The organism is Nocardia sp. NPDC087230 (genome assembly GCF_044744725.1).
Lineage (GTDB): Bacteria > Actinomycetota > Actinomycetes > Mycobacteriales > Mycobacteriaceae > Nocardia > Nocardia canadensis.
Genome location: NZ_JBIUYV010000009.1, coordinates 115,108 through 172,778, shown reverse-complemented (window position 1 = coordinate 172,778; position 57,671 = coordinate 115,108). Strand labels below are relative to the sequence as shown.

General features: G+C 71.3%; 51 protein-coding genes and 1 riboswitch (2 of these 52 only partly in view). Of the genes, 28 read left to right on the top strand and 23 right to left on the bottom strand.

All coding sequences use genetic code 11. The features are described 5' to 3' along the window. The 10 genes from murD to ACIO52_RS26315 form a co-directional block, all read right to left on the bottom strand. Positions 1-571, bottom strand: the 5' end (the start) of a protein-coding gene (murD, locus tag ACIO52_RS26360; protein ID WP_218716008.1) for a UDP-N-acetylmuramoyl-L-alanine--D-glutamate ligase. Its footprint begins 866 nt before the window's first position; the window shows 571 of its 1,437 coding nt (coding positions 1-571); it begins with the start codon at positions 569-571; its stop codon lies off the left edge, out of view. A 50-nt stretch (positions 572-621) separates the two neighbouring features. Further along, entirely contained in the window at positions 622-1,698 is a 1,077-nt protein-coding gene (mraY, locus tag ACIO52_RS26355; protein ID WP_218716002.1) for a phospho-N-acetylmuramoyl-pentapeptide-transferase, read from the bottom strand. Then, the gene (gene murF / locus ACIO52_RS26350) at positions 1,695-3,194 is read right to left on the bottom strand and encodes a UDP-N-acetylmuramoyl-tripeptide--D-alanyl-D-alanine ligase (RefSeq protein WP_402647601.1); all 1,500 of its coding nucleotides are present in this window, start codon (positions 3,192-3,194) and stop codon (positions 1,695-1,697) included. Before murF ends, mraY begins: the two co-directional genes overlap by 4 nt. Further along, positions 3,191-4,795 carry a UDP-N-acetylmuramoyl-L-alanyl-D-glutamate--2,6-diaminopimelate ligase gene (locus ACIO52_RS26345; RefSeq protein WP_402647598.1) on the bottom strand — a complete coding sequence of 535 codons (1,605 nt, stop codon included), beginning with the start codon at positions 4,793-4,795 and terminating at the stop codon, positions 3,191-3,193. Before ACIO52_RS26345 ends, murF begins: the two co-directional genes overlap by 4 nt. 104 nt (positions 4,796-4,899) lie before the next feature. Beyond that, positions 4,900-6,783 (bottom strand): peptidoglycan D,D-transpeptidase FtsI family protein, encoded by a 1,884-nt coding sequence (locus tag ACIO52_RS26340; RefSeq protein ID WP_402647595.1) that lies wholly within the window; start codon positions 6,781-6,783, stop codon positions 4,900-4,902. Then, complete coding sequence (locus tag ACIO52_RS26335) at positions 6,780-7,850, bottom strand: hypothetical protein (RefSeq protein WP_316573325.1); 1,071 nt, start codon at positions 7,848-7,850, stop codon at positions 6,780-6,782. The genes ACIO52_RS26340 and ACIO52_RS26335 overlap by 4 nt, the downstream gene beginning before the upstream one ends. Further along, complete coding sequence (gene rsmH / locus ACIO52_RS26330; RefSeq protein WP_218715912.1) at positions 7,847-8,845, bottom strand: 16S rRNA (cytosine(1402)-N(4))-methyltransferase RsmH; 999 nt, start codon at positions 8,843-8,845, stop codon at positions 7,847-7,849. Before rsmH ends, ACIO52_RS26335 begins: the two co-directional genes overlap by 4 nt. Before the next feature lie 219 nt (positions 8,846-9,064). After that, positions 9,065-9,496, bottom strand: a complete 432-nt coding sequence (gene mraZ, locus ACIO52_RS26325; RefSeq protein WP_402647708.1) for a division/cell wall cluster transcriptional repressor MraZ — start codon at positions 9,494-9,496, stop codon at positions 9,065-9,067. Between the two features lie 409 nt (positions 9,497-9,905). Continuing rightward, positions 9,906-10,334, bottom strand: a complete 429-nt coding sequence (locus ACIO52_RS26320) for a DUF3040 domain-containing protein (protein WP_218715913.1) — start codon at positions 10,332-10,334, stop codon at positions 9,906-9,908. A gap of 125 nt (positions 10,335-10,459) precedes the next feature. Then, entirely contained in the window at positions 10,460-10,909 is a 450-nt protein-coding gene (locus ACIO52_RS26315) for an SAV_6107 family HEPN domain-containing protein (protein ID WP_316573324.1), read from the bottom strand. Between the two features lie 116 nt (positions 10,910-11,025). Between ACIO52_RS26315 and ACIO52_RS26310 the strand changes: the two genes are divergently transcribed. From ACIO52_RS26310 to ACIO52_RS26290, 5 genes are all read left to right on the top strand, one after another. Further along, positions 11,026-11,652, top strand: coding sequence for an N-acetyltransferase (locus ACIO52_RS26310; protein WP_218715915.1), 627 nt, complete (start codon positions 11,026-11,028; stop codon positions 11,650-11,652). After that, the gene (locus ACIO52_RS26305; RefSeq protein ID WP_316573323.1) at positions 11,649-13,226 is read left to right on the top strand and encodes an NAD(P)/FAD-dependent oxidoreductase; all 1,578 of its coding nucleotides are present in this window, start codon (positions 11,649-11,651) and stop codon (positions 13,224-13,226) included. The genes ACIO52_RS26310 and ACIO52_RS26305 overlap by 4 nt, the downstream gene beginning before the upstream one ends. Before the next feature lie 265 nt (positions 13,227-13,491). After that, a complete protein-coding gene (locus tag ACIO52_RS26300) occupies positions 13,492-14,250 on the top strand; it encodes a carotenoid biosynthesis protein (protein ID WP_255586532.1) in 759 nt (252 codons plus the stop codon). Between the two features lie 158 nt (positions 14,251-14,408). Further along, the gene (locus ACIO52_RS26295) at positions 14,409-15,155 is read left to right on the top strand and encodes an LppM family (lipo)protein (protein WP_218715920.1); all 747 of its coding nucleotides are present in this window, start codon (positions 14,409-14,411) and stop codon (positions 15,153-15,155) included. Between the two features lies 1 nt (position 15,156). Then, positions 15,157-16,329, top strand: coding sequence for a glycosyltransferase family 2 protein (locus ACIO52_RS26290; RefSeq protein ID WP_402647589.1), 1,173 nt, complete (start codon positions 15,157-15,159; stop codon positions 16,327-16,329). A 374-nt stretch (positions 16,330-16,703) separates the two neighbouring features. Here ACIO52_RS26290 and ACIO52_RS26285 read toward each other — a convergent pair whose 3' ends face one another. Further along, entirely contained in the window at positions 16,704-17,408 is a 705-nt protein-coding gene (locus tag ACIO52_RS26285) for a hypothetical protein (RefSeq protein ID WP_218717238.1), read from the bottom strand. A 213-nt stretch (positions 17,409-17,621) separates the two neighbouring features. Beyond that, positions 17,622-17,715: riboswitch (SAM riboswitch) on the top strand. Positions 17,716-17,742: 27 nt separating this feature from the next. Here ACIO52_RS26285 and ACIO52_RS26280 point away from each other — a divergent pair. The 9 genes from ACIO52_RS26280 to ACIO52_RS26240 are packed head-to-tail and all read left to right on the top strand — an operon-like array spanning position 17,743 to position 28,150. Further along, positions 17,743-18,450: an LLM class flavin-dependent oxidoreductase gene (locus ACIO52_RS26280; RefSeq protein WP_402647585.1), complete on the top strand. Its 708-nt coding sequence runs from the start codon at positions 17,743-17,745 to the stop codon at positions 18,448-18,450. Beyond that, the gene (locus tag ACIO52_RS26275) at positions 18,447-20,066 is read left to right on the top strand and encodes an ABC transporter substrate-binding protein (RefSeq protein ID WP_402647582.1); all 1,620 of its coding nucleotides are present in this window, start codon (positions 18,447-18,449) and stop codon (positions 20,064-20,066) included. The genes ACIO52_RS26280 and ACIO52_RS26275 overlap by 4 nt, the downstream gene beginning before the upstream one ends. A 2-nt stretch (positions 20,067-20,068) precedes the next feature. Beyond that, entirely contained in the window at positions 20,069-21,082 is a 1,014-nt protein-coding gene (locus ACIO52_RS26270; protein WP_402647580.1) for an ABC transporter permease, read from the top strand. Positions 21,083-21,117: 35 nt separating this feature from the next. Beyond that, complete coding sequence (locus tag ACIO52_RS26265) at positions 21,118-22,017, top strand: ABC transporter permease (protein ID WP_402647577.1); 900 nt, start codon at positions 21,118-21,120, stop codon at positions 22,015-22,017. Further along, the gene (locus ACIO52_RS26260) at positions 22,014-23,711 is read left to right on the top strand and encodes a dipeptide ABC transporter ATP-binding protein (RefSeq protein WP_402647574.1); all 1,698 of its coding nucleotides are present in this window, start codon (positions 22,014-22,016) and stop codon (positions 23,709-23,711) included. The genes ACIO52_RS26265 and ACIO52_RS26260 overlap by 4 nt, the downstream gene beginning before the upstream one ends. Continuing rightward, entirely contained in the window at positions 23,708-24,832 is a 1,125-nt protein-coding gene (locus ACIO52_RS26255) for an LLM class flavin-dependent oxidoreductase (RefSeq protein WP_402647571.1), read from the top strand. Before ACIO52_RS26260 ends, ACIO52_RS26255 begins: the two co-directional genes overlap by 4 nt. Next, positions 24,829-26,196: an NtaA/DmoA family FMN-dependent monooxygenase gene (locus ACIO52_RS26250; RefSeq protein WP_402647568.1), complete on the top strand. Its 1,368-nt coding sequence runs from the start codon at positions 24,829-24,831 to the stop codon at positions 26,194-26,196. Before ACIO52_RS26255 ends, ACIO52_RS26250 begins: the two co-directional genes overlap by 4 nt. Next, positions 26,193-27,002 carry a DUF1684 domain-containing protein gene (locus tag ACIO52_RS26245; protein WP_402647565.1) on the top strand — a complete coding sequence of 270 codons (810 nt, stop codon included), beginning with the start codon at positions 26,193-26,195 and terminating at the stop codon, positions 27,000-27,002. Before ACIO52_RS26250 ends, ACIO52_RS26245 begins: the two co-directional genes overlap by 4 nt. After that, on the top strand, positions 26,999-28,150 hold the full coding sequence (locus ACIO52_RS26240) for an LLM class flavin-dependent oxidoreductase (RefSeq protein ID WP_402647561.1): 1,152 nt from the start codon (positions 26,999-27,001) through the stop codon (positions 28,148-28,150). Before ACIO52_RS26245 ends, ACIO52_RS26240 begins: the two co-directional genes overlap by 4 nt. 139 nt (positions 28,151-28,289) lie before the next feature. Here the strand turns inward: ACIO52_RS26240 and ACIO52_RS26235 are convergent, their stop codons facing one another. Then, on the bottom strand, positions 28,290-29,129 hold the full coding sequence (locus ACIO52_RS26235) for a hypothetical protein (protein ID WP_402647558.1): 840 nt from the start codon (positions 29,127-29,129) through the stop codon (positions 28,290-28,292). A gap of 294 nt (positions 29,130-29,423) precedes the next feature. Here ACIO52_RS26235 and ACIO52_RS26230 point away from each other — a divergent pair, with 294 nt between their 5' ends. Beyond that, positions 29,424-30,011 (top strand): DUF2867 domain-containing protein, encoded by a 588-nt coding sequence (locus ACIO52_RS26230; protein ID WP_218717249.1) that lies wholly within the window; start codon positions 29,424-29,426, stop codon positions 30,009-30,011. Here ACIO52_RS26230 and ACIO52_RS26225 read toward each other — a convergent pair. Next, positions 30,001-31,002, bottom strand: a complete 1,002-nt coding sequence (locus ACIO52_RS26225) for a methylenetetrahydrofolate reductase (protein WP_374104835.1) — start codon at positions 31,000-31,002, stop codon at positions 30,001-30,003. The two genes, ACIO52_RS26230 and ACIO52_RS26225, sit on opposite strands and share 11 nt — an antisense overlap. A gap of 278 nt (positions 31,003-31,280) precedes the next feature. Here ACIO52_RS26225 and ACIO52_RS26220 point away from each other — a divergent pair, with 278 nt between their 5' ends. The 4 genes from ACIO52_RS26220 to ACIO52_RS26205 all read left to right on the top strand — a co-directional run bounded on the left by ACIO52_RS26220 (position 31,281) and on the right by ACIO52_RS26205 (position 36,787). After that, positions 31,281-32,435 (top strand): polyprenyl synthetase family protein, encoded by a 1,155-nt coding sequence (locus tag ACIO52_RS26220; protein WP_402647703.1) that lies wholly within the window; start codon positions 31,281-31,283, stop codon positions 32,433-32,435. A gap of 19 nt (positions 32,436-32,454) precedes the next feature. Then, positions 32,455-34,017: a phytoene desaturase family protein gene (gene crtI / locus ACIO52_RS26215; protein WP_402647554.1), complete on the top strand. Its 1,563-nt coding sequence runs from the start codon at positions 32,455-32,457 to the stop codon at positions 34,015-34,017. 101 nt (positions 34,018-34,118) lie between these two features. Continuing rightward, positions 34,119-35,771: an alpha-(1->6)-mannopyranosyltransferase A gene (locus ACIO52_RS26210; RefSeq protein WP_402647551.1), complete on the top strand. Its 1,653-nt coding sequence runs from the start codon at positions 34,119-34,121 to the stop codon at positions 35,769-35,771. A gap of 62 nt (positions 35,772-35,833) precedes the next feature. Beyond that, positions 35,834-36,787 carry a phytoene/squalene synthase family protein gene (locus ACIO52_RS26205; RefSeq protein WP_402647700.1) on the top strand — a complete coding sequence of 318 codons (954 nt, stop codon included), beginning with the start codon at positions 35,834-35,836 and terminating at the stop codon, positions 36,785-36,787. 97 nt (positions 36,788-36,884) lie between these two features. Here ACIO52_RS26205 and ACIO52_RS26200 read toward each other — a convergent pair whose 3' ends face one another. Further along, on the bottom strand, positions 36,885-37,244 hold the full coding sequence (locus ACIO52_RS26200; protein ID WP_402647548.1) for an ArsR/SmtB family transcription factor: 360 nt from the start codon (positions 37,242-37,244) through the stop codon (positions 36,885-36,887). A 90-nt stretch (positions 37,245-37,334) separates the two neighbouring features. Between ACIO52_RS26200 and ACIO52_RS26195 the strand changes: the two genes are divergently transcribed. Continuing rightward, positions 37,335-39,368 (top strand): heavy metal translocating P-type ATPase, encoded by a 2,034-nt coding sequence (locus ACIO52_RS26195; protein ID WP_402647545.1) that lies wholly within the window; start codon positions 37,335-37,337, stop codon positions 39,366-39,368. 196 nt (positions 39,369-39,564) lie between these two features. Here the strand turns inward: ACIO52_RS26195 and ACIO52_RS26190 are convergent, their stop codons facing one another. Next, positions 39,565-39,933: an Rv2175c family DNA-binding protein gene (locus ACIO52_RS26190; RefSeq protein ID WP_218717256.1), complete on the bottom strand. Its 369-nt coding sequence runs from the start codon at positions 39,931-39,933 to the stop codon at positions 39,565-39,567. A gap of 128 nt (positions 39,934-40,061) precedes the next feature. Here ACIO52_RS26190 and pknB point away from each other — a divergent pair, with 128 nt between their 5' ends. Continuing rightward, on the top strand, positions 40,062-42,026 hold the full coding sequence (gene pknB, locus ACIO52_RS26185; RefSeq protein ID WP_218717257.1) for a Stk1 family PASTA domain-containing Ser/Thr kinase: 1,965 nt from the start codon (positions 40,062-40,064) through the stop codon (positions 42,024-42,026). 166 nt (positions 42,027-42,192) lie between these two features. Here the strand turns inward: pknB and ACIO52_RS26180 are convergent, their stop codons facing one another. Further along, positions 42,193-43,578, bottom strand: a complete 1,386-nt coding sequence (locus tag ACIO52_RS26180) for a class II 3-deoxy-7-phosphoheptulonate synthase (RefSeq protein ID WP_218717258.1) — start codon at positions 43,576-43,578, stop codon at positions 42,193-42,195. A 171-nt stretch (positions 43,579-43,749) separates the two neighbouring features. Between ACIO52_RS26180 and ACIO52_RS26175 the strand changes: the two genes are divergently transcribed. Further along, on the top strand, positions 43,750-44,247 hold the full coding sequence (locus tag ACIO52_RS26175) for a polyadenylate-specific 3'-exoribonuclease AS (protein ID WP_402647697.1): 498 nt from the start codon (positions 43,750-43,752) through the stop codon (positions 44,245-44,247). 70 nt (positions 44,248-44,317) lie between these two features. On the opposite strand, the gene ACIO52_RS26170 is transcribed toward ACIO52_RS26175, so the two are convergent. Genes ACIO52_RS26170 through ACIO52_RS26155 form a run of 4 tightly spaced genes read right to left on the bottom strand, consistent with a single transcriptional unit; the run spans position 44,318 to position 48,607 of the window. Beyond that, positions 44,318-45,943: a cytochrome bc complex cytochrome b subunit gene (locus ACIO52_RS26170; RefSeq protein ID WP_218717259.1), complete on the bottom strand. Its 1,626-nt coding sequence runs from the start codon at positions 45,941-45,943 to the stop codon at positions 44,318-44,320. After that, positions 45,940-47,079, bottom strand: coding sequence for a ubiquinol-cytochrome c reductase iron-sulfur subunit (locus ACIO52_RS26165; RefSeq protein ID WP_255587357.1), 1,140 nt, complete (start codon positions 47,077-47,079; stop codon positions 45,940-45,942). The genes ACIO52_RS26170 and ACIO52_RS26165 overlap by 4 nt, the downstream gene beginning before the upstream one ends. Continuing rightward, positions 47,076-47,939 carry a c-type cytochrome gene (locus ACIO52_RS26160; RefSeq protein WP_218717260.1) on the bottom strand — a complete coding sequence of 288 codons (864 nt, stop codon included), beginning with the start codon at positions 47,937-47,939 and terminating at the stop codon, positions 47,076-47,078. The genes ACIO52_RS26165 and ACIO52_RS26160 overlap by 4 nt, the downstream gene beginning before the upstream one ends. Before the next feature lie 56 nt (positions 47,940-47,995). Then, on the bottom strand, positions 47,996-48,607 hold the full coding sequence (locus tag ACIO52_RS26155) for a heme-copper oxidase subunit III (RefSeq protein ID WP_218717261.1): 612 nt from the start codon (positions 48,605-48,607) through the stop codon (positions 47,996-47,998). Between the two features lie 179 nt (positions 48,608-48,786). Here ACIO52_RS26155 and ACIO52_RS26150 point away from each other — a divergent pair, with 179 nt between their 5' ends. After that, positions 48,787-49,206, top strand: a complete 420-nt coding sequence (locus ACIO52_RS26150) for a hypothetical protein (protein WP_402647538.1) — start codon at positions 48,787-48,789, stop codon at positions 49,204-49,206. An 89-nt stretch (positions 49,207-49,295) separates the two neighbouring features. Next, positions 49,296-50,357 (top strand): anthranilate phosphoribosyltransferase, encoded by a 1,062-nt coding sequence (trpD, locus tag ACIO52_RS26145; protein ID WP_218717276.1) that lies wholly within the window; start codon positions 49,296-49,298, stop codon positions 50,355-50,357. A 13-nt stretch (positions 50,358-50,370) separates the two neighbouring features. On the opposite strand, the gene ACIO52_RS26140 is transcribed toward trpD, so the two are convergent. The 3 genes from ACIO52_RS26140 to ACIO52_RS26130 form a co-directional block, all read right to left on the bottom strand. After that, positions 50,371-50,646 carry an Lrp/AsnC family transcriptional regulator gene (locus ACIO52_RS26140; RefSeq protein WP_218717263.1) on the bottom strand — a complete coding sequence of 92 codons (276 nt, stop codon included), beginning with the start codon at positions 50,644-50,646 and terminating at the stop codon, positions 50,371-50,373. A 4-nt stretch (positions 50,647-50,650) separates the two neighbouring features. Beyond that, positions 50,651-51,202 (bottom strand): hypothetical protein, encoded by a 552-nt coding sequence (locus ACIO52_RS26135; protein ID WP_218717264.1) that lies wholly within the window; start codon positions 51,200-51,202, stop codon positions 50,651-50,653. Between the two features lie 71 nt (positions 51,203-51,273). Then, on the bottom strand, positions 51,274-53,130 hold the full coding sequence (locus ACIO52_RS26130) for a DEDD exonuclease domain-containing protein (protein WP_402647534.1): 1,857 nt from the start codon (positions 53,128-53,130) through the stop codon (positions 51,274-51,276). A 654-nt stretch (positions 53,131-53,784) separates the two neighbouring features. Between ACIO52_RS26130 and ACIO52_RS26125 the strand changes: the two genes are divergently transcribed. The 4 genes from ACIO52_RS26125 to ACIO52_RS26110 all read left to right on the top strand — a co-directional run. Further along, on the top strand, positions 53,785-54,354 hold the full coding sequence (locus tag ACIO52_RS26125; RefSeq protein ID WP_218717266.1) for a C40 family peptidase: 570 nt from the start codon (positions 53,785-53,787) through the stop codon (positions 54,352-54,354). Positions 54,355-54,582: 228 nt separating this feature from the next. After that, positions 54,583-55,596, top strand: a complete 1,014-nt coding sequence (locus tag ACIO52_RS26120) for an NlpC/P60 family protein (RefSeq protein WP_218717267.1) — start codon at positions 54,583-54,585, stop codon at positions 55,594-55,596. Positions 55,597-55,603: 7 nt separating this feature from the next. Then, positions 55,604-56,617 carry a hypothetical protein gene (locus ACIO52_RS26115; protein WP_402647530.1) on the top strand — a complete coding sequence of 338 codons (1,014 nt, stop codon included), beginning with the start codon at positions 55,604-55,606 and terminating at the stop codon, positions 56,615-56,617. Positions 56,618-56,770: 153 nt separating this feature from the next. After that, positions 56,771-57,671, top strand: partial view of a glycosyltransferase family 4 protein gene (locus ACIO52_RS26110; protein WP_316573305.1) — the 5' portion only. The gene runs 227 nt beyond the window's last position; 901 of the gene's 1,128 nt are visible here — the first part of the coding sequence; it begins with the start codon at positions 56,771-56,773; the stop codon falls past the right edge of the window.

Here is a 57,671-nt window from a genome sequence, read left to right as displayed (position 1 = left end):
CGACATTGAGCACGACACCGGCCTCCGGGCGCACCGACGGCGCCCAGTGCAGCTGGAACGAGGACAGCTCGACCGCGAGGACCTGCGGGCCGGGATTGCGGCGCAGCGCGTCCAGGATCGGCAGACCGATGTTGCCGCAGGCCACGCTGGAGATGCCGGCGGCACGCAGGATCGAGTGCGTCATATTGGTGGTGGTGGTCTTGCCGTTGGTGCCGGTGATGACCAGCCACTTGCGGACCGGGCCGTAGATCCGGGCCTGGTCGACCCACCAGGCGAACTCGACGTCACCCCAGACCGGGATGCCCTCGGTGACGGCGGAGACCAGCACCGGTGAATCCGGTCGCCAGCCCGGACTGGTGATGACCAGCGCGAACCTGCTCAGATCGGCGGTCTCCAGCTCGACGCTGGTGGCGACCTCGAGACCCAGCTCGGCGGCCTCGGCCAGCGCCTTGGCGCCGCTGTCGGTGACCACCGGATGCGCGCCGATATCGCGCAGCGGTTCGATCAGTGAGCGCCCGGAAACGCCCCAGCCCGCGACGAGCACGTCACGGCCACGCAGGAATTCGAGCATGGGGCCCGGGGAGCGGAGGGCACGGGGAGAGTGTTCGACCATGTTCGTCCTCACCCGACCTGCGAGAGATATTCGCTGTAGAACAGTCCGAGACCCACGGCGGCGGCGATGCCGGCCAGGATCCAGAACCTGATGATCACCGTGGTTTCGGCCCACTTGCTCAATTCGAAGTGGTGATGGAACGGCGCCATCTTGAACAACCGGTTGCGGGTGGTGCGGTAGACCGCCACCTGCAGCACCACCGACGCCGCCTCGGCGACGAACAGCGCGCCGATGACGACCATCAGCAGCTCGGTGCGGGTGGTGACCGACAACCCGGCCAGCATGCCGCCCAGCGCCAGCGAGCCGGTGTCGCCCATGAAGATCTTGGCGGGCGCGGCGTTCCACCACAGGAAGCCGATGCACGCGGCGGCCGCGGCGGCACACACCAGCGCCAGGTCCAGCGGGTCGCGCACGTCGTAGCAGCCGGCCTCGGGACTGGTCGAGCACGCGTTGCGGTACTGCCAGAAGGTGATGATCACGTACGCGCCGAGCACCAGGCTCATCGAGCCCGCCGCCAGACCGTCCAGGCCGTCGGTCAGGTTGACCGCGTTGGACCAGGCCACCACCAGCAGGCAGACGAAGACGACGAACACGATCGCGCCCATCGACACCGTGGAGATGTCGCGCACATAGGAGATGTGCTTGCTGCCCGGGGTGAGGCCGTTCTGGCCGCGGAACTGCAGCACCAGCACCGCGAACAGGACCGCGGCGCCGATCTGGCCGATGTACTTGCCCGCGGCCGACAGACCGAGGTTGCGCTGCTTGCGCAGCTTGATGAAGTCGTCGAGGAAGCCGACGACGCCGAGCGCGGTGGTCAGCCCGAGCACGAGCAGACCCGAGGCCGTCGGGCCCTCCGCGTCGTAGCCGATGCCGATCAGGTGCGAGCCGAGGTACCCCGCCCACATGCCGATCAGGATGGCGACACCGCCCATGGTCGGGGTACCGCGCTTGGCCTGGTGACTGGCCGGGCCGTCGACCCGGATCTCCTGGCCGAAGCCCTGCCTGGCGAAGACCCGGATCAGCAACGGCGTCAACAGGATCGACACCGCCAGTGCGATCCCCGCCGCGAATAGAATCTGCCTCATCGAGCCGCCTCCGTGCTACCTTCCCCTGCCCTGGTCAGGTGCTCGGCGACGGCCCACAGACCGACCGCCTTCGACGCCTTGACCAGTACCACATCGCCCGCGGCGATCTCGTCGTCGAGCAGCGCGATCGCCGCGTCGATATCGGGCACGAGGATCGACTCCTCGCCCCATGAGCCTTCCATCACCGCGCCCTGGTGCATTCCCCGGGATGGCCGTCCGGTGCCGACCACGATCAACCGGTCGACGTCGAGGCGCACCGCGAGGCGGCCGATCGCGTCGTGTTCGATCACCGAGGTGTCGCCGAGCTCGCCCATCTCGCCGAGCACGGCCCAGCTGCGGCGCGGCTCGTCGCCCGCCTTGGCCAGGGTGACCAGCGCCTTGAGCGCGGCCTTTACCGAGTCGGGGTTGGCGTTGTAGGAATCGTTGATGACGGTGACGCCCTCGGCGGTGGTGCGCACGTCCATCCGGCGCGCCGAGGCCGCGGTGGCGCCGGACAGCGCCTGGGCGACGGTGGCCAGGTCGGCGCCGCATTCCAGCGCGACGGCGGCCGCGGCCAGCGCGTTGCCGACCTGGTGCTCGCCGTGCACGGCCAGCCGCACCGGGACGGACTCCCCGCCCGCGTGCAGGGTGAACCGGGCACGAGCCTGCTCGTCGGTGACCACGTCGGTGGCGCGGATGTCGGCGTCACCGGCCAGACCGACCCGCACGACTCGGGCCCGGGTCCGCGACGCCATGGCGGCGACGTTCGGATCGTCGGCGTTGAGCACGGCCAGCCCGTCGGCGGGCAGCGCCTCGACCAGCTCGCCCTTGGTCTGGGCGATGGCCTCCCGGCTGCCGAACTCGCCCAGGTGGGCGGTGCCGACATTGAGCACCACGCCGATGCGCGGCGGCGCGATGCGCGCCAGCGCGGCGATGTGGCCGGGTCCGCGGGCCGACAACTCGAGCGCGAGGAACTTGGTGTCCAGGCCGGCGCGCAGCGCGGTCCAGGGGTGCCCGAGTTCGTTGTTGAACGACCCGGGCGGGGCGACGACCGGACCCAGTGGTGCCAGCACGGCGGCCAGCAGGTCCTTGGTCGAGGTCTTGCCAGAGGACCCGGTGACGCCGACGACGGTCAGCCCGGTGCACTCGGCCAGCCGCTCGGTGCTGGCCCGCGCCAGCGCGGCCAACGCGGCCAGCACGGCGGCGCCGGAGCCGTCGCCGTCGTGGCTCAGCGCCACCGAGGACGCCGGGACCGAGCCGAGGTCCGGCGCGACGACGATCGCGGGCACCCCGACCGGCCGGGCCGCCAGCACGGCCACCGCGCCCGCGGCCACCGCGGTGGCGGCGTAGTCGTGTCCGTCGGAGTTGGCGCCCGGCAGCGCGAGGAACAGATCGCCGGAACCGATTCGGCGCGAATCGAATTCGACCGAACCGGTCACCAGTGCCTGAGGGTCGGGTACGTCGTGCAGCTCGCCGCCGACGACGTCCGCGATCTCCCGCAGTGTCATCTCGATCATGAAACCGTCAAGTCCTCCGAGTCCGTCTGCGGACTGTGTCGTGTCTGCAGGGTTTCCAGCGCCGCCGCGACCACCTCGCGGTCGTCGAAGGGATGCTTGACGCCCTGGATCTCCTGCCCCGCCTCGTGGCCCTTGCCCGCGATGAGCACCACGTCGCCGGAACGCGCCCAGGCGATGGCGGCGGCGATGGCCGCCGCGCGGTCACCGATCTCGCGGATCTCGCCGCGGTCGGTGGCTGGGAGTTCGTGCGCACCGGCCACCACGGCGGCCCTGATGGCCGCCGGGTCCTCGGTGCGGGGATTGTCGTCGGTGACGATCAGCAGGTCGGCGCCGCGTGCGGCGGCCGCGCCCATCAACGGGCGCTTGGCCGCGTCACGGTCGCCGCCGGCGCCGACGACGACGGCCAGCCTGCCCTGCCCGGCCTCGGCGAGGTGGCCGCGCAGGGTGGCCACCACCGATTCGACCGCGGCGGGCTTGTGCGCGTAGTCGACGACGGCGAGGAAGTCCTGGCCACGCTCGACCCGCTGCATGCGGCCGGGGACGTCGACCGTGGCCAGCGCGGGCGCGGCGACGGCCGGATCGACCCCGGCGGCGGCGCAGGTCGCGACGGCCAGCAGTGCGTTGGCGACGTTGTAGCGGCCGGGCAGCCGCAGCCGCACGGACAGCTCGCCGTCCGGCCCGGCCGCGGTGAACTCCTGCTCACCGCCGGTGGCGCGGACGTCACCGGTCACGTGCCAGGTGGCGCCCTCCGATATCGCGCCGGTGGTCGACACCGTGACCGGCGCGGTGAGGTCGCCCGCGAGGCGGGTGCCCCACTCGTCGTCGACGCAGATCACCGCGATGCGCGCGGCGACCGGCGAATCCGCGTCGAAGAGCTTGCGTTTGGCGGCGAAGTAGTCCTCGAAGTCGGCGTGGAAGTCGAGGTGGTCCTGGGACAGGTTGGTGAAGGCGCCGACGGCGAAGCGCACGCCGTCGACCCGGCCCAGCGCCAGCGCGTGGCTGGAGACCTCCATCACGACCGCCTGCACGCCCTGCTCGACCATCGCCGCGAACATCGCGTGCAGCTGGGGCGCCTCGGGCGTGGTGAGCGCGCTGGGCACCCGCCTGCCGCCGATGCGGGTCTCGATGGTGCCGATCAGCCCGGTGGACAGGCCCGCCGCGGCGAGCCCGGCCTCCACCAGGTACGACGTGGTGGTCTTGCCGGAGGTCCCGGTGATGCCGATGATGCGCAACCGGTCGCTCGGGTGGCCGTAGATCTCGGCCGAGAGCTCGCCGAGCGCGGCGCGCGGCCGCTCGCGCACCAGGACCGGGACGGCGACCTCGCCGATCAGGGCGGCGCCTGCGGCGTCGGTGTACACGGCCACCGCGCCGCGATCGATGGCGTCGGCGGCGAAGCGCGCGCCGTGCGCGTTCGCGCCGGGCAGCGCGGCGAACAGGTCACCGGGGCGCACGGCGTTGGACCGCTGCTCGATGCCGGTGACGGTTACTTCGGTGGTCACCGGGGTCGCCACCGTGGCGCCGGTGAGGTCCAGCAGGGCCCGCAGCGACGTCGACGGCGGCGTGGTGGGCCGGAGCGCGTGCGGGCTGGACTGCGCGGGCACAAGGCTCCTCTCTGAGAGTGATCGAGCGCGTGGGCGAGACGAGCAGTCAGGTTACCGACGCGCGGTGTCGGATGGACAACGCGGGTTGTGCCTAGGCGGAGGAGTTAGAGCCCGGCCTCCAGCACCAGCCGTTTGGGCTCCGGTGACGGCGGCACGCGGTCGCGCTGCAACGCCCAGGAGGCGATGCTGTGGAACAGCGGCGCGGCCGACCCGCCACCGCTGCCGTCGGAGCTGCGGATCGGCGCGTCGAGCATCATGCCGATCACGTAGCGGGGGTTGTCGGCGGGCGCCATCCCGGCGAAGGTGATGTAGAACGACGACGACGAATAGCACCGGCAGGCCGGGTCGACCTTCTGCGCGGTGCCGGTCTTGCCCGCCACCTGGTAGCCCTCGATGGCGGCCGGGGCGCCGGTGCCCATCTGGTAACCCATCGGGTCCTTCTGCACGGTCGCCTGGAAGACGGTGCGCAGGGTGCTCGCGGTCTGCGGGCTCACCACGCGCACGCCGTCGGGCTGCAGTTCCTCGGTGCGGGTGCCGTCGGGGGCGATCCTGGCCTTGACGATGCGCGGTGGGATGCGCAGGCCGTCGTTGGCGATGGCCTGGTACATGCCGGTCATCTGCAGCGTCGTCATCGAAAGACCCTGACCGATGGGCAGGTTCGCGAAGGTGCCGCCGGACCACTGGTCGCGCGCGGGCACCTGGCCCGGGCTCTCGCCGGGCAGGCCGATCCCGGTGCGCTTGCCGAGGCCGAAGCGGTCGACCATGTCGGCGAAGCGGTCCTCGCCCACCCGCTGCGCGAGCATGAGAGTGCCCACGTTGGAGGACTTTCCGAAGACGCCGGTGGTCGTGTACGGCGCGGTGCCGTGCTGCCACGCGTCGTTGACGGTGACCCCCGACATCCGGATCGAGCCGGGCACCTGCAGCACCTCGTCGGGCGTGGTGAGCCCGTACTCGATCGCGGCGGCCGCGGTGACGATCTTGTTCACCGAGCCGGGCTCGAACGGTTCGGCGACCGAGGGGTTGCTCATATCGGCCGAGGCCCAATGCTGGGGTCCCAGTGCGGGATTGAAGGTGTTGTCGTTGGCCATCGCCAGCACCTGGCCGGTCTTGGCGTCGAGCACCACCGCCGAGGCCGAGGACGCGCCGGAGAGCTGCTTGGCCTGCTGCACCTGCTGCTGGACGTAGTACTGCATGTCCTCGTCGAGGGTCAGTTCCACGCCGTAGCCGTTCACCGCGGGCTGCTGATCGCGGTAGCTGCCGGGGATCACCGCGCCGTCGGAGCCGCGGTCGTAGGTGCGCGAGCCGTCGGTGCCCGCGAGCACCGAGTCCAGCGCGGACTCCAGGCCGATCTGACCGTGCCCGTCCCAGCCGGTCGCGCCGACCACATTGGCCGCCAGTGCGCCACCGGGGTATTCGCGCAAGTCCTGGCGTTCGGCGCCGACCTCGGGGAACTTGGCCTGGATCTCCGAGGCCACCCGCGGATCGACATTGCGGGCCAGATAGGTGAAGGTCTTGTCGCTGCGCAGCTTGTCCAGCAGCTCTTCTTCCTTGGGTGCCGCGGCGCCGAGCTTGTCGTGGACGAACTCGGCGATGTCCTTCAGACGCTGTTCGGGATCGGGCGCGCTCGACTTGGCCTTCTTGGCGTCGGCCAGCTGCTGGCGCACCCGGACCGGCTGGAAGGTCAGCGCTTTCGCGGTGATGGTGAAGGCGAGCTGGTTGCCGTGCCGGTCGGTGATCGGGCCGCGCACGGCGGCCTCGGTCTCCTTGGTGGTGCGCTGGGAGGCGGCCTGCGCCGAGAGCGCGGGCGCGGCCAGGCTCTGGATGTAGAGCAACTGCAGCGCCACCACCGCCAGCGTCGCCAGCAGGGTGACCCGGCCGACGCCGAGGCGCAACCGGATCGGCCGGTCCGGCGAGAGCGACCCCGAACGGCGGGCCCTCGACGAGACCGGCCCGCGTCGCTGTTGCGACGCGGGCCCGCTCTGCCTCATCGACCGCCCTCCGGAGCGACGATCCGCGGTGACTCGCTCGGCGGCCCCGCGACCCGGCCTGGTAGGCCCGCCGCGACACCCGGGGCGGGTGGCGGCGTGTCGGCCGGTGCGGGCGGCTCGCCCTGCTCTCCGGGGATGCTCTGCTCGACGACGGGGGCGCCCTGCTCGACGGGCGCGGCGACGTCGACCCGGTCGGGCACGGTCACCGGGGCCAACGGCGCGGGCGCCGGACCCTCCGCGGGCGCGGGCGCCGGACCCTCCGCGGGCGCGGGTACCTGTCCCTCGGCGGGCGCGGGTGCTTGTCCGTCGGCGGGCGGGGCGGCGTCGACCGGGGCCAGCGGCGCGGGCGCCGCAGCGACGGCGGGCTGCGGCGCGACGGCCGGGCCCTGCGGCGCGGCGGGCGCCGGAGCGGCGGGTGCGCCACCCTGGGTGGCGGGCGCGGCCAGCACGTTCGCCGGGGTTCCACTCGGGGCGGCCGGGCCTGCGGTCGAGGCGCCCGGCTGCACCGGAACCACCCGCTCGCCCTGCGCCTGCGCGTGACCCGGCGCGGGGTTGGGAGTGGTGGTCGGCGGGCCGTTCAGCGGCGGCACCGGCGCGCCCTGCGCGGGCGTCGGCGTGCCGATGACAGTCACCTCCCCACCGGGACCGAGCACCAGCCGGGCCGGGTCCTTGGCGGGGATCATGCCCAGTTCCCTGGCGCGCGCGGCCAATTCGGGAGCGGAGTCGGCGGCGGCGACCTCGCGCTGCAACGCGGCCCGCTCGTCGGCGAGCTTGCGGTTGACCGCCCTGGCGTCGCCGAGCTGGTAGCTGTCCTCGGCGGCGCGGGTGGTCAGCAGCAGCGTCAGGGCCAGACCGCAGCCGAGCAACCCGATGATCGCGGTGACGAAGGGAATCCGCCCGGCCATCGTCGAGCCCCGTTCGGGCAGCTCGATCCCGTCGAGCAGCTGCTCCCTGGTGCGCTTGCGCGCGTAGGCCCGCTGCGCGGCACCGGATTTCACCCGTTCGGCCGCCTCGACGCGACGGGCCGTACGCCCCGGCACGGCGACGGTGCTCGTCCGCACGCTCATCGTGTCCCCTCCTGTGTCCTCCCTGACCTCTCCGCGATCCGTTCGGCCGCGCGCATCCGCACCGGCGCGGATCGCGGATTGACCTCGATCTCGGACTCGGTCGCCTTCTCCGCACCTCGGGTCAGCATCCGGAACTCCGGTCCCATACCGGGCAATTCGACCGGCAGGTCCATCGGTGACCTGGACACGATCCGGGGCGCGAACTCCTGTTTGACCAGCCGGTCCTCCAGCGACTGGTACGACATGACGCAGATCCGCCCGCCGACGCGCAGCGAATCCAGGGCCGCGGGCAGCGCGGCCCGCAGCGAGTCGAGCTCGCCGTTGACCTCCACCCGCAGGGCCTGGAACGTGCGCTTGGCCGGATGACCGCCGGTGCGCCGCGCCGCGGCCGGAATGGTGTCGTAGAGCAGTTCGACCAGCTGGGCGCTGGTGCTGAACGGCGTGACCGCGCGCCTGCGCAGCACCTCCGAGGCGATCTTGCCCGCGAACCGTTCGTCGCCATAGGTTTTCAGCACCCGGGCCAGGTCGCCGTGGCTGTAGGTGTTGAGCACGTCGGCGGCGGTCGGGCCGGTGGTCGGGTCCATCCGCATGTCCAGCGGCGCGTCGACGGAGTAGGCGAAGCCGCGATCGGCCTCGTCGAGCTGCATCGACGACACCCCGAGGTCCATCAGAATCGCTGACACGGAGCCGAACTCGGGCAGGCCCGCCTGACTGAGCGCGTCGGCGATGCCGTCGTAGCGGGTGTGCACCAGGGTGATCCGGTCGGCGTAGGGCGCGAGCCGCTCGCCGGCCAGTGTCAGCGCGGTGGTGTCGCGGTCGAGCCCGACCAGGCGCGCATGGGGATAGGTGCGCAGGAAGTGTTCGGCATGGCCGCCCAGGCCGAGGGTCGCGTCGAGGTAGACCGCGCCCGGCTCGCTCAGCGCGGGGCCGAGCAGCTCGTCGGCGCGGGTGAGCAGGACCGGCACATGACGGGGGTTCTCGGTGTCATGGTTCACCTCGACCTCCCGGGATACTGCCTCGCGTCGCAGACGGGTCGCCTTGCCACACAGTGCTTTTCGAATGAGATTGCGGTCTGAATGAAGCCGCTCCACCGCCCTTGCGGTGGAACCGGCGAATGCGTCGAGGTCTCTGACCGAGGCGCGGCACCTGGCGTCGGGGAAGTACGTCAGGGTCCACGCCCGGGCAGAGGCCTCGCAGCACTCGCGTGCTCCGAGCTAGAAGATCCCGCCCAGCGACTCGTCTCTGGCTTGCGCGTAGTCCTCCTCGTGCTCGGCGAGGTAGGACTCCCACGCCTGCCTGTCCCATATCTCGAGGAAGTCGACCGAACCGATCACCACGCAATCTCGCGTGAGATCGGCATAGCGTCGATGGTCCGGCGACAGCGTGATCCGGCCCTGTGCATCCGGACGTTGCTCGTCGGTGCCCGCCGCCAGCGCTCGGACGAAAGCCCTTGCCTGCGGGTTGCTTCGAGACGCCGCTGCGGCCCGCCGCGCGAGCGCGGTGAACTCGTCTTTCGGGTACACGGCCAGGCTGTGGTCTTGACCTTTGGTGACCATCAACCCTCCCGCCAGTTCGTCTCGAAACTTCGCAGGCAACGTCAGTCGCCCTTTGTCGTCCAGTCGGGGGGTGTAGGTACCGAGGAACATCTCGGCCACCTCCCTACTGGATCACCTCGCCGTACGGCCTCTCCTGTAGTGCGCGACCCACATTACCCCACTTTCCCCCACTTTCAATCGAAACCCCGGGTGATCTCGCTCCCCGCCAACACAATTCCGCAGGTCATGCCAGCTATCACCGAGATTCGGGGTTATCGCGTGTTCGGGCAACCCGCGCGGGTCGGCAACCCCTGGTTCCGACAACGTTCAGCAAACATCCCAGGTGCTACCGGCGGCGATGCGCGCCGTGGGGGCGCGGTGGGGAATGGTGGGGAAAGTGGGGGAACCGCCCTGACCATCGATCCGGCGGACCCCCACCGCCGAAACAGGCGAAGGCGGCGCCGCACCCGATCGGGTGCGGCGCCGCCTTCGATGCTGTTGCGCCTCGGCTACCGCCGAGCTACTCCTGCTCGAACCTTCGGCGGAACCGGTCTTCCATCCGCTCGGAGAAGCCGCCGGACTTGCGCGGACGACCACCGCGTCCGGTCGAGCCGCCCGTGGGGCCGGAGCCCGCGGCGGGGGTCTCGGACGAGTCCGGCCGAGCGGACCTGCGGGAGTTGCCGATCATGAGCAGGACGCCGGCGCCGAACATGGCGATGAAGCCGACGAGGCTGATGATCGGGAAACCGCCCGGCTTGAACGGGGCGGCGATGCCGGCGACGAGCAGGAACAGGCCGATGGCGAACAACGCCGCGGCCTGCAGTCTGCGTCGACTCGACGTGGAGCGAAGACGTCCGCCGCGGACGGACGAGGCGAACTTCGGATCCTCAGCATAGAGAGCGCTCTCGATCTGTTCGAGCATGCGCTGCTCGTGCTCGGAGAGTGGCACGGTACCTCCCCCGGCACTAGGCGTGGCTGGTCGCCTCCGGGTAGGCGACGGGTAGCCGACCTTGGCGGCTATCTGCTCCCCATGATACGAGTTCGATCGAAGCCGTACCACCTACTCGGTGATAACTAAGCAGTCATGTCCCGGTCGCGACTCGGCTGCGGGCGTGTCTTGACGGCGGCGACCAGCGCATCGTCGACGTCGTAGAGGAATGCGCCCACCCGTGAGCAGAACTCGTCGGCCCGGGTGTCGGTGACCGCGCGGTCCAGCCCGGCCTCCAGATCGGCCCGCAGTTGCGAGTGCGCCTCGAAGTAGTCCGCCCACATCGCGAATTCGGGGCTCGCACGCCGCAGCAGGACCCAGGCGCTGCGCGAGCGCGCCCGCGGCGCCCGATCGGCGCCGGTGAGCGCGATCATCGCGCCCGCGCCGCGCAGCGCGGCCAGATAGGCGGTGCGGAACCGCTCACCCGGATCGTGTTCCCAGGCCGAATCGGTGAGCAGGGCGTCGGCCTGACGTAGCAGCCCGCCCGCGCGACCGTCGTGCCCCGCGTGCTCCCGACCATCGTTGCGACCAGCCATCTGCTGCCCCTTTCGCCCCTCGCACAGATCGAACAAGCATTCGAACGTTTGAATTGAGATTGAATATAGGGACACCCACCGACAACTTCCGCGCCAGCGCGCCATCGACGAGAGCCATGACAGCCGTCAAGCCGAATCACACCCCAGCACCCGTCGTCGTCGACCTCAGCGTCGCCGCCTTGCGCGCGCGCCTGCACGACGCCCTGTCGGTGTATGTCGCCGCCATGGACTATCCGCGCGGCACCGAGCATCACCGCGCCCCGATGTGGACCGAGCACACCACCAGGGCCGGCTGGCGTGCCGTGGCCGCGGTGCTGCCCGACGACTCGGGCGGGGTCGACCTGCGCACCGCTCCGATCCTGGCGATCGCCTACGGCTACAGCGGCGCGCCGCGGCAGTGGTGGCATCAGCAGGTGCACACCGGCATGCGCCGGTGTGGCTGGCCCGAGGCCGCGACCCGCGAGCTGCTCGCCGACTACTTCGAGCTCACCGAGCTGCACGTGCATCCGGCGGCGCAGGGGCGCGGGATCGGCTCGACGCTGCTCGAGCGGCTGCTGGCCGACCGCGCCGAGGCCGCCGTGCTGCTGTCGACGCCGGAGGTGCCCGAGGAGGACAACCGGGCCTGGCGGCTGTACCGGCGAGCCGGATTCACCGATGTGATCCGCAATTTCGTCTTCGCGGGTGACACCCGGCCGTTCGCGATCCTGGGCAGGCGGCTGCCGCTGCCCCCGTCCGGCGCGTGAGGACGGCGGGCACGACCGTCGTCGTCGGGTCGGGGCACAACGCGCTGGTCGCGGCCTGCTATCTGGCGAAGGCCGGACAGCGGGTGCAGGTGCTCGAGCGCGACGCGGTGCCCGGCGGCGCGGTCTCGACGGTCGAGCGATTCCCTGGTCATCTGGTCGATCGCGGGTCCTCGGCGCACATCATGATCCGGCACACCGGGATCATCGAGGAGCTCGAGCTCGGCCGCTTCGGGCTGCGCTACGTCGACTGCGATCCCTGGGGTTTCACGCCGTCCGACGGCGTGCGCGCGCCGCTCGTCTTCCATCGCGATCTCGACCTGACCTGCGCCTCGATCGCCGCGGCCTGCGGTGAGCGCGACGCCGAGGCCTACCGCCGCTTCGTCGGCGTGTGGGGCGAGCGCAGCGCGCGGGTGATGCGCGCGTTCGGCGGGCCCCCGACGCCGGGCAGGCTCGTCCGCTCGTTCTGGGGCCTGGACGCGCGCGACGGCGGCAGCGCCCTGTCGCGGGAGTTCCTGCAGACCGGGGACGCGCTGCTGGACTACTGGTTCGACGACGAACGCCTCAAGGCGTCGCTGGCCTGGTTCGGCGCGCAGTCGGGCCCGCCGATGTCGGAACCCGGGACGGCGCCGATGGCCGGTTTCGCCGCGCTCATGCACACGCTGCCGCCCGGCCGGGCCGTGGGGGGAAGTGGGGCGCTCAGCGCGGCCCTGATCGCCCGGCTGCGCGCCGACGGCGGCGAGCTGCACACCGGCGACGCCGTCACCGCCCTGCGCCGGATCGGCGACGGCTGGCGGGTGCGCACCGCCGCGGGCCGGGACCTGCACGCCGACACCGTGATCGCCGGCTCGCACATCCTGGCGACCCTGGAGCTGCTGCGGGCCGGCGATTTCGACGCGGCCACCCTGGACGACTGGCAGCGCCGGATCCGGGTCGGCCCCGGCATCGGCATGGTGGTGCGCCTGGCCACCGACCGGCTCCCGGACTACCCCGGCGCCTGCCCCGCCGAATCCGCGCGCGGACTGCAGTTCCTCGTCGCGGACCGCAACCAGCTGCGGCGCGCGCACGGCGCGGCCCTCGGTGGTGCGCTGCCGCCCCGGCCGGTGGTGCTGGCGATGAGCTTCAGCGCGCTCGATCCCACCATCGCGCCGCCCGGCGAGCACCAGCTGTCGCTGTGGGCGCAGTGGCATCCCTACGCGCTGGCCGACGGCAGCGACTGGGCCGAACACGGCGAGCGCGAGGCGGACCGGATCGTCGCCGAGGTCGAGCGGTACGCCCCCGGCTTCGCCTCGTCGGTGCGGCAACGATTCGTGCAGACACCGGTCGATCTGGAGCGCGAGATGGGGTTGCGCGGCGGCAATGTCATGCACGTCGAGATGTCGCTGGATCAGATGATGCTGTGGCGGCCGCTGCCGGAGTTGTCGGGACAGCGGGTGCCGGGCGCGCCCGGCCTGTACCTGACGGGCGCGTCGACCCATCCCGGCGGCGGTGTGTCCGGGGCCAGCGGCCGCAGCGCCGCCCGGCTCGTCCTCGGCGATCGCCGGATCCGCCGGTTCCCGTTCGCGCGCGGGCGATGAGACCTGGACTCGCCGTGTCGTTCTCGTGCGGCCCGGCATCGTCGCGGCGGATCCCGTCGCGACGACGGCGGTATCGGCTGCCAGCGGTGCGGTGCGCGCTGGAGCGCGGCGACGAGACTTCGGCGACGGCGGCGCGTGGTTCGAGGTCGTCGATCGGCAGGCGGAACCGGTGATCGATACCCGGCACCCTCGGTGGCTCGCGGACCAGCCGGGCCGGGGCGCGGCGGCGTTCGGTCGATGGTTACGCACCGAGCCGTCGCGCGCGTTGCCGACGGCCACGGCGATCCTGCTGGTCCTGGCGCAGATCGCCTATCCGTTGAGTGCGGGCACCATGCGTGACCGGATCACGATCGTCGTCGTCGCACTGTCGGCGGCGACCGCCCTCCTGCACGCGGCGACGACCCGCGGCGCGCGCTGGGCCATCGGGTTCTTCGTCATCGTGTCCGGGCTCGGGCTCGCCGCCGAGATCGTCGGCACGGCGACCGGGTTTCCGTTCGGCGATTACGCCTATGCCGTCGACCGGATCGGGCCCGCGCTCGCCGAGGTGCCACTGGTGGTCCCGCTGGCGTGGACCGGCGGGCTGTATCCGATCTGGATCGTGGCGGGACTGATCGCGTCGCGGGCGTGGGGTCGCGGCGGACTGTTCGTCGTCGGCGCGGTCGGCTGGGATCTGTTCCTCGATCCGCAGATGGTGGCCGACGGCCAGTGGACCTGGGCCGTCACCGATGCGGGGCTGCCCGCACTCCCCCAGATCCCGTACACCAACTACCTCGGCTGGGCGCTGGTCGCCACGCTGATGGCGGTGCTGCTGACCGTGCTCGACCGGCGGGTGCCGCCCGCCCACGATCCGTCGGTGGCGGTTCCGGTGGCGGTGTTCGGCTGGACCTGGCTCGGCTCGGCCCTGGCCCACGCGGTGTTTCTCGGGCTACCCGCCTCGGCGATCTGGGGGTTCCTCGGCCTGGCCTCCCTCGGCATCCCGCTGCTGCTACGCGGGTTCGCGCGACACGGCGACCGCACGGCCTGACGTACCCGACAGCGGGCTGACCGGCGCCGAGTCCGCCCCGCCGCACGCGCGATTCGACGACGAATCGCCTGTTCGGCACCCCCGGTGGGCCCGTCGTGTGGGTTCTCGGGCCCGGGCCTGGCACGATGACATCCGTGCAGCCGAGTCTCGTCGCCGACATGCCCGCTCCTTCACCGCGTCGCTCCGCGCGTACCCGGCGCGTCACGGCCGTCGCCGTCCTGCTGGCGATGCTGGTGCCCGCCCTGGCCGGGTGCCTGCGCGTGCAGGTGTCGATGGGCGTGTCGTCCAACGACCGGGTGTCGGGACGGATCGTCGCCGCGGTGGTGCCGACCGGCCCCACCGACAAGGGCCCGCAGCTCGAGGCGCCGGACCAGCTGGCGGCGAAAGTGCGCGTCGAGAACTACAACCAGGACGGTTTCGTCGGCACCCAGGTGTTCTTCGACGACCTGTCCTTCGGCGAGGTCGGCCAGCTCGGCGGCCTGTCGGATCAGACCCAGGGCATGTTCACCCTCGAGTTCCAGCGCACCGGCGATCTGGTGAGCCTCAAGGGCCGCGTCGACCTGGAGTCGGTGCCGCCGCACGGCTCGGACGTGCAGTTCTCCATCGCGTTCCCGGCCCGCGTCGCCAAGACCAACGGCACCCGCGAGGGCGACAACACCGTGTCCTGGAAGCTGCCCGCGGGCGAGACCTCGACCCTGCGCGCCGAGGTGAAGTACGCCGACCCGAACACCCGCTCCTTCGCCGGCTGGGCGGGCATCGTCGGCGGCATCACCCTCGCCGTCGCCGCGCTGATCGCCGGTCTGGCCTTCCGCGACCGCAACCCCGGCCCGCCGAACGCGCCGCGCGGCGGCTTCTCGCCGCAGGAGATGTGGCGCGAGATCGCCAGCCGCAGGCTGGGCCGCTGACATGGGCGCGGCGGGCCGCTACCTGACCTGGGCGGGCACCGGTCTCGCCGCGCTGGGCGCGACCACCGCCGCCTACAACCTGGTCACGCTGCGCAGCCTGCCGCGCCGGGTCGCGGGGGTGATCGAACCGGTGACCGTCTGCGTGCCCGCCCGCGACGAAGCCGAGCGCCTGCCCGAGCTGATCGGCGACCTGCGCGCCCAGACCGGCGTCCCCCGGCTGCGCGTACTGATCCTCGACGACGCCTCCACCGACCACACCTACGAAGCCGCCTCGGCCGCGATCGGCGGTGACGATCGGTTCACCGTGCTGCGCTCGGCCGCCCACCCGGCGCCCGGCTGGACCGGCAAGGCCGCCGCCTGCGCGCGGCTGGCCGCCCGCACCGACGCCGCGGCCCTGGTCTTCGTCGACGCCGACGTCCGGCTCGCCCCGCACGCGATCGCCGCGGCGGTCACCGAATTACGCAGGCGTGGAGCCGGTCTGGTGTCGGCCTGGCCGGTGCAGGAGTCCGGCTCGGCCACCGAACGCCTGGTCCAGCCGCTGCTGGCCTGGTCGTGGGCCTCGACGCTGCCGGTCGGCCCGGCCAATCACAGTCTGCGCCCGTCGACCGCGGTGGCGTGCGGACAGTTCCTGGCCGTCGACGCCGCGGCCTATCGCGCCGCTGGCGGCCACGCGGCCGTCGCCGCCAGCGCCACCGAGGACCTCGACCTGGCCCGAGCGCTGCGCCGGACGGGTCATCGCACCGCTTTGGTGGCCGCGGGCCCCAGCGCGGGCACCCGGATGTACGTCGGCGCGGCCGAACTCACCGAGGGCTACACCCGCTGGCTGTGGTCGGCCTACGGCGGCCGGGTCGACGCCGGCGCCGCGGTGGGCGCGCTCGCGGCCCTGGCCTACTGGATCCCGCCGCTGGCCGCGCTCTGCGCTCGCGGCCGGGTCCGCCGCGCCGGACTGCTCGGCTACCTCGCCGCCGTGGCGGGCCGCCTCGCCGCCCGCGCCACCGAGACCCGGCAGCGGCCGACCCGCGCCGACCTCACCTCCGCGCTCGCCCACCCGCTGGGCGTGGCGCACTACTTGGCGCTGTGGACCCGGTCGCACTACCGCCATCGCACCGGCACGCTGCGCTGGAAGCAGCGCCCACTGGTCGCGCCGGAGACCGCGAGCGCCCAGCACGCCTGACGCGCCCGGCCGCGCTCAGCGATCGGTGATCCGCAACGAGAATTCGCCGCCCATCCCCCGGCTCGTCGTCAGGGTCAGCCGCAGCCGCGACATACCGTCGACGAGATCGCGATTGCCGCCCCGACGAAGATCCGGCCACAGCCACGAGATCCTCGACCCCCAAGCGATCCGGCGCCACGCGATCCGGCACCACGCAGGAAGAGAGCAGATCCGCGGGGCCACCTTAAGGCGGCTGCCGCACGCGCTGTTCCATCGGCCAGGACCAGCACCAGCATGGCGGCCAGGAACACCGCCGAAGCCGTTGGTGGCGTCGACCACCCGCTTGCCGCCGAGTGCGGCGGCGCGCGCGAGTCCGTCGAGTCCCCGCTGAGCCCTCAGGGAACCTCGGTGATCCCCACGGTCGGGAAGAAGAAGCAGGAGCGGCCCGCGTTGTCGGTGGTGCCGAAGACGGCGGCCAGGACGGTGCCGTGGCCGGTGTCGACCGGGACGGCCCGCACACCGCCGACCGGGACGGCGGCGAAGAGGAAGTCGCGGATCGCGGTCTCGGCGATGGGGCGCAGTTCGACGGGGACCTCGGGCGGGACCAGCGCGCGCACCACGTCGGCGATGGAGCCCATCGAGGCCAGCCCGCCGCGCCCGGTGCTGATATTGAGCCAGGCCACCTGCATGCCGGAGGTCTCGGTGGCCGCGGTGTCCGGTGCCAGGCCGTAGGGCAGGAAGGTGAACATCGTCTGCCCCGATTTCACGGCGGTGAGGTCGAGACCGGGGATCTGCACGGCGTTGGCGGGCCACGGGCCGGGCACCGCGCCCGCGACGGCGGGCACGAGCCCGAGGCCGTCGCCCGCGCAGTTCGCGGCGACCGTCGGGTACAGGAACGGTTGGATGCCCAGCGCTTTCAGGGTGTCGACGACGGTCTGATACGCGCCGAGCAGGTCACCGGGACCGGCGGTCGGGGTGGCGGCGGGCGCATCCCTGGTTACCGTCGCGGGCACGGCCGCCGCGGTGGGCGCGGCCAGCAGCAGCGCGGCGGCGCAGGCCGCCAGCGTGGTCAGGGCGGTGAAACGACGCGGCACGGTCACAACGCACTCCTCATCGACGCGGAGACATCCGACGCTACGCCCGTATCCGGCGGAATCCGCGCAGGTGAGGCGCGTCGTTTCGTCGGCGCGTCGCGGACAGTGTGCACCAGCGCCGCCCCGGTTCCAAGCTCTGCGCTCACGCTGATCCTTACCGTTGTGAAGTATCGCCGCAGTGCCACATGCTGATTCGGTACCGGCCCCTGTGGTCGGTCACAACCATCCAGAGCGACCGAGAGACCTGGCTCCATGACGTCGCAGCAACCCGCCCGTTCCGGGGTGTGGGTGCTTCCGCCGGGTTCGATGGAGGAGCAAGAGTGGCGAGGTCTGCTGTCGCATGAAGTTTCTGTTGTTCACGCTGGTGACCCGGGCGGTGACCACGCTCAGCCTGCTCGACCCGGTGCGCGCGTCCGAGGACTACTCGACGCTGGACAACCTGGCGGATGGCCGGCTGGAGCTGATCATCGGCAAGGGCAACGGCGCCGCGCAGGCCCGGATCTGGCACGGCAGCGCGACCAGCCGCGAGTCGGTGGAACTGGCCGCGCGCCATGGTGATCCGCTGTTCTCGGCCGACGTCACCAACCCCATCGAGCCGTCTGCCGAACTGGTTCGCCACTATCGGCAGCGCTGGGCCCATTACGGCCGCGACCCCGCCGACGCGCTCGTCGGCGCGGGCACCGCGGGCTTCCACGTCGCCGCCACCTCCCAGCAGGCCAGAGCGGTCTCCACGCCGCTGTTCGAGGCGCGTCGCGCGCTGGCGCGAAAGCTGGGCCTGCCCCTGGTGTTCGACACCATCGACGACTTCCTCGCGCGCAGCTCCGCTCTGGTCGGCAGCCCGCAGGAAGTCATCGACAAGGTCGGCCGGTACCACGAGCAGCTCGGCCACGAGGTGATCCATCTCTCCGCCGAACGCGGCGGTCGCGCCGACACCGACTACCTGGGCAGCCTCGAGCTGTTCCAGGCCGAGGTGGCGCCCGAACTGCGCCGCCGCATTCCCAGCCGTCCCCTGGCCGCAGGCCGCGAATTCTCTGGAGTCACCCCGTGATCGGTCCTCGTCATCGTTTCGCCGCCGCCGTCGGCGTCCTGGCTGTCGCCACCTCCGTGGTCGCGTGCGGCAGCGACACCGGCGGCTCGGGTGGGCAGGCCGGTCCGCCGCAGCCCGGCGGCACCCTGCGCTACGGGTTGTCCCAGGCCCCGTCGTGCTCGGATCCGGCCCAGGCCGGGTCGAACCAGACCATCTACGTCGCCCGTCAGATCGTCGACTCGCTGACCGATCAGGACCCCAAGACCGGCGCGATCACCCCCTGGCTGGCCAAGAGCTGGGAGGTCAGCCCCGACGCCAAGGTGTTCACCTTCACCCTCGCCGACGGCGTCACCTTCAGCGACGGCACCGCGCTGACCGCGGATTCGGTGCGCGACACCTTCGACGCGATCGTCGAGCTGGGCGGTGCGAAGGCGCCGCTGGGCGCGAGCTACCTGACCAACTACGTCGGCACGACGGCGGTCGACAAGCTCACCGCCCGGGTCGAGTTCAGCCAGCCCAACGCCCAGTTCCTGCAGGCCTCCTCGACGCCGCAGCTCGGCATCCTGGGCCGGGCGACCAATGCCAAGCCGGCCGAGGCCCGCTGCGCGGGCGACAACATCGGCAGCGGCCCGTTCACCTACGCCGCCTACAAGCAGGACGTCTCGGTGACCCTGGTCAAGCGGGCCGGATACCACTGGGGCTCGGCGGTGTTCGGCCATCAGGGCGAGGCCTACCTGGACCGGATCGAATTCACCGTCGTTCCCGAGTCCGGCGTGCGCACCGGCAGTCTCGTCTCCGGCCAGCTCGACGCGATCAGCGACGCGCTGCCCCAGGACGCGCCGCAGATCGAGGCCGTCGACGGCCGGATCCTGTCCACCTCCAACCCCGGCACGCCGTTCGGCTTGCAGCTCAACGTCAATCGCGGCCCGCTGCGCGATCCGGCCGTGCGCCAGGCGCTGCTGCCCGCGCTCGATCGCAAGCAGCTCGTCGACACCGTGCTCGGCCCGCAGTTCAAGTTCGCGACCTCGTCGCTGGCCTCGGCGACCCCGGCCTACACGGACCTGTCGGCGAAGCTGCCCAACGACCCGGCCAAGGCGAAGTCAATCCTCGACCAGGCGGGCTGGGTGCCCGGTGCCGACGGTATCCGCGCGAAGAACGGTGAGCGCCTGAGCTTCTCGGTGACCTTCAGCCAGGTCTTCGCGGGCAACCAGGCGATCCTGGAGCTGGTGCAGCAGCAGCTGCGGCAGGTCGGCGTCGAGCTGACGCTCGATCTGGTCTCGGGCCCGGAGAGCACCGCCAAGATGAACTCCAAGGACTACGACTCCTTCTACAGCAACTCCACCCGCGCCGACGGTGACATCCTGCGCACGTCGTTCTCGCTCACCGGCCGCAACCTCAACGCGCGCGGCCCGATCCCGGCGCTGGACGAGACCCTCGACAAGCAGCTGGCCACCAACGATCCCGCGGCCCGCGCCGCGCTGCTCGGGACCGCGCAGCAGCTGATCCTCGACAACGGCCTCTACCTGCCCACCGTCGAGTTGTCCCAGGCGATCGGCGCGGCCGCCAACACCCAGGATCTGAAGTTCGAGGCCTCGGCCCGGCTGCAGTTCTTCGATACCTGGCTGAGCGGGCGCTAGTCATGGTCCGCTATGTGGGTTCGCGCCTGCTGCAGGCGATCTGGGTGATGTGGGCCGCGTTCACCATTTCCTTCGCCGTGCTGTACCTGCTGCCCGCCGACCCGGTGTCGATGGCCGCCGACGGCGGCGGCCCCGGCAGCGCCGTCGACAAGGCGGCGATCGCGGAACTGCAGGCACGCTACGGGCTGGACAAGCCACTGTGGGAGCAGTACGTGACCGCGCTGGACAACGCGGTGACCGGCGATCTCGGCCGGTCCATCACCACCGGCCAACCGGTCACCGAGGCCCTGCGCGACGTGCTGCCCGCCACGCTCGGGCTGGCCGCGCTGGCGCTGCTGTTCGCCACGCTCGGCGGGGTGGTGCTGGCCTTCGCCGCCACCTACACCCGCCGCCCGTGGCTGCGCAACACCCTCAACGCGCTGCCGCCGCTGGGGGTGTCGGTGCCGACGTTCTGGACCGGCCTGATCCTGTTGCAGCTGTTCTCCTTCCGGCTGCACTGGTTCCCGGCGTTCGGCGGGACCGGGCTGCGCGGCACCCTGCTGCCCGCGCTGACCCTGGCCCTGCCGATCGGCGCGGTGATCGCCCAGGTGCTCGCGGCAGGATTGCAGCAGACCTGGCGGCAGCCGTTCACCGAGGTGGCGCTGGCCAAGGGCGCGTCGCGCTGGTGGGTGCAGCGGCGCCACGTCGCGCGGCTGGCGAGCGTGCCCGCGTTCACCATCGCGGGTGTGCTGGTCGGCACCATGCTCGCCGGTTCGGTGGTGGTGGAGTCGGTGTTCGCCCGCGCGGGCGTGGGCAGGCTGACCCAGACCGCGGTGCTCAACCAGGACATCCCGGTCGTGCAGGGCGTGGTGTTGCTGTCCGCGCTGATCTTCGTCGTGGTGAATCTGACCGTCGACCTGCTCTATCCGCTGCTCGATCCACGCATCACCGGTGCGAGCAGGCGGCGGGCCACCGCGCGCGCCGCACTCCCGGACACCAAGGCCGATGTCGCCGCGAAGGCGGTGCACAGTGCCTGATCCCACCCCGCCCATCGAGACCGAAGGGAACGTCCATGGTTGACATCCTCGTGCGCCGTGGCACGGTCGCCGAGCGGCCCGACGCGGCCGACGACAGCCACGTACGGACGCACCGTGCCGCCGCGGGGGCGCGCTGGGTCCGCGGGCATCTGGGCCTGATGCTCTCGGGCGTCGTGCTCGTCGGCGCGGTCGGCTGGGCGGTGGCGCCGTCGGTGTTCGCCTCCGGCGACCCGCTGACCGGCGTGCCCGCCGAGAAGTTCCAGGCGCCCAGCGCGGCGCACTGGTTCGGCACCGACAATCTCGGCCGTGACCTCTACACCCGGATGGTGCACGGCGCCGGGCTCTCGCTCACCGCGACCCTGACCGCCGTCGGGATCGCCCTGGTGGTCGGCTCGCTGCTCGGGCTGCTGTCCGGCGCGGCGGGCGGGATCGTCGACACCGCGATCATGCGGGTCGTCGACGTGTTGCTCTCGATTCCCGCGCTGCTGCTGTCGCTGGCCCTGGTGACCGCGCTGGGCTTCGGCACCCGCAATGTCGCGCTCGCCGTGGGAATCTCGCTGATCGCCAACTTCGCCAGGGTGATGCGCTCGGAGGTGCTGCGGGTGCAGCACGCGCCGTATGTCGAGGCCGCGCACGCGTCCGGCGTGCGCTGGTACGCGGTGCTCGCCCGGCACGTGCTGCCCAATTCGTTCCAGCCCGTGCTGGCGCTGGCCGCCGTGGAATTCGGGATGGCGGTGCTGGCGGTGTCGTCGCTGAGTTTCCTGGGCTACGGCACCAAACCACCCACCCCCGAATGGGGTTCACTGATCTCGGAGGGCCGCAATTTCCTCGCGTCGGCGTGGTGGCTGACGACGCTGCCGGGTCTGGTCATCGTCGCCGTCGTGCTGTCGGCCCAGCGCCTCGGCCGGTTCGTGGGAAAGGTGGAGACCCGATGAGCGAGTCGGCGGCCACATACCCGACGTCGGCGGAGGAAGCACCCGCCGCACACGCGGAAGTTCCAGCGACCCAAGCCGGTCCGTTGCTGCGCGTCGACGAGCTGCGCATCGCCTACCACTCCAGCTCCGGCCGGGTCGACGCCCTGCGCGGCGCCTCGATCGAGGTCGGGCGCGGGGAGGTGGTGGCGCTGGTCGGGGAATCCGGCTCGGGCAAGTCCACGCTGGCGCACGCGGTGATCGGCCTGCTCGGCGATGCCGCGCGCTTCGTCTCCGGCGGCATCGACTTCGCCGGCGAGAAGGTCGACCCGACCGACGAGAAGGCCCTGCGGCGCCTGCGCGGCGCCCGGGTCGGACTGGTGCCGCAGGATCCGGGACTGTCGCTGAATCCGGTTCTGCGCGTGGGTGACCAGGTGGCCGAGGCGCTGCTGGTGCACCGGCTCGCCGATCGGCGCGGCGCCCGGTTGCAGGCGCTGGACCTGCTCGCGGAAGTCGGGCTGGACCGACCCGAGCTGCGGGCGCGGCAGTTCCCCCACGAATTGTCCGGTGGCCAGCGGCAGCGGGTGCTGATCGCCGTCGCGCTGGCCTGCGGACCGGAGCTGATCATCGCCGATGAGCCCACCAGCGCCCTGGACGCGACGGTGGCCCGCCAGGTGCTGGATCGGCTGGCGGAACGAATCGCGGCCCGCGGCACGGCCGTCCTGCTGATCACCCACGATCTGGCCGTCGCCGCCGAGCGGGCCGATCGGCTGGTCGTGCTCGAACGCGGCGAGGTGGTCGAATCCGGGCCTGCGGCACAGGTGCTCGCCCATCCGAAGCATCGGTACACACGTCGGCTGCTCGCCGCCTCCCCCGCGCTCGCGCCCGCCGGCTTCCGGCCGCCGCGGGCCAGGGCCGAGTCGCCGCTGCTGTCGGTGCGCGCCCTGCACAAACGGTTCCACGCGGCCGAGGTGACCGCGGTCGACGATGTCGAGTTCACCCTCGACCGGGGCGAGACCCTCGCGCTGGTGGGCGAATCCGGGTCGGGCAAGTCCACCACCGCGCGCATCGCGCTACGGCTGACCGAACCCGACAGCGGCACGGTGACCTTCGACGGGCACGACCTCACCAGCGCGCGCAGGCGCAGGCTGCGCGAGCTGCGCAGGCGCTTCCAGGTGGTGTACCAGAACCCGTACTCGTCGCTGGATCCGCGCTGGCAGGTCGGCGACATCATCGCCGAACCCCTGCACGCCTACGGCGTCGGCGACCGCCCCGCGCGGACTCGCCGGGTGACCGAACTGCTCGACCAGGTCGCGCTGCCCGCCGAGTTCACCGCGCGCAGGCCCGCCGAGCTCTCCGGCGGCCAGCGCCAACGCGTCGCCATCGCCCGCGCGCTGGCCCTGCGGCCAGACCTGCTCGTGCTCGACGAGCCGGTCTCGGCACTGGACGCCTCGGTGCAGGCGCAGATCCTCGACCTGCTCGACGGGCTGCAAGCCGAGCTCGCGCTCGGCTACCTGTTCATCTCCCACGATCTGGCCGTAATCCGGCAGATCAGCGACCGGGTGGCGGTGATGCGCCACGGTCGCATCGTCGAAACCGGGCCCACCGCCACCCTGTTCACCGATCCGCAGCACGACTACACGCGCGAGCTGCTCGCCGCGATCCCCACACCGGGCGTCCGGCTCGACCCCCTCGACGGAAAGGACCTCACCCGATGAGCGAGGACGCGCTGTTCCTTGGCATCGAGACCGCGGGCACCGGAACGCATCCCGCGTCCTGGCGACGCGCGGACTCGCGTGCCGAGGACCTGTTCACCGCCGGCTACTGGACCGAGGTGGTGGCGCGCGCCGAACAGCTCGGCGCCGACGCGGTGTTCCTGCCCGACGCGTTCGGCCTGCAGGACGGCGGTACCGCGGTGACCCGCGGCAGGCTCGACGCCGTCGCGATCGCCGCCCGGGTAGCCCCGCCGACCCGGCGGATCGGGCTGATCCCGCAGGCGCCGGTCACCCACACCGAGCCGTTCCACGTGTCCAAGGCGATCGCCGCGCTCGATTTCGCGAGCCTGGGCCGGGCCGGCTGGGAAGTGGGCGTGTCCACCACGGCCCAGGAGGCGAAGGCGTTCGGCCGCAAGTCGGTTCAAGATCGCACCGACCTGTGGCACGAGGCCGACGAGGCGATCGAGGTGGTGACCCGGCTGTGGGACAGCTGGGAGGACGACGCCGAGATCCGCGACGTGCCCACCGGCCGGTTCATCGACCGGGATCGCCTGCACTACATCGACTTCGCCGGGGACCATTTCTCGGTGAAGGGCCCGTCCATCACGCCGCGCTCGCCGCAGGGCCAGCCGATCGTGACGGTGCGCGCCGACGACGCCGAGGCCGTCGACGTCGCCGTGCGCCGCGCCGATCTCGTGCGGATCAGCGCCCCCGATCTGGCCACCGCCGCCGCACACCGCAGCACGCTGCGCGCCGCCCTCGCCGCGGCGGGCCGCGATCCGGACACGGTCCGGGTGCTGCTCGACCTCACCGTGCACCTGGCCGATTCGGCCGAGCGGGCCGGGGCGGAGGTCCGCGCGCTGGATCAGTGGCTGGGGCAGCCGATCGACGATCCCGGGCTCACCCACGTCGGCACCGCGGGCGACCTCGACGACCTGCTCGACGAGATCGGCGGTTCGGCCGTCGCCGACGGTGTGGTGCTGCGGCCGCTGGCGCTGCCCGCGACCCTCGCCGCGCTCACTCCGCGCCCCGGCCGGGCGGCGGGCACCCTGCGCGAGCGGCTCGGCCTGCCCCGCCCGACCAGCCGATATGCCGCCGCGACCACGCAAGGAGCAGCACTGTGAGCGCGAAGCCACGCAAGCAAGTCCACCTCGCCGCGCACTTCCCCGGCGTCAACAACACCACCGTATGGGCCGATCCGGCATCGAAGTCGCAGGTCGATTTCGCCTCGTTCGAGCACCTGGCGCGCACCGCCGAACGCGGTCTGTTCGACTTCTTCTTCCTCGCCGAAGGGCTGCGGCTGCGCGAACACCGCGGGCGCATCCACGATCTGGACGTGGTGGGCAGGCCGGACACCTTGACCGTGCTCAACGCCGTCGCCGCGGTCACCGACAAGCTCGGCCTCGCCGGGACCATCAACAGCACCTACAACGAACCGTTCGAGCTGGCCAAGCAGTTCGCCTCGCTGGATCACCTCTCCGGCGGCCGCGCCGCCTGGAACGTCGTCACCTCCTCCGACGCGTTCACCGGCGAGAACTTCCGCCGCGGTGGCTATCTGGACCACAGCGACCGCTACCACCGCGCCGCCGAAGTGGTCGAGGCGACGAAAGCGCTGTGGGACAGCTGGCCCGCCGACGCCCTCGTGATCGACCGGGAGCGCGGCGTCTTCGCCCACGACGTCCCCACCACGGCCGTCCGCAGCAGCCAGTTCGACATCGAGGCGCCGTTCGTGCTGCCACCGAGCCCGCAGGGTCATCCGGTGCTGTTGCAGGCGGGCGATTCCGACGAGGGCCGCGAATTCGGCGCCAAGGCCGCCGATGCCATCTTCACCGTGCACGGCACCCTCGAGGCGGGGCAGGCGTTCTACGCCGACATCAAGGGCAGGCTGGCGAAATACGGCCGCTCCCACGACGAACTGCTGGTGTTCCCGGCGGCGACGTTCGTGCTCGGCGACACCGAGGCCGAGGCGCACGAGCGGGCCAGGCACATCCGCTACCAGCAGGTGAGCCCGCAGACCGCCATCGCCTTCCTCGAACAGGTCTGGGGCCGCGACCTGTCCGGCTACGACCCCGACGGTCCGCTGCCCGACATCGAGCCCGACACCACGACCGAGATCACCCGCGGCCGGGTGCGGCACGCGAAAGATCCACTGGCCGTGGCGAAGGCGTGGCGCGCGCAGGCCGAGGCCGCGAACCTGAGCATCCGCGAGCTCATCATCGAGGTCACCACGCGCCAGCAGTTCATCGGCACCCCGGTCCAGGTCGCCGAGCAGATCGACCACTACGTGCAGTCCGACGCCGCCGACGGATTCATCCTCGTCCCGCACCTCACCCCCGCCGGGCTCGACGAGTTCGTCGACCGGGTGGTGCCGGAATTGCAGGAACGCGGCAGTTTCCGCACCGCCTACACCGGCACCACGCTGCGCGACCACCTCGGTCTGCGTCATCCCCACCACCCCACCGTCGCCGAAGGAGCACGCGCGTCATGACGATCACCGTCGATACCACCAGCACCGCAACCACGTTCACCGACGACTGGCACCGCTGGCACAACGCCCGCGAGGACGGCCTGCGCGACCCGCTGGGCTGGCTCAGCCTCGCCGGACTGCACTGGCTCACCGACAGCCCCGAGCGCATCGACGGCCTGCCGGGCACCTGGTGGGTGACCGACGGGAAGGTGTTCATCACCGCCCAGCCCGCCGACCGGCTCGACGTCGACGGCGAGCGGATCGGCGGCGTGCAGATCCTGGTCCCGGCCGAGGGCGCGCCCGGACTGAGCGTGTTCAACGAGGAGCGGGTCTTCGAGGTGATCCGGCGCTCCGGGCAGTTCGCGGTGCGGGTGCACGACCCGGCCGCGCCGACGCTGGCCGCGTTCACCGGCGTGCCCGCCTACCCGGCCGATCCGCGCTGGGTCGTCACCGGGCGATTCATCCCGTTCGACAGCGCGCGCACCGTCACCACCGGCGCGGTCGTCGACGGACTCGAACACCACCACAGTGCCGCGGGCACCATCGAATTCCGGATCGGTGACACGACCGAGACGCTGGTCGCCTTCGGCACCCCCGCCGATCTGAAGGTGCTGTTCACCGACGCCACCAGCGGTGTCACCACCTACCCCGCGGCACGGTCGCTGACGATCGGGGCGGTCGAGGCCGACGGGACCGTGACGCTGGACTTCAACCGGGCGGTCAACCTGCCGTGCGCCTTCACCGACTACGCGACGTGCCCGGTCGCGCCGGCCGAGAACCGGCTGCGGGTGGCGATCGAAGCGGGAGAACAGGATCCGACGCTGTGACCGTTCCGCTGTCGATCCTCGACCTCTCGCCGATCAGCGCCGGGTCCTCCGCCGCGCAGGCCGTGCGCAACACCATCGAGCTGGCCCGCCGGGCCGAACAGTGGGGTTACCACCGGTATTGGCTGGCCGAGCACCACTTCGTGTCGGTGGCCAGTTCGTCGTCACTGACGCTGCTCGGGCTCGTCGCGGCCGCGACCTCCCGGATCCGGGTCGGCACCGGCGCGGTGCAGGTGGGCCACCACACCTCGGCTTCGATCGTCGAGGCGTTCGGCACCGTCGACGCGGTGGCGCCGGGCCGGCTGGATGTGGGGTTGGGCCGGTCGGGACATCGGCGCAGCCAGTTCGGGGCCGAGACCTCGACCACCAAGGGCGGGCGGCCGGTGCTCGACGCCCTCGTCGGGCGCACCGAGATCCGCGACGGCGTGGTGGTGCCACCGCCGTTCGATCCGCGCGGGATCACCGACCGGTCCAAGTTCGCCGCCTCGCTCGAGGCCTTGCAGCAGCCCGGCGCGCAGGCGCAGGACTTCCCCGAGCAGGTCGCCGACGTGCAGGCCCTGCTCGAGGGAAGCTATATCGGCTCCAATGACGTAGCGCTGCACGCTGTTCCCGGTGAGGGAGCCGAGGTGGAGCTGTGGCTGTTCGGCAGCACCGCCGGGGAGAGCGCGGAACTGGCGGGTCGCCTCGGCCTGCCGTTCGCCGCCGCCTACCACGTCGCCCCCGGCACCGCGCTGGACGCGGTCGAGGCGTACCGGGCGGCGTTCCGGCCCTCGGCCACCCTCGCCGAACCCCACGTGATCGTCTCCGCGGACGTGGTCGTGGCCGCCGACGAGGACACCGCCCGCCACCACGCGAGCACCTACGGCCACTGGGTGCACAGCATCCGCAGCGGTTCCGGCGCCTGCGAATACCTCGACCCCGACACCGCCGCCCCCCTCACCCCCGACCAGCTCCGCCTCGTCGAGGACCGCCTGGCCGCCCAGATCGTCGGAACCCCCGACACCGTCGCCGAGCGTCTCCGGGCCCTGGCCGAGCTCACCGACGCCAGCGAACTCCTGATCACCACCATCACCCACCACCACACCGACCGCTTGGAATCCCACCGCCTCCTGGCCGACGCCTGGGGGTTACGCACCGCCCGCGCCGCCTGAACTGGGAGGGGCGGCGCCGTGACCACCGCGGCGCCGCCCCTCGTCCATTCACGAAATACGTTGCACCACAACACGGGAACGGGCCGCCGCACGCGGCTTCCCGTACCCGCCGACCCGAGCTCGGAAAGGTCTACGGGGATCAGTCGAAGAGGTCCGCGGTCTCCGCCGCGTCGATCGCGCGCCGCAGCCAAGCATCGAGCTGATTCAGGTCTCGGCAACCCTGGATACGTTCCCGCTGATCGTCGGAGACAGCGAGTCGACGGGCACCGAGGACCGTCAGGATGCTGGCCGCGGTGGCTTCTTCACGGCCCTCTTCACGGCCCTCTTCGCGGCCTTCTTGTCGACCCTGCTCGACATACTTACGGGCGATCCGGCCCTGGTATTCGTAGGTCATCGTCATCAATTCCTCCAACCGTCGGCTGGCCGCCTCGGACAACACCTCATCGACCAGGTCATGGTACATCCGCGCACGCTCGTCATCGGTCTTCGTCAGGCCGACGAGGAGAGCGGTGAAGACCTCGTCGGAGTGGGGGCCGTTGCCGTGCGCCATGGCTGAGAGGACCGCCCGTTCCGGGGAGGACGCGGCCTCCATGGGATCGGTCACCAGTGGCACGCGCTCGGGGCCGACGACCAGCGGCCGAAGGGCGAAGCCCGGGTGGCCGAGGTCGATCGGTTCGGCCGCCCAGGCCGCTACGCGAGTAGTGGAGACAACGACCAGGAGTACTACGGGACAGCGCAACCGGGCGCGCAATGTGGCCAGGTAGACCGGCCAGCTCCATCGCTTGTGCGGCTTCTCCGAGAGCTGGACCTCGACACAGATGCCGAGGACAGCAGCACCGTCTGCGTCGTGGAGACTGAGCGCCAGGTCGCCGCGGAACTCCTTGGGTCCGATATCGGAGAAGTCGCAAGGTTCGGCGGTCGCTCCGGTGTAGCCGGGCACGGGAACATCGCAGACTTCGGCGACCAGGGTGGCGGCCAATGTGAGGTCCGCGCGGAACAACTCCAGGACACCTTCGTGCAGGTAGCTGGGCATGCCAGGGACCCTAGGTCGCGAATTTCGTGATGCGCCAACAGCGTTCGGCGAGTCTGGTGCGCCGCGCCGTTTGCTGTCCGGAATATCCGGAGTCGAGTCGGCTTGGACGCGGGCGTGTCCGCAGCCCGCAGGCGCAGCGGAGATCGATCGATTGCCGCTGCCGCGCGGATCTGATCTATACGTAGGCGTATATCAGGGGTACGCTCCCTCCATACGCATCCGTACGGAGAGGGGTTTCTCATGCGAGTTCCGGCAGTGGCGCATACCGGGCGGGGGTGGCGTATCCACGAGATCACGCCGGATTTCGAGGTCGAGGACGTGTGGCGGTTTCGGACGCCGGGTGGGGCGGCGGGGGACTTTCCGGCGCTGCTCGCGGCGTTGCGAACGGCGCGGGCGTCGGAGTCTTCCGGGGTGAGCGGGGTGTTGTTCGAGATCCGGTGGAAGCTGGGGGCGGTGCTGGGGTGGGATCGGGAGGCGGCGGGGGCCGGGCGGCGGGTGGCGTCGTTGCGGGATCGGCTGCCCGCCGACCTGCGGGAACTGCCGCGACCCGACGACGCGGGGAGCCCGTTCACGAGCCTGTACGCGCTCGACGACGAGTACGCGGCCGAGATCGCCAACGGCACCGTGCACGGGGTGATGCACCTGGGGTGGGTGCCCGACGACGACGGGCCCGGCTACCACCTGCAGATGGCGGTGCTGGTGAAGCCGAACGGGGTGTTCGGGCGCGCCTATATGGCCTTCATCAAGCCGTTCCGCTACCTGATCGTCTATCCGGCGATGACCAGGAACTGGGAACGCGTGTGGACCGAGCTCGCGCTCACGCGCTGAGCGGGGCCGCCGTCACGCCGTAACCGAGATTGGTGAGCACCTCGCTGGTCGCCTTCGCGAAGTTGAGGGTGATGAAATGCAGGCAGGGGGCGCCCTCGTCGATCAGGCGCTGAGCCATCTCGGTGGCGATCTGGATGCCCTCGGCGCGCACGGCCGCCTTGTCCTCTTCGGGGCCGGTGCCCGCGGCGCGGGTCAGCCGGGCCAGCACCGACGGCTCCAGCGGACGGCCGCAGAGTTCCTCGGCGCGCTGCACGGTACGCAGCGAGGTGATCGGCATCAGCTCGGGAATGATCGGCTTGGCGCCCTCGATCGGGTCCATGGCCACCACCCGGTCCCGCAGCCGCAGGTAGTGCTCGACGTCGAAGAACATCTGGGTGATCGAATACTCCGCGCCCGCACGCAGTTTCGCGGCGAGCTGGCGGGTGTCGTGGTCGAGGTCGGGCGAGCGGTGGTGCCCCTGCGGGAACGAGGCGACACCGACGTGGAAGTCGCCCAGATCGCGCACGATGCGCACCAGTTCCTCGGCGTACTCGACGCCCTCGGGATGCTTGCGCCACTCCCCGAGCGGATCGCCCGGCGGGTCACCGCGCAGGACGAGCAGGTTGCGGATGCCGGAATCGGCGTAGGAGCCGACCAGCGCGCGCAACTCGTCGATGCTGTGACCGACGGCGGTGAGGTGGGCGACCGGGAGCAGCGTGGTCTCGGTGGCCAGCTCACCGGTGATCCGCACGGTGCGGTCCTTGGTGGAGCCGCCGGCGCCGTAGGTCATCGACACATAGGCCGGGTGCATGCACTCGAACTCGCGGACCGCGCGCCACAGCCGGGCCTCGCCCGCCGCGTCGCGGGGCGGATTGAACTCCACCGAGAAGGGCACGCCGCTGCCCGAGTGGGCACGCAGGCTCTGCACCACCGAGGGGGTGTTCGAGACGATCGACTGCTTCCGGGCGGGTCGATCAGGGGTCGAACGTCCCCGTCCATCGTCGAATGTCACCGGTTCAGTGTAGTGGTGCGCCCCGGCACCGCGGCGCCGACCGGGAATCGACGACCGCGACCGGCCGAAATCGGGCACGGACCTGCCGCTCGTTCGTCAAGTCCGCTGAACGCGATCCGCGCGAGGGGCAGACACCGCCGAATCGCCGGGTGTGGGGTCGGTCGCAGCGGCCGTGTGCGCCGACGACACCCCCGCGCCACCCGCGTATTCTGCGACGGAACGCCGGTGATCGCGCCGCCGCGTGCGATCGACGTCCATCCGCTCGCCCACTTCCGCACCTGGAGGCCACCCTGTCCGCCGGAATCGGTACCCCGCTTTCCCGGTCCGTCGCCGACACCCCGGCTTCGGTCGATCTCGTCACGCTCACGCCGGGCACGCCCGCGTTCGTCGCCGCGGTCGAGCAGGTGCTGGCCGATTTCTTCGCGTCCCGGCGCGAGATCGTCGAGCCGCTCGGCCCGGTCTTCGTCGACGCCGCCGAGGCGCTGGAACAGTTCGTCATCCGGGGCGGCAAGCGCACCCGGCCCGGCTTCGCCTGGACCGGCTGGCTCGGCGCGGGCGGCGATCCGGCCGGACCCGACGCGGCCGCGGTGCTCACCGCCTGCTCGGCGCTGGAACTTGTGCAGGCGTGCGCGCTGGTACACGACGACATCATCGACTCCTCGCAGACCCGGCGCGGCTACCCGACCGTGCACATCGAGTTCGAGGACCGGCACCGCGCGGCGGGCTGGCCCGGTGACGGCGCCGAGTACGGCCGCGCCGTCGCCATCCTGATCGGCGATCTCGCCCTGGCTTGGGCCGACGACCTGGTCCACGAGGCCGGGCTCGACCCCGCCGCGCTGGCCCGGTTCGCGCCGGTCTGGGCGCGGATGCGCACCGAGGTGCTGGGCGGGCAGTTGCTCGACATCAACGGCGAGGCCGGTGGCGACGAATCGGTGGAGGCCGCGCTGCGGATCAACCGGTACAAGACCGCCGCGTACACGATCGAACGCCCCTTGCACCTGGGCGCCGCGCTGGCCGGAGCCGACGACGCCCTGGTGGCGGCGCTGCGGACCTACGGCACCGATGTCGGCATCGCCTTCCAGCTGCGCGACGACCTGCTCGGGGTGTTCGGCGACCCCGCCGTCACCGGCAAGCCGTCCGGCGACGACCTGCGCGAAGGCAAGCGCACCGTGCTCATCGCGGAGGCGCTGCGGCGCGCCGAGCCGGCACCGGCGGCCCTGATCCGCACCGGGCTCGGCACCGATCTCGACGACGCGGCCGTGGACCGGCTGCGCGCGCTGCTCACCGAGCTCGGCGCGGTCGACGAGGTGGAGCGCCGGATCACCGAACTCACCGACACCGGCCTGCGCGCCGTGGCGACGAGCAGCGCGACCGCACAGGCCAAGCAATTACTGCACGACATGGCGCTGGCCGCCACCCGCCGAACCGCCTGAGCCCGCCGTGAAAAGCGTAGTGGGACAGACGAACCATGTCGTCGTGGTCGGCGCGGGCTTGGCCGGGCTGGCCGCGGCGCTGCATCTGCGCGGCGCGGGCCGCGAGGTGACCGTGCTCGAACGGGCCGATCATCCGGGCGGCCGGGTCGGGCGCTACCGGTTCGACGACTACGAGATCGACAACGGGGCCACCGTGCTCACGCTGCCGGAGCTGATCGACGAGGCGCTGGCCGCGGTCGGGCAGACGCGCGCGGACGTCGGCCTGCGCGTGCACCGCCTCGCGCCCGCCTATCACGCCCGCTACGCCGACGGCACCGACATCCGCGTCTACGACGACGCCGAGACGATGGCCACCGAGGTCGAGCGAGCTTGCGGACCGACCGAGGCCCGCAACTACCGGCGGCTGCGCGCCTGGCTGGGGCGGATCTACGACGCCGAGTACGACGAGTTCATGGACGCGAACTTCGATTCGCCGCTGGACCTGGTACGCAGCGGCGAAGCACGGGCGGGGCTGACGGCGCTCGCCCGCCTCGGCGGCTTCGGCAAGCTGGGACCGCGGGTGCGGTCCTACCTGCGCGACGAGCGGCTGGCCCGGCTGTTCACCTTCCAGGCGCTCTACGCGGGCACGGTGCCGGACAAGGCGCTGGCGCTCTACGGCGCGATCCCGAACATGGACACCTGCCTGGGCGTCTACTTCCCCGAGGGCGGCATGCGCGCGATCACCGCCGCGCTCGCCGAGGCGTTCACGGCGGCGGGCGGCAACCTGCTCCTCGGGGCCGAGGTCGTCGGGATCGACTATGCGGCCGGCACGCGCAAAGGCCGCCGCGCCGAGGCGGTTCGCACCGCCGACGGCCGCCGGGTCGCCTGCGATGCCGTCGTCCTCACCGCCGATCTCGGCGCACTGCCCCGATTCGGCCTGCGCCACCGGCGCGGTCTGCGGGCCTCACCGTCGGCGGTGGTAGCCCACGGCACGGTGCCCGCCGAGGTCGCCGCGCGGTGGCCGGTGCAGGCCCATCACACCATCGATTTCGGGGCCGCCTGGGCCACGACCTTCACCGAGATCGCCGCGCGCCGCGGCCGCGGACGGGTCATGAGCGATCCGTCCCTGCTGCTGACCCGGCCCGCGCTGACCGACACCGGTCTGTACGTCGAGCGCGCCGACGGCCGCCACGAACCGTTCTCGCTGCTCGCGCCGTGTCCCAACCTGGACGCCGCGCCGCTGGACTGGGACCGCCTCGCCCCGGCCTATCTGCGCGAACTGCTCGCGGAGCTGGAGCGGCGCGGCTACACCGGGATCGCCGAGCACTTCCGGATCGACCACGTCGACACTCCGGTCACCTGGGCGGCGCAGGGCATGATCGCCGGCACACCGTTCTCGGTGGCACACCTGTTCCGCCAAACGGGTCCGTTCCGGCCACGCAATCTGCCAAGGGGCGTGGACAACGTCGTTCTCGCAGGTTGCGGCACCACTCCGGGGGTGGGCGTGCCCACCACGTTGCTGTCGGGCAAGCTGGCCGCGGCACGAATCACCGGCAGCCGGACGCGCAACGCCACCGACCACCGGGCTAGTGTTCCAACGTGAAGCCGTAAACTGACGGCCGACTTATCAGCTCGCGGTTGCGACCGCCGACCATCCGGGGGGACCGACCGAACATGCCGCCCCCTGAGACGACCGTAGGCCCCATGGACACCACGCGCACCCTCGAGCCGCAGCGCCGCATGCCCACCGGGACCGATCCCGGCGTCCGGTCCCGGCTACGGACCGCGGGTGACTTCATCCGCAGTCCCGAAGGCCACGCGGCCGTCATGGGGTTCTTCGGCGCGGTCATGATCACCTTCGGCGGTTTCGGCGCGGGCGCCGTGCGCAAGCGCGACCCGCTGCTCGAGGCACTGCACCTGTCCTGGCTGCGGTTCGGCCACGGCTACGCGCTCTCGACGATCGTCATCTGGATCGGCGTCCTGCTGATGATCACGGCGTGGGTTCGGCTGGGCCGCAACACCCTCGGCAAGGACGGCGGGCACGTCACGCTGAACGAGCTGCGGGCCATCGTCGGCATCTGGATCACGCCGCTGCTGTTCGCGGCGCCGATGTTCAGTCGCGACGCCTACTCCTACCTCGCCCAGGGCGCGCTGCTGCGCGACGGCTACGACCCCTATCAGGTGGGTCCCGTCGCCAATCCCGGTGTGCTGCTGGACAACGTGAGCCCGGTCTGGACCACCACCACCGCGCCCTACGGCCCGATGTTCCTGCTCATCGGCCGGGTACTCACCATGCTCACCGGCGACAACGTCATCGCGGGCACCATCGCGCTGCGCGTCGTCATGCTGCCCGGCCTGGCGCTGATGATGTGGGCGGTGCCGTACCTGACCAAGCACCTGGGCGGGAAGCCGACCGTGGCGCTGTGGCTGGCGGTGCTCAATCCGCTGGTGCTGGTGCACCTGATCGGCGGCGTGCACAACGAGATGCTGATGGTCGGGCTGATGTGCGCGGGCATCGCGCTGGTGCTCGAACGCCACCATGTGGCCGGCATCGTGGTCGTCGCGATCGGCGTCGCCATCAAGGCCACCGCGGGCGTCGCGCTGCCGTTCCTGGTGTGGATCTGGATCCTGCACGAGAAGGAGCGTCGGGCCGCCGAACGGGGCGCCTCCGATCCCGAGGTGTCGGAAGACCAGAAGCATCCCGACGCGGCCCGCCCGTCGGCGGACATGCCGCATCCGCTGTTCGTCTTCGCCAAGATCGCCGGTATCGGTGTCGGGGTGTTCGCGCTGGTGTTCGGCGCCGCCTCGGTGATCGCGGGGGTCGGGTTCGGCTGGGTCACCGCGCTGCAGGGCTCCAACAAGATCATCAACTGGCTCTCGCTGCCGACGATCCTGGCGCACATGGTCACCTGGGTGACCCCGCTGCGCCTGGACTCCGTGCTCAGCGTGACCCGCGAACTGTGCAAGATCGCCCTGGTGGTGTTGCTGGTCGCCATCTGGTGGCGGTTCCGGCATTCCGAGCGGGAGGCCGTCCTCGGCATCGTGATCGCGTTCGTCGCGATCGTGCTGCTCTCCCCCGCCGCGCTGCCCTGGTACTACTCGTGGCCGCTGGCGCTGGCCGCCGGTTTCGCGCTGTCGACGGTGACCCTGCAGTGGCTGGTCGGGCTGTGCACCTGGTTGATGCTGGTGTTTCAGCCGGACGGGTCGATCGGGCTGTACAACTTCTGGCACGTCGCGCTGGCCACCTTCGCCGCCGTCGTGGCCGCGGTGTCGCTGCGGACCGTCGATCCCCTGCACCTGCGATCGGCCAGTTCCCGGCCCGTCACCAGGGAACCGGCGCCCACCGTCCGGGCATGAGCGATCGGGGTCCGGGCGCGGTCGCGCCGGAAGACCTGACCGGGCCGGCGGCCGACGCCGCCGTGATCCCGCTCGATGCCGCGTACGCGAGTTGTCGGCGCATCGCCGCCGAGCACGGTCGCACGTACTACCTGGCGACCACCCTGCTCACACCGCCGCGGCGCCGAGCCGTGCACGCGCTCTACGCCTTCGCGCGCATGGTGGACGACATCGTCGACCACGCCGACAACCCGGCCCGGGTCCTCGACCCCCGCGACGGCGCGTTCCTCGCCGGTTCGGAGCTGAGCCCGGCCCAGCACCTCGATCTGGTCGAACGGCAATTCCGGCTCGCCCTCGAACAGGGCGTGATCGATACCGGCGACCCGCGTCGTCGGCAGATCCTGACCGCCGCCGCCGACACCATCGCCCGCTACGACATCGCGCACACCCACTTCTGGACGTTCCTCGACGCCATGCGCATGGACGTGCCCGGCACCGACGGCCACCGCACCCGCTACGCCACCATGACCGAGTTGCGCGAGTACATGCGTGGTTCCGCCGCCGCCATCGGCCTGCAATTGCTGCCGGTGCTCGGCACGGTCGTCCCGGTCGCCGACGCCGAACCGGCCGCCGCCGCGCTGGGCGAGGCCTTCCAGCTCACCAACTTCCTGCGCGATGTCGGTGAGGACCTCGACCGCGACCGGATCTACCTGCCCACCGAGGAGCTGGCCGCCTTCGGCGTCGACGAAGCCCACCTGCGCGCGTGCCGTGCCACCGGGCGCACCGATCAGCCGCTGCGCCGCGCGCTGGCACATCTGATCGCCGTCAATCGCGATGTCTACCGCCGCGCGGAGCCCGGTATCGCGCTGCTCGAGCCCCGGGTCCGGCCGGCGATCCGCACGGCGGCGGCGCTCTACGCCGAGATCCTCGACCGTATCGAGGGGGCCGACTTCCAGGTGTTCCAGCGAAGGGCGACGGTGCCCAACCGTCGGCGAATCCTGTTCGCCGCCAAGGGGTTCGCCACCGTACGGCGCTGACGCGGCCGGGCGGCCCGCGGCGTCACATCATCGGACTGCCGCGATCTCGGGCCGTCCGCCGACGTGCCAAGCCCCGGCACCGACCGATGCCGTCGGTTCAGCCCGCGATCTCAGGGCGTTCGGCCAGGCCCAGGCGCAGGTGCTCGCTGTGGTAGACAGCCTCGTCGAGCAACTGGGCGACGTGCTGGTCGTAGAGGCTGTAGACGATGCTGCGGCCGGCGCGGGTGCCGGTGACCAGGCCCAGATTGCGCAGCAGCCGCAGCTGATGCGACACCGCGGACTGCTCCATTCCCACCGCCTCGGCGAGTTCGGTGACCGGTCGGGACCCCTGGCGCAGTTCGGACAGGATCAGCAGTCGGCTCGGGGTGGCCAACGCTTGCAGGGTGGTCGCCACGTGCGCGGCGGCCGCGGCGTCCAGCCGCGTCGCCGGACGGCCGCCTTCCACACCGTGTCCCATGGCGTGGAGTGTAGCGGACCAGCACACATGAATATCTCTTCATATGATCTGTTATTCTCGGGTCCTCGTTCCCCGCCTCGGAGGTGCCCTGTGGTCTCGTCCACCGCCACGCCGACCCGCGCCGTCACCGCGTCCCGCGCTTCGACCACGCGGACCGGACTGTTCGCGATTCCCGAGATGCGCTGGGCCGCCACGGCGACCGCGCTGTTCGCGCTCGGTCTGCTCGCGAAGCTGACCGGCGGACCGTCCTGGCTGTGGTGGTCGCTGCTGCTGGCCTGCTACCTCGCCGGCGGCTGGGAACCGGGTCTGGCAGGTCTGAAAGCGTTGCGGGACAAGACCCTCGACGTGGATCTGCTGATGGTGGCGGCCGCACTCGGGGCGGCGGCGATCGGCCAGGTCGTGGACGGGGCGCTGCTCATCGTCATCTTCGCGACCTCGGGTGCGCTCGAGGCGCTGGCGACCACGCGCACCGAGGACTCGGTGCGCGGCCTGCTCACCCTCGCCCCCGACACCGCGACCCGGCTCACCGACGACGGTGAACAGACCGTCGCCGCCGTCGATCTCGCGATCGGCGAGGTGATCCTGATCCGTCCCGGCGACCGGATCGCCGCCGACGGGCGGGTCGTCGACGGGGCGAGCGAGGTCGACCAGGCCACCATCACCGGTGAACCCCTGCCGGTGGACAAGGCCACCGGCGACGAGGTGTTCGCCGGGACGCTCAACGGCACCGGCGCGCTGCGGGTCCGGGTCGAGCGCCGGGCCGAGGATTCGGTGGTCGCGCGGATCGCGGCGCTGGTCGAGGAGGCGGGTCGCACCAAGGCCAGGACCCAGCTGTTCATCGAGAAGATCGAGCAGCGCTATTCGATCGGCATGGTCGTCGCGACGCTGGCCGTCTTCATCGTTCCGCTGATCTACGGTGCGCCGCTGCGGGATTCCCTGTTGCGCGCGATGACGTTCATGATCGTCGCCTCCCCCTGCGCGGTGGTCCTGGCCACGATGCCGCCGCTGCTGGCCGCGATCGCCACCGCGGGCCGCCACGGCGTGCTGGTGAAGTCGGCCGTGGTGATGGAACAGCTGGGCGCGACCACCCGGGTCGCCTTCGACAAGACCGGCACGCTCACCCGCGGCATCCCGGACCTCGTGGAGATCCACCCGCTGCCGGGCAGTGCGGTCTCCGAGGATCAGATCCTGCGCCTGGCCGCCGCGGTCGAGCACCCGAGCGAACATCCGCTGGCCGCGGCGACCGTCCGCGCTGCCCGGCAGCGGGGTCTGGACCTCCCCGTCGTCCACGACTTCGCCGCACAACCCGGTCGTGGCGTGTCGGGGCGGGTCGACGGCCACCACCTGCGCATCGGCTCGCCCACCGTGCTCACCGGCGATCTCAGCTCGGTCGCGGACGCCGCGCGAGTGCGGCACGGGTCCAGCGCCAGGCCGACGCGCTCGATCGCCGCCGCGGACATCGTCGCGTCGGTGCAGTCCCGTGGCCGCACGGCGGTCGTGATGCTGCGCGACGACGAACCGGTGGCGGTGCTCGGCTTCACCGATCAGGTCCGCCCCGAGGCGGCGGGCGCGGTGGCCGCGCTTGCCGAATCCACCGGCAGCACACCGGTTCTGCTGACCGGCGACAACCCCGCCACCGCGGACCGGCTCGCCCGGCAGCTCGGGATCGGCGAGATGCGCGCCGGGCTGCTGCCGCACGACAAGGTCACGGCCGTGCGGGAGCTGGCCGCGGGCGGCCACCGGGTGACCATGGTCGGTGACGGGATCAACGACGCGCCCGCCCTGGCCGCCGCACACGTGGGGATCGCGATGGGAGGCGCGGGCTCGGATCTGACGGTGCGGACCGCGGACGCCATCGTCGTCCGGGACGACCTGACCACCATCCCGGCCGTCATCGCGCTGTCACGGCGCGCGCGCCGGGTGGTGCTGGCCAACCTCGCCATCGCGGCGAGCTTCCTCGGCGTCCTGGTCGTCTGGGACCTGGTCGGTCATCTCCCCTTGCCGCTCGGCGTGCTCGGGCACGAGGGTTCGACGGTCCTCGTCGGCCTCAACGGCCTGCGACTGCTGCGCTCGTCCGCCTGGCGGCGGGCACACGATCAGGCGGCCGGACGCGGCGCATCCTGAGCGCTGGCGTCTGCCCGGGGCCGCAGGTCTGAGCCACGTACCCGGCGCGCCGCCGACCGGGCTCAGGCGCAGGTCGACAGACGCGCACCGAGGCCCGCTGACGAGGATCAGGGCTGGAGCGACGGACGCCGGCTATCGGCCGCCGACCGGACACGCCATGGGCCGGGCCGGCGGGCGGCGGCAGGAACGCGCGGGATCAGAAGGGTTCGGCGGCGGCGCGGCGGACGACCTCGCGCGCCAGCGGGCCGTGCAGGGCGTCGACGGGGCGGCCGGGCAGCGAGTCGTCCTCGGTGTAGATCCAGCGCAGGATGTCCTCGTCGGAGTACTTGCCGTCGCGCATCACGGTGATGAGGCCGGGCAGCATCCGGACGATCTCGTCGTTGTCGTCGAAGAAGCGGGACGGAATGCCGGCGACGCCGTTGCGGCGGATCGCGAGGAGCTGGTGGTCACGCAGCAACTGGTGCACCGCGGTGACCGGGATACCGAGTATGTCGGCGGCCTCGGGGAGCGAGACGACGGTTTCGGTGTCGGGCAGCACATCGTCGCTGCAAGGGAAGGCACTCACTCGCACAACCGTAGTACGTGCGACCTCGCGTGCATCGGCTGGCATGCCATCATGACCCGGTTACGATCGTGGGGGCCGCACACGGTGGCCTGGTCGCTTGTCGCAGTGTCGCGAGGGGTGAGAAGTTTGTGAAAGCCGGAGGACATCACTTGATCGGCCAGATGCTGGAAGGGCGCTATCGCATCGATGCGCCGATCGCTCGCGGCGGGATGTCGATGGTGTTCCGGGGCACCGACACCCGGCTGGATCGCCCGGTGGCGGTCAAGGTGATGGATCCGAAGTTCGCCGGCGACCCCCAGTTCCTGACCCGCTTCGAGTTCGAGGCGCGCGCGGTGGCCAAGCTGAAGCACCCCTCGCTGGTGGCCGTCTACGACCAGGGCGTCGACGGCGAGTACCCCTTCCTGATCATGGAACTGGTCGAGGGCGGCACGCTGCGCGAACTGCTGCGCGAGCGCGGCCCGATGCCGCCGCACGCGGTGCGCGCCGTCGCCGAGCCGGTCCTGCGCGCCATCGGCACCGCCCACGACGCCGGGCTCGTGCACCGCGACATCAAGCCGGAGAACGTCCTGATCTCCGACGCCGGCGAGGTGAAGATCGCCGACTTCGGCCTGGTCCGCGCCGTCGCCGCCGCCAACACCACCTCGGCCAGCGTCATCCTCGGTACCGCCGCCTACCTGGCGCCCGAGCAGGTCACCACCGGCACCGCCGACGCCCGCAGCGATGTGTACTCCTTCGGCATCCTGATCTTCGAACTGCTCACCGGCCGGGTGCCGTTCACCGGCGACAACTCGCTGTCGGTGGCGTATCAGCGGGTCGAGAACGACGTGCCGCCGCCGAGCCAGTTCATCGGCGGCGTGCCGCCGGAACTCGACGCCCTGGTCGCCAAGGCCACCTCTCGCGATCCGGAGCGCCGCTACGCCGACGCCAACGAGATGGCCGCGCAGCTGCAGATGATCGCCATGGAGCTGAATCTGCCGCCGTACCGGGTTCCGGCGCCCCGCGATTCGGCCGAGCACCTCAGCGAGAGCTACCGCACCGGCGACGCACACCACCCCGGAGACCGCCCGGTCACCCCGAATCCCGTTGTCGCGCACGCGATGCCGAACGCCCAGCCACAGCACACCAGGGTGGTCACCGCGCCTCGCCCGCGCCCCGACGACTACCAGCACGCGCACTCCCCCGCACCACAGCACAACCCGTTCGCGTCCAACGAGAATCCCTCGCGCCGCACCGGCGTGGTCTGGGCCGCGATCGTCACCGCGCTGACCCTGCTGGTCGGCATCGGCGGCTGGTGGCTGGGCGTGGGCCGCTACACGGCCGTGCCGCCGATCGCGGGCATGGACTCCGAACGCGCCGTGGCGGTGCTGCAGGAGGCCGGTTTCGAGACGGTGCTGCGCAACAAGGCCTCCGACACCATCCCGGTGGGCGGCGTGGTCGGCACCGATCCGTCGGCCGGGTCGCGGGTCACCAAGAGCTCGACCATCGCGGTGCTGATCTCCAACGGCAAGCCCCGCGTGCCCGACATCACGCCGGGCGACCAGATCAGCGCCACCAACCAGGCCATCCGCGACGCGGGCTTGCAGCCGATCGACAGCGGCGAGGCCCCGAGCACCGCTCCGAAGGGCTCGCTGGCCAAAGTGGAACCGGCGCCGGGCACCATCCTGCCGATGGGCGCCCAGGTCAAGGTGTACCGCAGCAAGGGCTCGCAGCCGGTCAACGTGCCGGACGTGCGCGGCAAGACCGCCGAGGAGGCGGCCAGAGCCCTGACCACCGCCGGGCTGACCGTGCGCGAGACCCGCGTGCAATACGACAAGAGCATCGAGGGCGACAAGGCGATCGGCACCGACCCCGCCGTCGGCACCACCCTGCAGTCCGGCGACAGCGTGACGCTGATCGTGTCGAACGCGGTGAAGGTGCCCAATGTGATGGGTCAGACCGTCGGCAACGCCCGCAGCAAACTCCAGCAGCTGGGCCTGCGGGTGGAGGTCAAGTCCATCACCGACTCCGACAGTTCCCTGGTGATCGGCCAGGTCCCTGGCTTCAACTCGAACGTGGAAGCGGGCAGCGTCGTGACGCTCACCGCCCTGCCTTGAAGAGATCCGGCCCCGGACAAAGACGACAAGGACAAGGACAAGGACAAGCCTGGGCGCGGTCACCGCTGACCGCGCCCAGGCACACACCGCACTCCCGGCCCCGCACATCCCGGCCTCGAGGAGGGATCGCCGCGCAGCGGCGGTTCGAGCGCGCCAGCGCTCCGAACTAGCGCAGCATCTCGGCGACCAGGAACGACAGCTCCAGCGACTGCTGGGTGTTCAGGCGCGGGTCGCACGCGGTCTCGTAGCGGTCCTCGAGGTCGAGGTCGGAGATGTCCTGCGCGCCGCCCAGGCACTCGGTGACGTTCTCGCCGGTCAGCTCGATGTGCAGGCCGCCGGGGTGGGTGCCCAGCGCGTGGTGCACCTCGAAGAAGCCCTGCACCTCGTCGACGATGCGGTCGAAGTGGCGGGTCTTGAAGCCGGTGGAGGACTCGTGGGTGTTGCCGTGCATCGGGTCGCACTGCCAGATGACCTGGTGGCCGGTGGCCTGCACCTTCTCGATGATGGGCGGCAGCACGTCGCGCACCTTGCCATTGCCCATGCGGGCGACCAGGGTGAGCCGACCGGGCTCGTTGTGCGGGTCGAGCCGCTCGACGTACTCCACGGCCTGATCGGGCGTGGTGGTCGGCCCGATCTTCAGGCCGATCGGGTTGGCCAGCAACTCGGCCAGCGCGATGTGCGCGCCGTCGAGCTGACGGGTGCGCTCGCCGATCCACAGGAAGTGCGCCGAGAGGTCGTAGAGCAGCGGCTCGCCGGTCTCGGACTCGCTCAGCCGCAGCATCGCGCGCTCGTAGTCGAGCACCAGCGCCTCGTGCGAGGCGTAGATGCGGGCCGACTTCAGGCTCGGGTCGTTGACCTGACAGGCGGTCATGAAGCGCAGGCCGCGGTCGATCTCCTCGGCCAGCGCCTCGTAGCGGGCGCCGGCGGGCGACTGGGCGACGAAGTCGCGGTTCCAGTCGTGCACCTGGTGCAGGTCGGCCATGCCCGCGGTGGTCAGCGCGCGGACCAGGTTCATCGCGGCGCTGGCGTTGGCGTAGGCGCGGACCAGGCGCGAGGGGTCGTGGCGGCGCAGCTGCTGGTCGGCGACCAGGGAGTTGACCATGTCACCGCGGTAGGAGGTGAGCCCGAGCGCGTCGGTGTCCGAGGAGCGCGGCTTGGCGTACTGCCCGGCGATGCGCGCGACCTTCACCACCGGCAGGCTCGCGCCGTAGGTGAGCACGACGGCCATCTGCAGCAGGGTGCGGATATTGCCGCGGATGTGCGGCTCGGTGTTGTCGGCGAAGGTCTCCGCGCAGTCACCGCCCTGCATGAGGAACGCCTCGCCGCGCGCGACGGCGGCGAGCTGGGTCTTGAGCTCCTCCACCTCGGCGGGCAGGCAGATCGGCGGCACGCTCTCGAGCACGGTACGCATCGTCGCGGCCTCGTCGGCGTCCCAGGACGGCTGCTGCAGCGCGGGCCGGGCCAGGGCGGCGTCGAGCCGGTGGCGCAGCTCGGCGGGCAGCGGCGGCAGTTCCGGCAGGCGGTCAATGGGTACGTCGACGGTCCAGGTCACCAGATCAGAATACGGCTTTCGCCGCCCGGCGAATATCCGGCGTACCGGCTACCCGTTCGTCGCGTCCCCGAACCATCGACATAGGGTTTCTCCCGACCCATCGTGGGTCACGGACCGCGTCGTCCTCCTCGGACGGTCACGGCCGCCCACCGGCACGAAGAGGCGATCTCCCTGCGATATTTCTACGACTCCGAATTCATCGAGGACGGCACCACGATCGATCTGATCTCGATCGGCGTCGTCTGCGAGGACGGTCGCGAGTACTACGCGGTCTCCACCGAATTCGACGCGGGACGGGCCGGTCCGTGGGTGCGCAAACATGTGCTGCCGAAGTTGCCGCCGGCGGGATCGCGGCTGTATCGCACCAGGGCGCAGATCCGCGACGACCTGTTCAAGTTCTTCCTGCCCCGCCCGAGCGTGCAGCCGGAGCTGTGGGCCTGGGTCTCAGCCTACGACCACGTCGCGCTGTGCCAGCTCTGGGGCGATATGACCGCGCTGCCCAAGGGCATGCCGCGCTACACCAACGAGCTGCGCCAGCACTGGGCCGCGCACGGCAGCCCCGAACTGCCGCCGATCCCCGACGACGCCCACGACGCGCTGGCCGACGCCCGGCACAACCTGGCCAAGTTCGAGGCGATCGAGGCCTACCGGCGCACCCCACGGCTGTAGCGACCGAGATGACGAGGAAGGCCCCGAGTCGTAGCGACTCGGGGCCTTCCTCGTGTGCGTCGGTGCGCGGTCAGTGACCGTGCGGCTCGTCACCGTTGGCGCGGGCCTGCTCCTCGGCGAGGGCCGTGAGCATCTTGTGCTCCTCGACGTGCTCGTTCTCGAAGTAGGCGTCGGACTCCGCCTTCGGGTCGGGGCGCAGGAAGCTACCCGTGCCCGGCTTGCCCGCCGAACCCAGCTTGTTCATCTTCTTGGGCACCGGGGCGCCCTGGTACTCCAGCGGGATCGCGTGGCCGTGGTCGTCGACCGGGCCCAGCGGCTGGTGCACCTCGATGTACTCACCGTGCGGCAGGCGCTTGATGACACCGGTCTCGATGCCGTGCTCGAGCACCGCGCGGTCACTGCGCTGCAGGCCGATGCAGAACCGGTAGGCCACGAAGTAGGCCAGCGGCGGCAGCAGCAGCACGCCGATACGACCGATCCAGGTGGTCGCGTTCAGCGAGATGTCGAACTTCAGCGCGATGATGTCGTTGACGCACGACAGCGTGAGCACCACGTAGAACGCGATGGCCATGGCACCGATGGCGGTACGCACCGGCACGTCGCGCGGACGCTGCAGCAGGTTGTGGTGCGCGGTGGTGTCGCCGGTGAGGCGCTTCTCGATCCACGGGTAGGCGATCAGCAGCGTGAACACCAAGCCCATGACGAGGGCGACCCAGAACACCGCCGGGATCGTGTAGCGACCCAGGTAGAGCTCCCACGGCGGCATCAGACGCGCCATGCCGTCGGTCCACATCATGTAGAAGTCGGGCTGCGAGCCCGCCGAGACCTGGGACGGGTTGTACGGACCCAGGTTCCAGATCGGGTTGATCTGCAGGATGCCGCCCATGATGCCGACGATGCCGAGGGTGAACGCGAAGAACGCGCCCTGGTCCGCGGCGAACACCGGCACGATGCGCGCGCCGACCACGTTGTTCTCGGTCCGGCCGGGGCCGGGGAACTGGGTGTGCTTCTGGTACCAGACCAGCGCGACGTGCGCGCCGATCAGCGCCAGGATGATGCCGGGCAGCAGCAGCACGTGCGCGATGTAGAGGCGCGGGATGATGATGTCGCCGGGGAAGTCGCCGCCGAACATCAGCCAGTGCAGCCAGGTACCGACGACCGGGACACCGATGGTGATACCCGAGAACGCGGCGCGCAGACCGGTACCCGAGAGCAGGTCGTCGGGCAGCGAGTAGCCGAAGAAGCCCTCGAACATCGCCAGGATCAGCAGCAGCGAGCCGATCACCCAGTTCGCCTCACGCGGCTTGCGGAACGCGCCGGTGAAGAAGATGCGGAACAGGTGGATGATGATCGACGCCGCGAACAGCAGGGCCGCCCAGTGGTGGATCTGCCGGACGAACAGACCGCCGCGCACCTCGAAGGAGATGTTCAGCGCGGTCTCGTACGCCCGCGACATGCCGACGCCGCGCAGCGGCTGGTAGGCGCCGTCGTAGGTCACGTGCGCCATCGACGGGTCGAAGTACAGCGTCAGGTAGATACCCGACAGCAGCAGGATGATGAACGCGTACAGCGCGATCTCACCGAGCAGGAACGACCAGTGGGTCGGGAAGACCTTGTTGATCGACCGCTTCATGAACGCGGCGGCGCGATACCGCTCGTCCATCTCGTTGGCTTGGTTCGCCACCAGAGTGCTCATGAACGACGCTCCCAGAAGGCCGGGCCGAGCGGCTCGATGAAGTCGCCGTTGGCGACCAGGAAGCCCTCGGAGTTGACGGTGATCGGCAGCTGCGGGAGCGCGCGGGCGGCCGGACCGAAGACCGGCTTACCCCACTCGGTCGCCGAGAACTGCGACTGGTGGCAGGGGCACAGGATCCGGTTGGTCTGCTGCTCGAACAGCGAGGTGGGGCAGCCGAGGTGGGTGCAGATCTTCGAGTAGGCGAAGTAGTCGCCGTAGTTGAAGCTCTCCTGGCCCTTGCGCTTGATGGCCTTCTCCGCGTCCGCGGTGCGCAGACGGATCAGCATGACCGCGTTGCGGATGCCGCGCAGCGACTGCAGCGTCTCGTGCTCGTTGCCGCGCCACTTCTCCTTCCACGGGAAGACGGTCTCCATGGCGCCCGCGTCCAGGTCCTCCGGACGCACCAGCACGACATCCTGCGGGCGACCGGTGTCGCGGCGGATGTAGACGGTCTCGCCCGGGAAGTCCGGGGTCCAGCCCGAGACCCACAGCGGCGACTTGTCGCGCTTGGCCCACGGGTTCTTCACCATGCCGCCGACGAACACCAGCAGCGCGCCGATACCCAGCACGCCGACGCCGGCGCCCGCGGTACCGAGCATCATCTTGCGGCGACCCAGGGTGGAGGTGTCGAGCGCGTCCTGCAGCTCGGCCGCCAGGGTGCGGCGCTCGACCTCGTCGGACGGGCCGTCGTGGCGCTGCTGGATCGAGATCTCGGCGGGGATGAACCGCTTGCGGATCAGCACCACCGCGATGCCGATGACCAGCACCGAGATGCCGAAGGTCAGACCGACCAGCGGGGTGAACAGCGAGTAGGCGGCATGGCCTTCGTCGCCGTTGCCCTTCCACTCCCACGGCCAGAACAGGAAGACACCGATCAGCGCGGCGGCGGCCAGGCCGGAGATGGCGAACCAGAACGTGACCGCGCGCTCGGCGCGCTTCTCCGCGCGCGTGCCGGGGACCGGCCAGCGCTCGCCGCGGTACGCGACGTCGACGCCGTCGCGCGCGGTACCGAGCTCGACCAGCTCGTCACGCGTCATCGCGTCCAGTTCGGCTTCGGTCGGTTCCCGACCCATGTCGTTGTGCTCCTGTCCACTCATGTGCGAGATCCGATCCACATCGCGGCACCCACCACGGCGGTGATGCCGATAACCCAGATCGCCAGACCCTCGGTCGCCGGGCCGAAACCGCCGAGGTCCCAGCCGCCGGGCGACTTCTCTTCCGCGGCGTTCTTGACGTAGGCGACGATGTCGCGCTTCTCCTCCGGCGTCAGCTGCCGGTCGGAGAACTTCGGCATGTTCTGCGGGCCGGTGAGCATGGCGTCGTAGATCTGCTGCTCGTTGGCCTCGGCCAGCGGCGGGGCGAACTTGCCGCCGGACAGCGCGCCACCACGGGCGGTGAAGTTGTGGCAGGAGGCGCAGTTCATGCGGAACAGCTCCGAGCCGCGGGCGATGTCGTCGCCACGCAGCGATTCCTGCGCGATCTCACCGTTGGCGTCGCGGATCACCGAGGGGCCACCGCCGTTGGCGGCGACGAACGCGCCGAGCGCGTCGGTCTGATGCGCGTCGAACTTCTCGGGCTTGCGCATGGCCTGGGCCTCGTTGCGCACCATCGGCATGCGGCCGGAGGATACCTGGAAGTAGACGGCGGCTTCGCCGACGCCGATCAGGCTGGGGCCACGATCCTCGACACCCTGCAGGTTCGCGCCGTGGCAGGTGATGCACGAGGTCTCGTAGAGCTGCTTGCCCTCGCGGATCAGCGCGGACTGGTCCTCGTGCGCGGTGGCGACCTGAGGCGCGGGGGTGAGTGCCGCGGCGAGGAAGCCGGCTCCGACCAGACCAACCAGCAACGCGAGGCCACCCGCGATACGACGGCGAACGCGACGCTGCTTACGCGCCTTGGTGGCCTGACCGTGGTCAGGGCCGGCGGGCTCGGGGGCCGACGGGGGAGATGAACTCATCTGTGTCCCTTTGGAGTAGACGGAACCGACTTGTGCAAATGCTGTGCGCCCGCGCGCTAGCGGACGAAGTAGATCGTGGCGAACAGCCCGATCCAGACGATGTCGACGAAGTGCCAGTAGTAGGACACCACGATGGCGGCGGTGGCCTGGGCGGGCGTGAACTTGCTCAGCGTGGTGCGGATCAGCAGGAACACGAACGCGATCAGACCGCCGATCACGTGCAGACCGTGGAAGCCGGTGGTGATGTAGAAGACCGAGCCGTACGAGCTGCCGGAGATCGAGGTCCCCTCCTCCACCAGGTGGTAGTACTCGTAGCCCTGGCCGGCGACGAAGAACGCGCCCATCAGCAGGGTGATCATGTACCAGCGACGGAGGCCGAACACGTCGCCCTTCTCCGCGGCGAACACACCCATCTGGCATGTGAACGACGATGCGACCAGCACGGCCGTCACCGGAACGGCGAGCTTCATGTTCAGCTCGGTCGGCTCCGGGGGCCAGTTGCCGTGCGCCTGCGCGCGCGCAACGAAGTACATGGCGAAGAGGCCGGCGAAGAACATCAGCTCGCTCGACAGCCAGATGATGGTTCCGACGCTGACCATGTTGGGCCGGTTCAGCGAATGCACACGCTGAGTAATGGCCGATCCTGGGGTGCCTACTGCGGTCGTCACGGGGTAAGTATGACTCTTCGTAGTACGACAGCTGTACCCGGGTACGAAAGTTTGTCGCGGGAGTCGGAAAACCCACGCACAGAGGGGGTCTACGACCTCCGTCGGCGTGTTGGCGACGATCACGTGACGACCCATTGTGACAGCGTTGGATGTGGATAACCTGAGACGAGGAGGCGGCGATGGTCGTGGTGCGGATGTGGCGGCGGTTGTTCGGCGGGCAGGGCGAGTCGCTCGACCCCGCGCGGACCGATCTCGTCGTGGTCGCGGCGAGTTTCGACGACGCCGAAGCCTGCTCGGCGGCGCTGGACCGGGCCACCGAGCTCGACCGGGACGCCGACGCGGTCCTGCGCCACCACCTGCGCCTGCCCGCGGACCGGATCGACGAGGCCGCCGAGATCGCCGGTTACGACGGCTACGCGCGGGCCGAGGCCGTGGCCACCACCGCGGGCGAGCTGGTGCCGGTCGTGTTGCAGCGGGTGCAGCGCCTCGATCCGCTGACCTGTTCGCAGGAGCGATCGCGGATGGCCGGGCTCGCGCAGCGCCACGACGGCGTCGCCGACGGCTGGGACGCGCTGCAACCGCCGCGTCCCGCGCCGTAAACTCAGCCAACGGCGCAATAGGCTTGCGCTACCCCGCCGCGCCCGATCAGAGTTGCGCGATGGCGATGTCGAACGGAGATGCGGAGCAGATGAGCGTGCGCAGCTGGCCCCAGGTGCTCGGAACCCTCGCCGACGGCGGCGACCTGGCCGCGGACGACACGACCTGGGTGATCGACGAGATCTTCACCGACAATGCCACCGCCGCCCAGATCGCGGCTTTCGGCGTCGCCATGAAGATCAAGGGCCCCACCCCCACCGAGCTGGCGGGCATGGTCGCTGGCATGCTCGGGCACGCCCGCCTGGTGCACGTCGACGGCGACGCGGTCGACATCGTCGGCACCGGCGGTGACCGCTCCGGGTCGGTCAACATCTCCACCATGTCCTCGGTGGTCGTGGCGGCCGCCGGGGTGCCGGTGGTCAAGCACGGCAACCGGGCCGCGTCGTCCAAGGCGGGCGGCGCCGACGTGCTCGAGGCGCTGGGCGTGAAGCTGGCGCTGGGCCCGGAGTCGGTGGCGCGGTCGGTGCGCGAGGCCGGGATCGGCTTCTGTTTCGCGCCGCTGTTCCACTCGGGGCTGCGTTTCGCCGGTCCGGCGCGCAAGGAGATCGGCATCCCGACCGTGTTCAACGTGCTCGGCCCGCTCACCAACCCCGCGCAGCCGCGCGCAGGCCTGATCGGCTGCGCCTTCGCCGACCTGGCGCCGGTCATCGCCGGGGTGTTCGCCGAGCGTGGCGCGAGTGCGCTGGTGGTGCGCGGACGCGACGGACTCGACGAGATCACGACCTCCGACGTCACCGACGTGTGGGTGGTCAGCGGCGGGCGGATCCGGCAGACCGTGCTCGATCCGACCCGCCTCGGCATCCCTCGGGTGGACCTGGACGCGCTGCGCGGCGGTGACGCCGTGGCCAACGCGGGGATCGCGCGCGAGATGTTCGCCGGCGCGCCGGGCGCGGTGCGCGACGCGGTGCTGCTCAACTCGGCGGCCGCGATCGTCGCCTACGACCTCTCGCGCGGCGCGGGCGACGTCGACCTGGATCTGGACGCCGCCCTGACCGGCGGGCTCGAGCGCGCCGCCGCCGCGGTGGACAGCGGCGCGGCGGCGAAGCTGTTGCAGAGCTGGGCCGAGCTCACCCAGGTCCTCGACGAGTCCTGAACGCGCGAAAGCCTCACTCCCCCAGCGAGAATCCGGCTTCCACGTCGGCGCTCGAGTACGACTTGAAGGCGATGTGGGTGGTGGTGCGCACTACGCCGGGGACCTTGTCGATGCCGCTGGTGACGACCTCGGCGATGCGCTCGTGATCGCGCACCCGCACGATCGCGATCAGATCGACGTCACCGGCGCAGGAGTACACCTCGGCGACTCCGGCGGTGTCGGCGAGAGCCTGCGCGGTCTCGGGGATACGAGAGTTCTCGGCCTGGATCAGCACGATCGCGGTAATCATGGGATCAGCCTAGAACTTCGGGCCGCTCGGTGGCCGCTTTGAACCGGCGCATCAGCTCCAGGCTCTTCACCCCGGGCGCCGATTCCACCGAACTGGACACGTCGACGCCGTACGGGCGGTGCCGGGCGATGGTCTCGGCGACATTGCCGGCATCGAGCCCGCCGGCCAGCACCACCTTGCCGGGCAGCGCGCGCACCCAGTCCGGGAACTCCTCGAAGATCCCGGAGCCCGCGCTGGCGTCGTAGAAGAAGTACTCGCTGGTCTGCTCGGGCGCGGGCGGCGTGGACGAGCAGAACGCGAGGTTGGGCAGGTCGGCCCACTGATAGAGCTGGACGACGTCGAAGGCGTCGGCCACCTCGGTGACCTCGGCGGCCGCCAGAGCCACGACGAAGGTGGTGATCCGGCCGCGCGCGTAGTCGGCGAGGGCACGGGCCTGCGCGGGCGTGCGGTACCGCTTGCTCTTGGGCGTGGCCATGACGCCGATCGCGGAGTAGCCGAGCTCGACGGCCCAGTCGATCTGTTCCTCGGTGGTCAGACCGCACACCTTCACGAACATTCGCGCCTTCGCCCTCTCTCCCGCCGTCACCGGGGCGTGACAGGCGGTTCCATGATCCTCCGGGCCCGCGGTCACCGTTCGGCCAGGTACTGCTCCCCCGGGCCGACCGTGGTGGCGGCGGTGCGGGCCAGCTGGGCCCAGCCTTTCCAGCGGGCCGCGCCGTGCAGGGGTTCGCGATAGCCCTCGCTGGTGCGGACGATGCGGACGCCGGGCTTGGCCAGCCAGCGGGCGATGACGCCGACCTCCTCGGGAGGGGCGCCGCGCAACGGGGGAATGTCGTCGTCGGGCGGGGTCGCGCAGGCGAACAGGGCATCGTGGGCGGACGGGGCGTCCATGCCGGGCGCGGCGGTGGCCGAACGGATGCGGCCGGTGGTCGCCGCGTCGCCCAGGTCCGGGAGGACGGTCTCGGCGGCCGCGACGATCTGGTCGACGACCGCCATGGGCGGGGTGCCGCGCCGGGCGGTGCCCGCGGCGGCGAGGCGGCCGTAGCGGATCACCGAGAACTCCCAGCCGCCCGCGCCGTCGGGCAGGGCGACGATCAGTTCCGCGAGCCGGGCCAGCGCGGCGAGACGCTGGGTGCGGTGCAGCATGGTGACGACGGCGGCGGCGCGGTCGCGCAGGCGGGCGGCGGCCTCGAAATGCTCAGCGGTGGAGTGGGTTTCGATGCGGTCGAGCATGGCGCGCAGCAGCGCGTCCGAGCGACCCGCGAGCAGGTCGCGCACCGCGTCCACGGCCGGGGCGTAGCCGGTGGCGTCCAGGTCGACCTCGGGGCGTGCGGCCGGGCAACCGCCGACGACGGCGGGCGGGCAGGTGTGTCGCGCCGCGCGGGTGAGCCGGGTGGCGCAGGTCCGCAGGCCGGCGAACTCGGCGATCGTCGCCGCCACATCGACGGCATCGGTGCGGGAACCGAACGGCCCCAATGCCGTTCGCGTGGGTGTGCGCACCGTGGTGAGCCGGGGGAAGGCTTCGTCGCTGAGGGTGAGCCACCAGCCGCGCCGGGGGAATTTCGAGCGGCGGTTGTAGGGCGGCGCGTGCGCGGCCAGCAGGCGCAACTCCCGCACCCCCGCTTCCAGACCGTGCGCGCACACCACATGGTCGACCCGGATCGCCAGGGCCACCATCTCTTTCATCCGGCCGCGGGTCTCCGAACCGGTGAAGTAGGTGCGGACACGGCGGCGCAGGTTGACAGCCGTCCCTATATAGAGGACTTCGTCGGACGGCCCACGGAACAGGTAGACACCGGGCGCGGTCGGCAGATCACCGGCGAAAGCGCGCTTGGCGCGCTGGGTTCCGGTCACCCCGGGCAGATAGTCGAGCAGCTCGGTCAGGCTGTGCACGCCCTGGTTGCCGACCCGGCCGATCAGGGCGTGCAGCACGTCGACGGTAGCGCGGGCGTCGTCGAGGGCGCGATGCGTCGGGGTGGTCGAGGCGCCCAGGATCTGGGCGAGCACGCCGAGCCGGGCCGAGGGCGCCTCGTCGCGGGTCAGCACCCGCCGGGCGAGCTTGACCGTGCACAGCACCTGCGGATTCGGCCAGGCGATGTCCTGCCGGGCGGCGGCGGCCTTGAGGAAGGCGGTGTCGAAACGGGCGTTGTGCGCCACCAGGACCGCGCCGGCGGCGAACTCGAGGAAACCCGGCAGCACCGCCTCGATCCGCGGCGCCTCGTACACCATCGCCGTGGTGATCCCGGTGATCTGCACGATCGCGGGCGGGATCGCGAATCCCGGATTCACCAGAGTCGCGAACTCCCCCAGCACTTCTCCCCCGCGCACCTTCACCGCCCCGATCTCGGTGATGGAGTCCCCGTCCGGGCTGGTCCCGGTCGTTTCCAGGTCGACGACGACGAAGGTGGTGTCGTAGAGCGGTGTGTCGAGTTCGTCGAACGCCAGCTGACGCGCGGCGGCCGGGAGCGGAACGGGATCGGGCACGGCGAGCAGCGTAGGACGGGGGTACGACACGCTCGCCGTCGCCGAACCCGGTTCCGCGCCGGGCCTCGCGCGCCGCACGGGAACCGGTTCGCCGGGCGCCGCCGAGAAGCCCGCGCCCGGCCATTCGCCGCGAGACTTTCGTTCCGATGCGAACAAAATGACCTTGATCAGACTCGAATGAGACCGGGCTCACAGTTTGCCGAACATCACATGACCGGGCCGAATTTCATCGGGTAAGACCGATTACCGATCGGCGGCCGCCAGAGCGGGCGGCGCGCCGCCCGCGGGCACGCTTGGTCGACCGACCGGTTCGAGGGTCGACGCGCGGAGGCGACCTGGGGGTTCGCCCCTAGGGGTAGACCAATAGGCCGCGAACAAGCCGTCCACGACGCGCCGGGCAGCAGTCCGGAAGCCGCCCGAAGTCGACCTGGCGTTATCGTTTCGTGATTGGTGTGACGCAGCTCGCACACAAAGTTCGGGCAGATCTCCCGAATTGCCTTTCGGACCGATGTCCGACTTTACAAACCACCGTGATGTCTTCGTAACCTTTTCGAGACCTCACGGAGTCCCCACGGCCACGAACGGTTCAACGGGATGAAGCCCGCCGCGTCATACGGACCCGGCGTCGTGGGGCAGATTGGAAGTACCCGCATCATGGCGACCAACACCGTCAAGCGTCAGGCGCAGCGAGCCGTTGCCGCCGGAGCCGTCGGCGCTGCCACCATCGGCGCGTTCCTCCTGCCGGCCGCTCCCGCGTCGGCGACGCCGGTCACTGTCCCCGGTATCGGCACCTTCGAGGTGCCCAACGAGATCCCGCTGCCGCAGGGCATCCCCGGCATCGAGACCCCCTCGGTCCCGCAGGCCTTCACCGCGCCGCGCGCCACCGCCGCCGACATCGCCCTCGATGCCGCGCTGAGCAAGGTCGGCTCCCCCTACGTCTACGGCGCCGCCGGCCCGGACGCCTTCGACTGCTCGGGCCTGGTCCAGTGGGCCTACCGGCAGGCCGGCATGGAGCTGCCGCGCACCAGCGGCGCCCAGCTCGGCGCAGGCACCCCGGTCTCCCTCGACAGCCTGCAGCCCGGCGACCTCGTGTCGTTCTACGGCGGCGGCCACTCGGGTCTGTACGCGGGCGACGGCAACGTCGTGCACGCCTCGACCTCGGGCACCCCGGTCCAACTGGCGCCGATCTCCTCGATGCCGTTCGCGGGCGCTCGCCGCTTCTGATCGACGGGTACGGTGCGTCGTTCGCGGGGAAGGGCGCACCGTGACCCCTCCGTGGCCTACTGGACACGGGCATACGCGGTTCCGTAACCTGATCGAGACCTTCTCGCCGGACGAGAGGATCCGGTTCGGGTAAGGCGCTGCATCGGCGGACATCGAGAGAACGGGGCACGGCGCACTGTGACTGACCACCACCGGAACCCACGCGTTGCGCGGGGCATCGCCGGAGCCATGTCCGCCGCGATCCTGGTGTGCGCCACCTACGCCGCGGGCCCCGCCCTCGCCGACCCGATCGCCCTGCCGACCACCGCCGGTGACGCCATCGCCCGGATGATCGACCTCTCCCGGCAGGCCGAGGTGCTCAACCAGGCCTCGCTCGACGCGCAGTCCGATCTCGACGCCAAATGGGCCGTGCAGCGCGAGGCCGACGACAAGCTGGCCGCCAGCACCGCCGTCGCCGACGCCGCCCGCGCCGAGGTCCGCAAGTTCCAGCCGATGATCGATCGCACCGCGATCGCCACCTACACCGGCGCCCGCACCGATCGCATGTTCGCGGTGCTGTCGAGCAATTCACCGCAGCAGCTGCTGGACAAGATGTCCACGCTGGACGTGCTCGCGCAGCAGACCGCCGACAGCGTGCGCCAGTTCAAGAAGGCCGCCGACGCGGCCACCGCCGCCGAATCGGTGACCCGCGCGGCCGCCGACACCGCCCGCGCCGCGACCGCGGCCGCCGAGGCCGTGCGCGCCGACGTCGACCGCAAGCGCCACGATCTCAGCCTGGCCACCACCCAGGTCGTCGAGGCCTGGGGCGCGCTCTCGGCCAAGGACAAGTCGACCCTGGCCGGTTCCCCCTTCCCGCCCGGCTTCGACCGCGACTCCCTGCTGCAGGGCCTGGTCCCCGGCAGCGGCACCAGCGCGCTGGCCGCCGCCCTGACCCGCATCGGCGACCCGTATGTCTGGGGCGCCACCGGCCCCGACCAGTTCGACTGCTCCGGGCTCGTGCAGTGGGCCTTCAAGCAGGTGGGCAAGAACGTCCCGCGCACCAGCTCCCAGCAGGCGAACTTCGGCACCCCGGTGGCCAAGGACGACCTGCAGCCCGGCGACGTCGTGCTGTTCTATCCCGAGATCTCCCACGTCGGGATCTACGCGGGCAACGGCATGATGGTGCACGCCTCCACCTTCGGTGTCCCGGTGGCCGTCGCGCCGATCAACACCACCCCCTTCCACTCGGCCCGGCGATACTGAGCCGGCGGTGACCGATCCGTCCCGCCGTACCTCCGGCCTACGATCCTGGTTCTCGGCCAACGGCCGCCTCGAATTCGCGCTCACGCTCGCCTCGGTCACGCTGTTGACCGGGGCGTGCGTCGCACTGATCCTGGTGCCGCGCAACGCCGGTCCGCTACAGCTGGCCACCGACGAGGCCGAGGTACTCGACACCACCGAGGGCATCGACGACCCCCGGCTGACCCCGGTCCGCCGCGAGCTGCAGCCGTTCGGGCCGATCCTGGTGCGCCGGGTCGCCGCGGGCGACGAGGCCGACGCGCTCGTGGTCGCCCACTCCGGCCACCGCACCGACATCGACGTCCTCGAGCAGGAACTCGCCCCGGCGATCGCCGACGTGAGCACCGCCTGGGGCACCGACTGGAATCGCGCACCGGTGATCGTCGTCGCGGGCACGCCCACCGAGTTCACCGCGCTCACCAGGGCGGCGGGCGCCTCGACCGGTGCCGATGTGGCCGCGGTGTCGCTCACCGGCTCCTACGCGCCCGGCACCCGGCCGACCGATCAGCGGATCGTGTTCAATCCCGACGCCCGCCGCCGCGTCGGCGACGAGGGCATGGCGACGCTGTTGCGCCACGAACTGACCCACGTCGCGACCAGGGCGGCCACCGCCGACGGTGCGCCGCTGTGGCTGGTCGAGGGCTACGCCGAGTACGTCGCCCAGCGCACGAGTGCCAGCACCTTCTCCCAGATCGCCCCCACGCTGACCACCCGGCTGCGCGCGGGCGCCCTGCCCACCGATCTGATCGGTGACGCCGACTTCACCGGCACCGACGCCCCCTACGCCTACGAATCGGCCTGGAGTGCCTGCGCCTTCCTCGCCGACCGCTACGGCCCGGCCGCCCTCACCACGCTGTACAAGCGGCTCGCGACCGGCCCGCAGTCCGCCGCGGCCCAGGACGCCGCCTTCGCCGCCGTACTCGGCACCTCGCGCACCGACCTGCTCGACGGCTGGCGCGCCTGGTTACGGGGCCGCGCCGTCTGACCACCCCTCATCGAGTCACTCCGTGACACTCGCCCACCCGTCGCCCGACCACCACCCCTCATCGAGTCACTCCGTGACACTCGCCCACCCGTCGCCCGACCACCACCCCTCATCGAGTCACTCCGTGACACTCACCTATTAGGTTGTTCACTTATGGCCCGAACTCTGCTGGTTACCAACGATTTCCCGCCTCGGCCGGGCGGCATCCAGTCCTATCTGCACGCGCTGGCCGAGCAGCTGCCGCCCGACGACCTGGTCGTCTACGCGCCGCGCTGGCGTGGTGACAGCCACGAGAAGTTCGACGCCGCGCAGAAGTTCCGCGTCGTTCGCCATCCGACGACCCTCATGCTGCCGACGCCGGGGGTGATCAAGCGCGCGGGCAAGCTGCTGCGCGAACACGACTGCGACACCGTGTGGTTCGGCGCGGCCGCGCCGCTGGCGGCGATGGCGCCGATGCTGCGCCGCGCGGGTGCCGAGCGCATCCTGGCCAGCACCCACGGCCACGAGGTGGGCTGGTCGATGCTGCCGGGCGCGCGGCAGGTGCTGCGCTCGATCGGCGAGAACACCGACGTCGTCACCTATGTCAGCAAGTACACCCGGGGCCGGTTCGCCTCGGCGTTCGGTCCGCGCGCCGCGCTCGAGTACCTGCCGCCGGGCGTCGATCCGGCCGAGTTCCGGCCCGACCCGGGCGCGCGCGCCGAACTGCGCGCTCGCTACGGCCTCGGTGACCGGCCGACGGTGCTGTGTCTGTCGCGCCTGGTCCCGCGCAAGGGCCAGGACATGCTGATCGTGGCGATGAGCGAGATCCGTGAACGCGTCGACGGGGCGGTCCTGGTGATCGCGGGCGGCGGCCCCTACGAGATCCGGCTGCGGGGGCTGGCCGAGGCGCTCGGGGTCTCCGACTCCGTGGTGTTCACCGGTCGGGTGCCCTCGGGCGAGCTCGCCGCCCACCACACCATCGCCGACGTGTTCGCGATGCCGTGCCGCACCCGCGGCGCGGGCCTGGATGTCGAAGGCCTCGGCATCGTCTACCTGGAGGCCTCGGCCACCGGGG

Bases quoted from the DNA above. Each gene is read 5' to 3' on its own strand.
- ACIO52_RS26280 (WP_402647585.1), top strand. From the start codon at position 17,743: ATGAAGTTTCTGTTGTTCACGCTGGTGACCCGGGCGGTGACCACGCTC.
- ACIO52_RS26340 (WP_402647595.1), bottom strand. From the start codon at position 6,783: ATGAGGCAGAGCGGGCCCGCGTCGCAACAGCGACGCGGGCCGGTCTCG.
- ACIO52_RS26120 (WP_218717267.1), top strand. From the start codon at position 54,583: ATGTCCGCCGCGATCCTGGTGTGCGCCACCTACGCCGCGGGCCCCGCC.
- ACIO52_RS26230 (WP_218717249.1), top strand. From the start codon at position 29,424: ATGCGAGTTCCGGCAGTGGCGCATACCGGGCGGGGGTGGCGTATCCAC.
- ACIO52_RS26135 (WP_218717264.1), bottom strand. From the start codon at position 51,202: ATGTTCGTGAAGGTGTGCGGTCTGACCACCGAGGAACAGATCGACTGG.
- ACIO52_RS26170 (WP_218717259.1), bottom strand. From the start codon at position 45,943: ATGAGCACTCTGGTGGCGAACCAAGCCAACGAGATGGACGAGCGGTAT.
- ACIO52_RS26270 (WP_402647580.1), top strand. From the start codon at position 20,069: ATGGTCCGCTATGTGGGTTCGCGCCTGCTGCAGGCGATCTGGGTGATG.
- ACIO52_RS26290 (WP_402647589.1), top strand. From the start codon at position 15,157: ATGGGCGCGGCGGGCCGCTACCTGACCTGGGCGGGCACCGGTCTCGCC.
- ACIO52_RS26310 (WP_218715915.1), top strand. From the start codon at position 11,026: ATGACAGCCGTCAAGCCGAATCACACCCCAGCACCCGTCGTCGTCGAC.
- ACIO52_RS26160 (WP_218717260.1), bottom strand. From the start codon at position 47,939: ATGAGTTCATCTCCCCCGTCGGCCCCCGAGCCCGCCGGCCCTGACCAC.
- ACIO52_RS26210 (WP_402647551.1), top strand. From the start codon at position 34,119: ATGGACACCACGCGCACCCTCGAGCCGCAGCGCCGCATGCCCACCGGG.
- ACIO52_RS26295 (WP_218715920.1), top strand. From the start codon at position 14,409: ATGCCCGCTCCTTCACCGCGTCGCTCCGCGCGTACCCGGCGCGTCACG.
- ACIO52_RS26125 (WP_218717266.1), top strand. From the start codon at position 53,785: ATGGCGACCAACACCGTCAAGCGTCAGGCGCAGCGAGCCGTTGCCGCC.
- mraZ (WP_402647708.1), bottom strand. From the start codon at position 9,496: ATGTTCCTCGGTACCTACACCCCCCGACTGGACGACAAAGGGCGACTG.
- murF (WP_402647601.1), bottom strand. From the start codon at position 3,194: ATGATCGAGATGACACTGCGGGAGATCGCGGACGTCGTCGGCGGCGAG.
- trpD (WP_218717276.1), top strand. From the start codon at position 49,296: ATGAGCGTGCGCAGCTGGCCCCAGGTGCTCGGAACCCTCGCCGACGGC.
- ACIO52_RS26140 (WP_218717263.1), bottom strand. From the start codon at position 50,646: ATGATTACCGCGATCGTGCTGATCCAGGCCGAGAACTCTCGTATCCCC.
- mraY (WP_218716002.1), bottom strand. From the start codon at position 1,698: ATGAGGCAGATTCTATTCGCGGCGGGGATCGCACTGGCGGTGTCGATC.
- ACIO52_RS26150 (WP_402647538.1), top strand. From the start codon at position 48,787: ATGGTCGTGGTGCGGATGTGGCGGCGGTTGTTCGGCGGGCAGGGCGAG.
- ACIO52_RS26315 (WP_316573324.1), bottom strand. From the start codon at position 10,909: ATGGCTGGTCGCAACGATGGTCGGGAGCACGCGGGGCACGACGGTCGC.
- ACIO52_RS26260 (WP_402647574.1), top strand. From the start codon at position 22,014: ATGAGCGAGTCGGCGGCCACATACCCGACGTCGGCGGAGGAAGCACCC.
- ACIO52_RS26245 (WP_402647565.1), top strand. From the start codon at position 26,193: ATGACGATCACCGTCGATACCACCAGCACCGCAACCACGTTCACCGAC.
- ACIO52_RS26200 (WP_402647548.1), bottom strand. From the start codon at position 37,244: ATGGGACACGGTGTGGAAGGCGGCCGTCCGGCGACGCGGCTGGACGCC.
- ACIO52_RS26335 (WP_316573325.1), bottom strand. From the start codon at position 7,850: ATGAGCGTGCGGACGAGCACCGTCGCCGTGCCGGGGCGTACGGCCCGT.
- ACIO52_RS26255 (WP_402647571.1), top strand. From the start codon at position 23,708: ATGAGCGAGGACGCGCTGTTCCTTGGCATCGAGACCGCGGGCACCGGA.
- ACIO52_RS26265 (WP_402647577.1), top strand. From the start codon at position 21,118: ATGGTTGACATCCTCGTGCGCCGTGGCACGGTCGCCGAGCGGCCCGAC.
- ACIO52_RS26165 (WP_255587357.1), bottom strand. From the start codon at position 47,079: ATGAGTGGACAGGAGCACAACGACATGGGTCGGGAACCGACCGAAGCC.